Below are 57,671 nucleotides of genomic sequence, written 5' to 3'. Positions count from 1 at the left end.
TCACCATCAGGCCGTCGGCGTAGCTGAAGCTGCGCACGGTGTCGCCGTTGCGGTTGATCACCGCGCTCAGCTGGCCGTGTTCGTCGTAGCGGTACTGGGTAAGCGTTTCCACCGCTTCGTTGTTCACCACGCGCTTGATGTCGGTCAGGCGGCCCAGCGGGTTGTCGTAGTGCAGGTGCACGCGGGTGCCGCCGGTGGCGCTGATGTCGGTCAGTGTGCCGTCGGGCGTGCGGGTGAAGTGCAGGAAGTGGCCGAGGACGTTCTCGATACGCTGCAGCGGCACTTCGGTGTTGGTGTCTGGCACTTCGCCGAAGTAGAAGAACAGGTTATCGAGGGTCTGCAGGATGTAGTGGCCACCCTCGGTACACACCAGGTACACCTGCTCGTGCGGGTTGTAGATGCGCTGCCCCGGTTGCAGGGTCACGAACGGGACTTCGCGGCCCTGGTTGTCGGTGAGGTAGATGAATGCCCCCTGGCGGCGCAGGCTCTGCTCCCAGGGCAGCACCCAGCCGCGGCCGAGTACGCTGTCGACCGTCAGGTCGCTGGCGTAGAAGCGCGACCACTCGATCGGCATCAGGCCCGGCAGGCTGAAGTCGATTTCATCGGGGATCAGCTTGCGGCCCGTCGTGAGGTCGACGGGGTTGCCGACCAGGCCGCCGATAGCCTTGCGGGCCACGGGTTCGACCACGTAACGGCTGGCCGCCTCACCGGCGACGAAGCCGGCCGTGAACTTCAGCGCGCAAGGCATGACGGCTTTCATGCCGGCCTGGGTACCCGCCTTGATCAGCTGGGCGATACCGCCTGCGGCACCGGCGATGGCCATCAGCACATCCACGGTGGTGCGCAGCCACTCCGGGACTTCATCGTCCACGGGCAGGTAACGGTAGGTGCCGCCGCCGATGATGACGTTGTCCGAACCACCGGAAATGGTGGCGCCGCAGGTCAGCTTGTCGCCCTTGCGCGCGGCGGCGACGCTGTTGATGAAGACGTTGGTCGAGCCTTCGGCAATCTGCACCGGCCCTGGGTGCTTGTCGCAGGCACCGATGCTTTTTTCGACGCGGGCGGCCTTGCGGCTGTTGATGAACACGTTGGGTGAGGCAGTGGTTATCGTCCCTGAGGGGGACGAGAACATACTGCCTATCGCCTCTCCGGCGGCAGTCAGCAAGCTGCCCCCGATGCCGGCTGCGAGGCCGGCCAGCAAGGCCACGCCGAACCCGCAGGTGAACGTGGCGATGGCCACCGCGGCCACCAGCGCAATCCCCAGGGCGGCCCCGATCAGGAAGCCCCCCAGCGCGCTGGTGTGCGATATCTCGTCGCCGAACCTGGCCGCTTCGAACATGAGGGGTTACTCCTGTTCGCCGGACTCGGCGCTGGTTTCGGACGGGGCACGCGGGGTGAAGCTGGCCAACAGGTTGTCCCAGTCCTGGTTCTGCTGGGCACTGAAGTCGGCCTGTGCAGTGGTGGAGAAGATCAGGGCACGCCCGGGGCTGATGATGAAGGCGGCCTGGCGCTGGTACAGCGGGCGGCCCTGGTTCATGTAATAGGCGTCGATCTGGATGCCGGCAATGGGTGCGGTAACCGAGAGCGTGACGGCCTTGTTGCCCATGCGGGTGTAGCCGCGCAGCTTGGAGGTGAGCAGCTTGACCTGGCGATCGACATAGGCCTGCAGCGCTTCGTCCGGCAGCAAGGTGTCACGCGAGATGGTGATGCTCAAGGGTGCTGGAACACTGGCACCCAGGACGAACATGTTGACCGTGCGGTCCTCGAAACCTGCCGGCAGCGCAATGCCGCCTTCCTGTAATTCGTAATCCATGCGATGAAAATTCCTGATAGCGAAAAAATCGGGGTCAGCCCTGCGCGAAGCCATTGAGCATGCGGTCGAACTCGGCCAGCCACTGGCTCAGGCCGGGCTTGCTGGGGTCGATCACGCTGGAGATATCCAGCCATTGCAGCGAATCGCTGCCGGCGATGGGCACCAGTGCGCCGACCAGGCGACCGTGCCGAGGCTCGTGGCCGGCATTGAAGTGAAAGTCCACGACCTTGGCCGGGTTCCCAGCCAGGAGGCAGTCACGTTGGCGAATCACGCGCAGTTGCGGGTTCAATTCGCGCAAAGCCTCGACTGCGCTCTGGAACAGTTGCTCCAGCGGCTGCCTGGCGCGTACATCACGGCGGCGGATGCTGAGGCTGACCGGCTCGCCTTCATGCTCGAGGGTGGTCTGGATGTCGCGAAAACGAAAGCCGAGCGGAAACTGCAAGGAGAACCCTGCGAAGGTGAAAGCGCTGGCGACATCCTGCAACACGGCTGGCACCGGTTCCGGCTCGGGCACAGCCTCGGGCACATGAGCAGCTTCCGCCAGACTGGCCAGCCGCACAGCCTCCTCTTGCGCTTCGCGCCTGGCAGAGATGCGGTCGTAGATCGAGGGCTTGTACATGAACCTTGCCTCAGTCGTTGATCCGCACTGCGGCGCCAGTGATCTGGGTGGTGTCGGTACTGGTGGTCACGATGACCTTGCCTTTGATCTCGATGCCTTCCGGGGTCAGCGTGATGCTGCTGTCGCCCACCTGCAGGATGATGTGCTGCTTGGCTGCCACCTGGATGAACTGGTTGTCGACCTGCAGGGTGTAGGAACCTTCGGTCACCTGCACCACGGTGTCTTTCTTGACCGTTTCGGTGTGCGTACCACCAACAGTAATCGAGCGGTTGTTCCCCACATCGTGGGTCTCATCCAGCTCGATCTCGGTATCCATGTTGCGCTCGGCATGCATGATGATCTGCTCGGCGCCGGCCTTGTCCTCGAAGCGGAAGAAGTTGGCGGTACCGCCGTCGCCCTTCATCGACCGCGTCAGGAACCCACTCTGGGTCTTGTTCGCCGGCAGCGACCATGGCGGGGTGTTGGTGCTGTTGTACAGGCTGCCCATGATCAGCGGCCGGTCCGGGTTGCCGTCCAGGAACACCACCACCACTTCGTCGCCTACACGTGGGATCTGGATGCTGCCGAAGCCGCCGCTGGCCCCGGACTGGGCGACACGTACCCAGCAGGAGCTGTGATCGTTGTATTTGCCATTACGGTCCCAGTGGAACTGGATCTTCACCCGGCCCAGTTCGTCGGTGAAGATCTCCTCACCCGGTGGGCCGACGATGATCGCGGTCTGCGGGCCGGCAATGGTCGGTTTGGGCGTACTCAGCTGCGGGCGGAACGGGATCTTCTTGCGCACGCAACTGAAGGTGTTGAAGTAGCTGGCCTGCTGGCCGGTAAGGTAGTTGTTGTGGCCTTCGCTTTCCACGCTCATTAGCAGGAACTGGCGGTCTTCTACCGGGCCCTGGTCGTGGATGTAGTGCTGCAGCAGCTCGAAGGTATAGCCTGGCTTCATGGCCCGGCAGTTGCTGGCACCTTCGAACTTCTTGCCGCGCAGCTCCAGCGCCTCGATGCGCAGGCGCAGCAGGGTTTCGCCTTCGTCATAGGTACCGTGGGTGTACTGGCCGGGGAAGTCGTAGATCTCGAAGTTCTCGACATCGCCCTGCCTGTTCACGCTGTTCAGCGCCACCGGCAGGCGGTTGTTCGGTTGGCGGTAGTCAAAGGTTTGCGTGGCCATCTTGCCGGATTGCAGTTGACGGTTGCCGCTCCACTGGGTGATGGAGTCGGCGGTCTCGGTGACCGAGGCGCTGTGGAAGCGGATTTGCGGTTGCTCGGGGATGGCCACCAGCGTGCTGGAGTCATCGCAGATGATCATGGTGTGGCCTTCGGCGGTGTGCTCGAAGTAGTAGAACATCCCCTCTTCCTCCAGCAGGCGCTGGACGAAGTTGAAGTCGGTTTCGCGGTACTGGGTGATGTAGGTGTAGCGCTTCTGTGGCCGGGTCAGGCGAAACTCGTGGCGGGAAAACGCCGGGCACAGGGCAAACACTTCGGTGACCACTTCCTCGACCGTGTTGCCCTGGAAGATCCGCGTGTCGAAGCGGTTCTTCAGCATCGAGAACCAAGGGTTGAGGGTGGCGGTATAGCGTGCCATGCCGCCGTCGCTGCCGATGCTGGCAAAGCGCGTGAGGTAGCCGGTTATGTACCGCGGGCCGCCTTCGGCCAGTTCGATCTCGATGCTGACGTGCTGGCCCATCATGGATTTGAGCGGCACGCCGGAGTCTTCGCAGACCAGCAGCAGTTCGTAGTTGAACGCCCGCGACAGGGCTTCGGTGCCCTTGAAGGTTTCCAGCAGCAGTTCCTGCTCGGGGTTGGCCAGGTTGTGAAACTTGAACAGGCGGCGGTTCTGTGGCGACAGCAGCGCGGAGGCCAAGTCCATGATCATGCGAAATCTCCTTGAAAACACGGCCAGCACGCGCTTGCGCTGCTCAGCTGCAACCCTGATCTTGCGGGCGTATTCTGCATGCGCGCATAACGCGCGTGCTTGCGGAATCATGCGACTACCTGCAGAAAGGAAAGTGCCATCATGCATTGAAATAAATGCGACAGGGTTCACATTTCCGAATGCCAGGCAGGCAGAAAGGCCCAAAGGAAACACCGGCAAAAGCTGCCCTGTCAACTCACTACAGGCCTAGGAAAACCGGGCAATACCGCCCTGCAAGGCAATGTCATATCGCCATCCCTCATCTTCCTCACTGGCGCCCGGAAGCGCCCCCGGCTATCGCCGAACGGCCGTCGCAGAAGGTTCTTGAGGTGTCGATCAGCGCCCATGCCTGACAGCTCCCACTCCAACTGTCGCGCTACCTGACGCATCAGCTCCACTGGCGGAGAAAAATGTTTCATAACGTGGATTGGTTCAAATTTTTTGCCACTGGCCAATTCCGGCAAATGGCCATTGCGAACGCGGCCGTAATGGCACTTGCGGGATGCGGTCAGCCACAAAGCCGTGCAGCGATGCTCAATTGCCATCATTGCCGCGCACGCCTGTCATGAGAACAATGGGCTCTCCGCGGGACTTCGCCCCCATCCTGAGGTCTGAAGCGACATGCTGCGCTCGCCGCCGAGCGCCGCCACTTCCATGGACAGTGAAGCGAAAATGGATCTTTTAGCCAACATCCCCAGTTGGGGAGACATCGAACGCAATCTCGAGCAGAAATTCAGCGAGCTCAACCAGAGCGTCGACAGCGGCCTGAACAGCGCCCATGAGGCCTGGGACGGTTTCAGCCGACGAGTGAGCAATGGCGCCAACCAGGCCTATGGCTACCTCGGTGGCCAGCGTATCGACAACGTGCGCCAGGCCATGGCCCTGTCCTACCCGATCATTCAGGACAACCTCAAGCGCAAGTGGTCCTCGATAGGTATCGAGCAAATCCTGCCGGTGCTGCTGCAACTGGTCAAAGAGGTGTCGATGATCCTCGGTGGCAGTGTGGCGGTTGGCTCGCTCGCCGGTGGCGTGGCCGGGGCGTTCGCCTTTGGCGTCGGCGCGGCGCCGGGCGCGGTGGCCGGCGCCGGCATTGGCCTGCAGGTCGGCAACCTGATCCTCATGGGCCTGGGGCTGTCCGCCATCGCCGAGTATTTTTATCAGGGCCTGCCGGCCTGCCTGTCGACCCTTCAGCAAGGCATGACCACGGCCTGGTTCGCCGAGGATGGCCTCAAGCCCGCTGGCCTGGACCCGAGCGGCGGATCCGCGGCGCAGGCCCAGGAGCGTGTCGAGCGCGCTGCACGCCAGCTTGCTCGCGGGCAGGAGCAGTTGGTGCTGCTGTTACTGACAGCCATCGTCACCTACCTTACTCGGGGGCAGATGAAGGCCGGCGTCATGAGCAGCATGGAAAGCATTGCCGCCCGGAGCGCTCGGCTGCAGGCCGAGATCTCCAACAAGCAGCTGGCGGCCTGGTTGGCGAAGAATGAGCAGAAGCTGTTGGCGCAGCCGGAGTTGCAAGTTAAAGAACCATCTCCCATCAGCCAGGTCGAGCCAAAGAGCTTGCGAGAATTTTATGCGAAACAGGACCCTGACTTTGTAGCGCACGATCAACAACTAAAATATGCAGAGACTTTTGCACCCCGAGGCCTTAGCAACAAACAGATTAATGAGTATCTCGACAGCCCTGATGGTGAGCTATATCTGCAAAAGCTACGTGCCGCAGACCCCAAAGCATCAGACATGGACATTTTCAGCCGAGCCATCTCCCAGATAGGCTCGGGCAGTAACACTCCAAAACTGTCCATCATAGATTCGCCCCTCGTGAAAATCGTGCCAGTGGGACAAGAGGCAAGCCGTTACTCTCCATTTTTCACCACTATGGAGGAGCTGCAGTCTGCTGCGCAGGGAAGCCGAACCCTGGCTGATAGCCTAGGGTTACCGCTGGGCAGTGAGGCTACAAAATATTCAATTTTTGAAATGACGCCACTTAAACCAACAGAGGTTTTTGTCAGCAAGATTGCGCCTACCACCGAATTTGGAGGTAACATTGACAGGGTGGGTGGCGCACTTCAATATCTTACCCCTAACCGTAATGAGTGGTCGGCCACCAAGCTCATAGGCACTATTGACAACTAGGATAGACAATGAACACGCACACACTGAAGGCTACCGCTACAGCGCTTCGTGAAAAACTTGAGGCTCTCGAAGATCAAAATTCCGATGCGAAGCTGATGCTCAACACCCTACGCAGCCTCTTATTAAAAGCTGAAAATGGAAAAATTCATGCCCCCATGGAGGCTAGAGACATACCTGGTTACCGCTACTTACCGGAAACCAACTTACAGGACGATCGTAATCTCAGTCAGTTATTTGCAGAATTTTACATGGCATTGATTGATGGAGAGGAGTGGAGTTCCTTTAAGAAATTCCAAGCCAAAAATAAAAATCACGATTAGAAAAAGATGGAGCACATACAAGAAGCTTGCTCGAACGGGCAACTTGGCAGGGCACCAATATACGAGGTAACCAGGATACTGCTGCCAACTTCTTCAAGCCACAGGGCTATAAGTCTGCCGATTGCATCCCCCTGCTCATTGAGACTCTGCATGATCACCGGAAAGAAATTGCGCGACTGACTATAGTCAAAGGTACGAACGGCGATCTTTCCGGAAACTTCTTCAAGTCACAGGGCTATAAGCCTGCCGACTACGAAGGCTACATGAACGGCTTGGACTTCACTCAACCAGTCTTCGCGGAAACAATCAACCGGGGCAAGACACTTTGGCAATTCCAGGTGCCCGGCGGCCGGCAAGGCATGCGGTACTCTCCTACCCCTGACGTGGTGCCAGGGCAACTGGGGATCAACCCGCTTGGCCAGATCTACAAAACGGAAACCATCGTGCCCAAGATCGTGAACGTCTATCAGAGCACTGAGAAGGTCACGCTGCTGAGGAGCACCTCGGCACCGGTACTGGATACCTGGTCCGTTTCTTCCCAACCCTATAACGCCATTGGCGGTGCTCGGTAGATGACCTCTGGCCAACGCGAGCTCTTCAAACTGATAACACCAGGTGCATTATGAAACCCACAACCCCCCTCGGCTATGCACAGAAGGCTATCGACATCACCGCGCAGCGGAACAAGGCCTGTCCCGCTTACCCCATTTATGGGATGCTACTAAACCAACTTGACTATGTGAAAGCCGTGTTCGAAGGGCGAGAGCAAGATAAATCGAAACTCCACCAACTCAGTATCGGTGCCATTGCCACGAAAGAATTCGAAGAAAATGACCCCGAGTTGGCCAGAGCACTGAAAGACGCCTATTACGTAGCCATCCAGTCGGCTCGTGGCCTCAAAATTCAACTGCCCGATTGATTGCCGACGTTCGATCAGGCCAGCCACTGAACATCGAGCGCAGTCACTGACGAAAGCTATAAACCCTACACCCAGCAGGCTGAGCCACGATGGACATTTACGCACTCCGGCAAAAATCGATAGCGCTGCGTGTCAGCATTGACCGGCTGAAGTCACACGACCCGGCCGCCATGAAGTTGAGTGTAGAGCTGACGCTCTTGTTGAACGCGGCAAAGCAGCAGCGGATCCGCACCCCGATGGAATGGCGTGACATCCCCGGAAGCTATCTGTTCACCGAAGAAGGGCTGCAGCAGTATGCCGATCTCGAGCACGCCTTCGCCGAGTTTCGTATCGAGCTGTCCGGGGGCGAGTCCCCTACCCTGCACAAGCTCAAGGCGCGCATGGGGGAGAAACCCTCCCAGGGATGACGGGCGGGCAGCCTTGCCATCTTTTCATGAGTTCAATCCATGTGATCAATCAGACACAGAGCGCCAATCGTGCCTAATCTGAGCGTCTTGACCAGAAAGCACATAATCAACATGCAGAAACAAAGCGCATCTAAGGATGCTCCGATCAACTTGCCGTGCGGGGCGGTAAGTTGATATTTCCCCCATCACGCAGAGCTATCTATCGAAAAAGCGCTCAATGCGTCATGTTTTCAGAGGCTTTTCGCCCAGATTTCCCTTTTGAGCGCGCAGTTCACCCATACCCATCAGCTGTTTTCGAGCCATCCTCAGGTTCGACAGGGCGAACAGTGTGGTGGCCGGGGCGTTCGCCTTTGGCGTCGGCGCGGCGCCGGGCGCGGTGGCCGGCGCCGGCATTGGCCTGCAGGTCGGCAACCTGATCCTCATGGGCCTGGGGCTGTCCGCCATCGCCGAGTATTTTTATCAGGGCCTGCCGGCCCTTCAGCAAGGCATGTCCACGGCCTGGTTCGCCGAGGATGGCATCAAGCCCGCTGGCCTGGACTCGAGCGGCGGTTCCGCGGCGCAGGCCCAGGAGCGTGTCGAGCGCGCTGCACGCCAGCTTGCTCGCGGGCAGGAGCAGTTGGTGCTGCTGTTACTGACAGCCATCGTCACCTACCTTACTCGGGGGCAGATGAAGGCCGCCGTCATGAGCAGCATGGAAAACATTGCCACACGTAGTGCGAGGCTACAGGCGGATATCTCCAATCGGCAACTGGCTGCCTGGCTGCCTGGCTGTCGAAGAATGAGCAGAAGTTACTGGCGCATACTGAACTTCAGGCACGTGACGCCACACCACTCAGGCGTGCAGAGACTGAACCACTACTTGCCAACGAACGCTCTCGCGAGCTATCGCAGAAGGCTATTGAGCCGCCAAAACCCAGATACAAACCTGGATTCACCGAAGAGGATATTCTTGCGATCGCCAAAGGCGAAAGGCCCGACCCCCACTACCTATCCAGATCCAGATTATGTCGCGCAACATTTGGCCCAATTCCAAAATGGCGCCTCACGCTTCATGACCCAGACCAACCTTGAGAAATACGGCATCGCACAGAAAGATGGTACGTCGTTCATCATGCTAGGCCACGAAGCAACCGAACGACTTGCCAAGACAGCAGGTGACAAGCGCGCGTTGGAGCAAGCCCTTGGCTAGCCTGAGAATTTCCTTGATACCAATGCACTGGTCCCGGTAGACATCCCTGATCCGAAGCAGTTGAATCTACGGATTCCATCGGGAAATGAAGCCGGTGCTAACGAATTCTGGATCCCTGGTGGCAAGCTACCTGACGGCAACAGTGAAGTCGTCATAGACGCGGCGAGTATTGCCGCCAAGAGGTTCAATACCGCTCCCCTTTTTTGAAGGCCCCCTATGAAATTCAAAGATCTTTTCATCAGTCGTCAGCACATGTACTCAATCGGCATCGAAGAAGACGCTAGTCAGTATTACGTTTCGTTCCCCGTCAGCAACGGCATGGTTGAATACGAAGAGTATTTCGCCATTGCTCCAGCTACATTTGATGCCTTCATGGATGACCCTGATGCGGCGCTGGCTTTCGTGATAAAATGCCGCAAAAGACAACTTGATGAATTATTAATCATCAAGCCGGGAAAAAATCGGGGCACGGCCATCTAGTGCCACATAGATAAATGCTGACGAAATCCGACACTGCATGACCGTTTGACCCTACCAACAAATGAGTGGTGCCATCTCACGCTGCGGTGAAGTGGTGCAGTCCCTTACCCCAATCAGGACTGACCATGAACACCGAAACACTCAAGCAGAAGATTCGCTGCCCCCCCCCGCACAGATCCGTACGTGCGGAACTACCGCATACGGCTCCTGCCTCAAGTACATGTCGCGAAGCGTTCCTCTGGTTTCGATTCGTGGCGTACTTCACAGTTTCTGCCCGAACCGTCAAGGCTGGCCATAAAGCAATGCGTCCAGTTCATCATGCTGCGGCGAGAGATCGAAGAGCTTGGCTGCCAGTTCCTGGATATGTTGCGACCACGCAACCCTCTCCACCCACTCCGGCGGCATGCCGGACACGCCGTACAGCGCACCCGCCAACTGGCCGGCGGTGGCCGCGACACTGTCGGCATCATCGGCAAGGTTGGCGGCCAGGAGGATCGCGTCCTTGAAGTTGTCGGTGTTCCATACGGCCCACAGTGCCGCTTCCAAGGTATCGATGACGTAGCCGGAGGAGCGGATCTGTTCGCGGCTCTTTTGCTTGTACTCGCCCGCATTGATGATCATCGGGCGAGGCCGCAACGAACGCACCGCTGGGGCCAGGGCCTCTTCCTTGTCTGCACCGTTGAGCGCCAGATGCAGCTGTGCCGCAAACAGCTGACAGCAGTTCACTGCCTCGTCGGCGTTGTGGGTCACGCTGCTTTGCGTGACGCTTTCCCACCAGCTTGCCGACAGCGAGTGCCGGCGGAAGATTGCCGTAGGCGCAAGGCGGATGATGGAGCCATTGCCAGCCGTCGAGGGGTCATAGTTGCCTTGCCAGGTAATACCCTCGCGCAGCCAGCCTTCAAGGGCATTGCGCGTGGCATTGCCGATATCGAAACAACGACCGTTGGCACTGTTTTCCCCGCGCCGGTACCAACGGACCAAGGCATCTGCGTAAGTGGCGTAATCGAACTTGCCCTTGCTCACATACGTGTCTGCCAGGCACAGCGCCATGCTGGTGTCATCAGTCCACTCACCCGCAACGAGGTTGAACGGGCCACCCCCGACCATGTCGCTCACCTGCCCCCTGTCGCGGGCCTGGAACTCGAGCGTGGTGCCGACCGCATCGCCGATGGCCAGGCCAAGCAGCGCGCCCTTGGCGCGGTCCAGTGCCTGCTCCGCGGTCAATGTGCAGGCCCTGGAGTGCAGCCAGCTTGGCTTGACCGCCGGCGCCGCCAGTGCATCAGGCTGCAAGGTGGAGTCCATCCGCTGCTGCAACTGCCGGGAGGGCTCCGGCGACAGATGCGCATAACGTTGCACGTAGTCGGCCAGCAATGCGTTTGAGCTTCTTAGATCGATCATGGGATTTCTTTGAGAATGAATTGGGTAACGGAGCCATTGGCGTATCAACGATACCATTGCCTGCGGTCGAGGCCTTGATGTTGCCCATCCAGTCAGGCCCCTGGGCCTACCAGCCTTCCAGGGCTGCGTGGGTGACATTGCCGATGTCGAAGCAACGGCCGTTGACGCGGTTTTCACCCTGCCGGTACCAGCGCACCATCGTATCGTCGGTCCACTCACGAGGCGCCAGGCGGAAAGGACCACCGCCGACCCTATCGTAAACATGCCCTTGACCGCGCCGCTGAAACTCCAGCGTCGTGCCTACTGCATCACCAATCGCCAGACCAGGCAATGCACCCTGAGCGCGATCCAGTGCCTGGTCCTGTGATAACGTGCTGAACCTGTTGTTCAGCCATGCCGGTTTGATCCGCGGCAGCCAGGGAATGCTCAGGCACACATGAAAGACCATCCCGAACTCTACGTAAGGTCCCCTATTCTTTTCCGGCTTACGGCCATCGGTCTGATGCTGTCCATGCTCGCCATGGGAGCACTGGCGGTGTACGCCTTATGGACAGATATCGTGCCCCTCTACGGCCGGATCTACCGTAATGCGCCGGTCGTGGAAACACCACTCAAAGCTTTCTTCATGATCGCATTCATTCCCCTGGGGCCTTGCCTGATCGTTGCCAGCCTGATCGCCGCATGGACCGGTCGGAAGTTTGACCCACCGAAAACCTCTTGGCTGCACGGGTTCCAGCTACGCTCGCTGCAACTGACGGTTGTGCTGATGGTTATCGTCGCTCCGACAATGATTGCGCTGACCACAGCCACGCTTTCGGCAAAGGACTACTGGTCGTGCCCGAAGCTCAGGATCTCGGGCTCCGGTTGGCAGATGTTCTGGGTTAACGATGAACGGGTGTGCTTCAAGCCGGATCATTACATCAACGACAATTGGCCATGTAAGGTAATCGATGGCAGAGACATTTGCGTACAGGTCGATGGTCGCTGAGTTGAATGAAACCGGCTGCGCCGGTGTTCGCGGGCAGGCTGCCCGCGGATGCGGTGGCGGCTGTGACGGTGAATGATCAGGGATAGTGGCCGGCAGGTCCGGCCTATTCGCGGGTAAACCCGCTCCTACAACGGGGCGTGGCGACACCACCGGTGTAGGGCGGGCTTGCCCGCGAATGCGTTGGCGGCTGTGACGGTGAATGATCAAGGATAGTGGCCGGCAGGGACAACGGGGCGTGGCGACTCCATCGGTCGATGTAGGAGCGGGCTTGCCCGCGAATGCGGTGGCGGCTGCGACGATGAATGACCAGGGGATATTGGCCGGCAGGCCCGGCCTATTCGCGGGTAAACCCGCTCCTACGAGCATCGCGCTAGCTATTAGATTTTGAACAAAGCAATTACCCCGCCGGGTGCGACGAAACCGGTCGCATTGCCATCATCCTGACGCGCTTCCCCACCCCGCTGCACGCACGCGGCCGGCGCAAAAAATGAGAACTGATTCACTTTTTGAAAAAAACTTTTGCCAACGATTTTCATCGCTTTCCAGCCCCTTTCGTACCCAGTCTTTACGGCTTGATCCCCCATCTCCTGCGCCCAAAACACGCTGTCAATATCACAGCGCCATTATTGCGCAGCGTCACACAACGGGGAAAAAATCGCCCCCTTCGCCGGAACTTCTTCCGCAGCGAGGTGCCCTACTCGGCATTGCTGGCAACACAATATTCATATGCCAGCACCCAAATTCGCTGCAGCCGAAAGGCGATTTTTCAGGTCCACGCCACCGGCGTTTCAGGACGATCAAGCAGGCACATGGACGATGCACCAATGACACAGACATTCGATGTCGAAGCACTGATCAAGCTGCGTAGCCAGACGCGGGCGATCTCCGATGCGCTGAAGGCGCAGGCGGCGGATTACCTTGCCACCGTGGCACCGCTGATCCGTCCACAAACCCTGTTTGGCGAATACCTGCAAGGCGCACAGCGCAGCAGCGGGCGCGAAACCCAGGGCCACTTCCAAGCCCTGGTCGAACTCTACGAACGTATCGGCTCGGCCGCGCCGTTCCAGCTGGTCACCGAGCTGGAAGTACCGCTGAACCTGATCAGCACCACCCCCGAACTGTTCCCGCTGGAATACGACAAGACCCTGGAACACAGCGGCCAGGTCATCCGCATCACCAGCCCGACCCGCTGGGTTGTGGGCTTCCACGCCTTCGACCTGGCGCGGTTTCGCAATGTCATCAAAGACCCCAACCGCAGCAGCGCCGAGCTGTACCGCTTCGTGGTGCACTACCTGGTGCTGTTCTACTGCCTGAGCAAGTCGCCTGGCCTTGGGCGGCTGTTCGAAGGCTTGCGCTACGGCCTGAGCTTCGAGCGCCTGAAGGGCTTTGGCGACCTGCCGTTCTGCGTCATCAGCTCGCCGGTGCGCTCGGAACTTCCCGACGACTCGGTCATCCGCAGCAGCACGCAGATTGCCGGCAACACCAGCTTCGAAGAACTGGTAGGCCGCGACAACATCCTGGAAATGAACGACGAAATCCGTCAGCGCCTGCTGCTGACGATCGAAGGACTGTAACGCGCAGCGCCCGGCACCGGGCCGCGCAATGATTCGCAGCGAATTGCTCGCACTGGAGAACACGATGGCGAAGAAGGAAAGCACTCAGCACAAACTCGACCGCGTTCGCGCGCCTCGGGTCCATATCACCTACGACGTGGACATCGGCGATGCCATCGAGAAAAAGGAGCTGCCCTTCGTCGTCGGCGTACTGGGTGATTTCTCCGGCAACCCGCTGGAGCCGCTGCCCAAGCTCAAGGACCGCAAGTTCGTGTACATCGACCGCGACAACTTCAACGGTGTGCTCAAGGGTATCAAGCCACGCTTGACCTACCGCGTCGACAACACCCTGGCCAAGAACGGTACCCAGCTGGGCGTGGAACTGAACTTCAACAGCCTCGAAGACTTCGAGCCACAGAACGTGGTCAAGCAGGTCGAGCCGCTGCGCAAGCTGCTGGAAGTGCGCAACAAGCTGGCCGACCTGCGCAACAAGATGGGCGGCAACGACAAGCTCGAAGAGCTGCTGATGGATGTGCTGCAGAACACCGAAAAGCTCAAGACCTTGGGCAAGGAATTCGGCCGTGAAGCCGAAGTGAAAGACCCGTCCAGCGACGATCGCGCCTGAGCAGGAGCCCGAACATGACCGACAAGCAAACCGCACCGCAACAGGCCGGCGACCTGGTCGAAGTGGAAAACTTCGCACCACAGCCCTCGCTGCTCGACAGCATCATTTCGCAAAGCCGCGTGGCCCGCTCCGACACCGAGCGCAACCGCACCCGCGACCTGATTGGCGAACTGGTGAACCAGGTGCTCGAGGGTGAGATGACCCCGAGCAAGGACCTGATCGCCGTGCTCGATTCGCGCATCGCCGAAATCGACGCGATGCTCTCCGAGCAGATGAATGAGATCATGCACGCCCGCGAGTTCCAGCAGTTGGAAGCCTCCTGGCGCGGCCTGAAATACCAGGTGGACCAGACCGAGACCAGCACCACGCTGAAGATCCACCTGCTCAATGCCTCGAAGAAAGACCTGGTGCGCGACCTGAAGGCCGCCAGCGAATTCGACCAGAGCGCACTGTTCAAGAAGGTCTACGAAGAAGAGTACGGCACCTTCGGTGGCGCACCTTTCGGCATGTTGATCGGTGACTACGAGTTCAACCGCAACCCCGAAGACATGTACCTGCTCGAAGAGATCTCGCACGTCGCGGCGGCGGCGCACGCGCCGTTCATCTCGGCCGCTTCGTCCGAGCTGTTCGGCTGGGACTCGTTCACCGAGATGTCCGGCCCGCGTGACCTGGCGAAGATCTTCGACACCGTGGAATACGCCAAGTGGAAGTCGTTCCGCGCCTCGGAAGACTCGCGCTACGTCGGCCTCACCCTGCCCCACGTGCTCGGTCGTCTGCCGTATGGCCCGGATACCACCCCGGTGGAAGAATTCAACTTCGTCGAAAGCGTCGATGGCCGCGACCACAACAAATACCTGTGGATGAACGCCGCCTACGCCCTCGGAACCCGCGTCACCGATGCCTTCGCCCGCTACGGCTGGTGCGTGGCCATCCGCGGCGTGGAGGGTGGCGGCCTGGTCGAAGGCCTGCCGACCCATACCTTCAAGACCGACGACGGCGAAATCGCCCTCAAGTGCCCGACCGAAATCGCCATCACCGACCGCCGCGAAAAAGAGCTGTCGGACCTGGGCTTCATCCCCCTGGTGCACTGCAAGGGCACCGACTATGCCGCGTTCTTCGGCACCCAGTCGGCGCAGAAACAGAAGCAGTACAACACCGACATCGCCAACGCCAACGCACGCCTGTCGGCCCAGCTGCAATACATCTTCGCCACTTCGCGCATCGCCCACTACATGAAGGCGATCATGCGCGACAAGATCGGCAGCTTTGCCTCGCGCATGGATGTCGAGCGCTTCCTCAACCAGTGGCTGGCCAGCTATGTGCTGCTCGACGACACCGCCAGCCAGGAGGCCAAGGCCAAGTTCCCGCTGCGCGAAGCGCGCGCCGAGGTGTTCGAAGTGCCCGGCAAGCCAGGCGTGTACAAGGCCGTGACCTACTTGCGCCCGCACTACCAGCTGGATGAACTGACCGCCTCGCTGCGGCTGGTTGCCGAGCTGCCACAGGGCGCACGCGGCTGACAGGCCGTTGTGTACAGGGATGACACATGAGTAACCAGGCCCGCCTGCTGCCCTCGCTGCTCGACCGACTGCTGGACGACCGTCCCTACCAGTCGGCCGAGCCCGCAGCGCAGCGCACCTGCTCGCTGGCCGAGTACAAGGCCAGCATCGTCCGCGACCTCGAAGTCCTGGTGAACACCCGCCAGTCCCTGGTCGCCGAAGAGCTCGACGGCTTCAGCCAGCTCGGTGGTTCCATCCTTGAATACGGCATGCCGGACTTCATCAGCCGCAGCGTGCTCGACCCGCACGATCGTCGCCTGATCCAGCAACAGCTGGAGCGGGCGATCAGCACCGGAGACCGGCGCTTTCGCCGGGTCCGTGTTCAGCTGTTGGCCCAGCAGAACGGCCACCGCATGTTGACCTTCCGCGTGGACGCCGTATTGCGTCTGCAGGACATCAGCCGCCAGGTGTCATTCGACGCCGTGCTGCAGGTCAACACCCAGGAATACAAAGTGCAGAACCTCAACTGATGCTCGACGAACTGCTGCCCTACTACGAAAAGGAACTGTCGCACCTGCGCTTTCTCGGCCAGGAGTTTGCCGCGCAGTACCCGAAGATCGCTTCGCGGCTGCTGATCGAAGGCGACAACTGCGAAGACCCGCACACCGAGCGCCTGATCGAGGCGTTCTCGTTCCTGTCTGCGCGGGTGCACAAGAAACTCGATGACGAGTTTCCGGAAATCGTCGAATCCTTCCTCGAGGTGCTGTACCCCCACTACCTGCGCCCTACTCCGTCGATGTCGATTGTCGAACTGAGCCTGGGCAGGCACGAAAAAGTCACCGAAGCCTACCGCGTGGCGCGCCATACCGAGATGCATGCCAATCCCGTGGAAGGCGTGGTGTGCAAGTTCCGCACCTGCTACCCGGTAGAGTTGTGGCCGATTGCCGTGCAGCAGGCCTCGTTCACGGAAATGGAACGCTCGGCCTTCAACGGGCACAGCGCCGACCTGGTCGCTCGTCTGCGCATCCGCCTGGCAGCCACTGGCGATGCCCTGTTCGGGCAGATGGACATGAACCGCCTGCGGTTCTTCCTCGACGGCGAAGCAACCCTGATGCTGCAGCTGTACGAGCTGCTGTTCAACAACCTGGCCAAGGCCACGCTGAGCTTCGACGACCAGGGCCGCCGCCGCGAAGTGGCGCTGCCGGCCGATGCCCTGAACACCGTGGGCTACGCCCGTGACGAAGGCCTGGTGGACTACTCCGAGCGCTCATTCCTGGGCTACCGCCTGCTGCACGAGTATTTCACCTTCCCCGACAAGTTCATGTTCTTCGACCTCAGTGGATTTGCCCGCATCCTGCAGGGCAAGGCCATCGAGCAGGTAGAGGTCAACTTCTATTTCTCCGACTACGACCTCAGCGAGCGCCTGGCGCGGCTGACCCAGAACATCGGGCGCAACAACTTCAAGCTCAACTGCACGCCGATCATCAACCTGTTCCGCCAGCAGGCCGAGCCGATCAAGCTGACCCACACCCAGCACGAATACCCGGTCACCCCTGACACACGGCTGCACAACGCTGCAGAGGTGGTCTCGATCGACCGGGTACGGCGGGTGCGCAAACTCGGCGGTATCGACCAGGTCGCCACCTGCCAGCCGTTTTTCGAACCCCGGGGTGAGCAAGACCCACACAGCAGCTTCTGGGTCGCGCGCCGGCGAAACCAGGGTGACGCCACTGCCATGAGCATCCGCGTGGTCGACCGCGATCTGGAATTGATCGACGCCAGCAGCGACACCCTCAGCATCGGCCTTACCTGCAGCAACCGCGACGTGCCGCTGCTGCTGCCGTTCGGTGGGGAACGGGGCGATTTCACCATTCCCGCCAACGCGGTGATCAAGGATATCCGCTGCCTGCGCAAGCCCACCGCCACGGTGCGTGTGCCCTTGGGCAAGGGCCTGATCTGGCGGTTGATCGCCCACCTGTCGCTGAACCATCTGTCGCTGGTCAGCCAGGGCCGGGAAGTGCTGCTGGAGCTGTTGTCGCTGTACAACTACCGCAATGTTTCCGCCATTCGCAAACAGATCAACGGCATCAAGGCGATCAGCAGCGAACCGGTGGTCGCGCGCATCGGCCACCCGCGGCCAAATTTCGTGCGCGGCGTCGGCATCACCCTGACCCTGGACGAAAGCCAGTTCATCGGCAGCGGCGTGTTTCTGTTCGGCAAAGTGCTGGACCACTTCTTCGGCCAGTACTGCTCGATGAACAGCTTCACCCAACTGACCCTGCGCACCCAACAACGAGAAAAGAGAGTCGTACAATGGCCAGCACGCACCGGCGATCAGCCCCTGGTCTGATCGATCAGGCCCGAGCCGAGCCGCACCGATTCGAATTCTTTCAATTGGTGCGCCTGCTCCGCCTGCACTACAGCCGCACCGGGCGCATGGACCTGGCAACCCGGCCGCACGAAGACCCGCTGCGTTTTCGTACCCAGCTGTCGCTGGCGTTCCCGGCCAGCGAGGTCAGCGACCTGCACTTCGAGCGCGAAGGCAAGGTGTCGCCGGCCGGCTTGCCGCTGTCGGAAGTGCAGGTCACCTTCATGGGCCTGGTCGGGCCGTCAGGCGTGCTGCCACGCCCGTACACCGAGCTACTGCTCGAGCGCCACGTGCAGTATCGCGACGATGCCGCCCATGCGTTTCTCGACATCTTCTCGCACCGCATGACCACGCTGTTCTACGAGGCCTGGCAAAAATACAAATTCCACATCGAACACGAGCGCAATGGCACTTCGGGCTTCGACGGCTACCTGCTCAACCTGGTTGGCCTCGGGCCGCGCGCCCAGAAGCTGAAGTTCGAAGAGCAACCGTCAGCATTGCGTCGTGAGCTGTTCAGCTATTTTGCCGGCCTGCTCAGCCAGAAGCCGCGCAATGCGCTGAACCTTGAACGCATGCTCGGTTTCTATTTCTCGCTGCCGATCAAGGTCCAGCCGTTCGCCGGGCGCTGGCTGCACCTGCAGCCCGAACAATGCACCCAGCTTGGCCGCCGCAATGCCCAGCTCGGCCACAGCGCCGTCGCCGGCAACCGGGTCTGGGACTATCAGTCGTGCATCCGTATCGAGCTGGGCCCGCTGAACCTGGCCGACTACCAGCGCTTCCAGCCGGGCACCGCCTGCTACCGCAAGCTGGTCGAGCTGGTGCGCTTCTATATAGGTGCCGAACTGGATTTCGAAATTGCCCCGCGCCTCAAGCGCGAGGCGGTGCCACGCGCCCAGCTGGGCCGCAGCGGCAATGTCGCCCTGGGCTGGCTGGGTTGGCTCAAACGCCCGGGTCGTGACGCGGAGCCTTCGCGTTGCGCCGTTTTCCACATTCCTTACGATGGGGTCGCCTTGTGAACCTGAAGTCTCTGTTCGCCAAGCTCAACGAAACCAGCCGCACGGCAACCGAAAGCGCGGCGGCCCTGTGCCTGTCCGAGCACCATTACGACGTGGAAGTGGAGCACCTGCTGCTGCAATTGCTCGACAACAACGACAGCGACCTGGCGCCGATCCTGCGCCACTACGAGGTCGTCGCCGAACGCCTGCAAGCGCAGCTGGTCACCGCCCTGGGCACCTTCAAGAAAGGTAATACCCGCACCCCGGCGCTGTCGCCGCACATTACCCGCATGATCGAGCAAGCCTGGTTGCTGGCCTCGATCGAATACGGCGTAGGCCAGGTGCGCAGCGCTCACCTGCTGCAGGCTCTGCTTGACGATGCTGAACTGCGTCGCGTGGTGATCGCCTCGGCGCCGGAGCTGGAAAAAATCAACGCCGATGACCTGCGCCTGAACCTTGCCGCGCTGGTGGAGGGTAGCGCCGAGTCCAGGCAGGCCAGCCCACTGGCCAGCCCAGCGGCGCCAGTGAGCACGTCGAGCAAGGCCAGCGGCAAGACCCCAGCGCTGGACCAGTACACGGTCAACCTTACCCAAAGCGCCCGCGAGGGCCGCATCGACCCGGTGCTGGGCCGTGAGTTCGAAGTACGGCAGATGGTCGACATACTCACCCGCCGCCGGCAGAACAACCCGATCCTCACGGGCGAAGCCGGGGTCGGCAAAACCGCCGTGGTCGAAGGCCTGGCGCTGCGCATCGCCCAGGGTGACGTGCCGGCGGTGCTCAAGGACGTTGCCCTGCACACCCTCGACCTGGGCCTGTTGCAGGCCGGCGCCGGGGTCAAGGGCGAGTTCGAGAACCGCCTCAAGGCTGTGATCGAAGAGGTCAAGCGCAGCCTGCACCCGATCATCCTGTTCATCGACGAAGCCCACACCCTGATCGGCTCCGGTGGCCAGGCCGGGCAGAACGATGCCGCCAACCTGCTCAAGCCGGCCCTGGCCCGAGGCGAGTTGCGCACCATCGCTGCCACTACCTGGGCCGAATACAAGAAGTACTTCGAGAAGGACGCCGCCCTCGCCCGCCGCTTCCAGGTGGTCAAAGTGGAAGAGCCCGACGAAGACAAGGCCATTCACATGCTGCGCGGCCTGCTCGGCAAGATGCGCGAGCACCACAAGGTGGCGGTGATGGACGAAGCGCTGGTGCAGGCGGTACGCCTGTCCAACCGCTACATCACCGGCCGCCAGCTGCCCGACAAGGCGGTCAGCGTGCTCGACACGGCCTGCGCGCGCATTGCCCTGGCGCAATCTTCGCTGCCCGGCGCACTGGAAGACTGCCGCCGGCAGATCGACAACCTGCAAGCAGAAATCGGCGTGCTCGGCCACGAAGCCGGCAAGGGGCACGACCATGCCCGCCGCCTGGAAGCGCTGCAGGCTGCCCTGCAGGCCGAGCAGCAACAAGAACAGCAACTCAATGCCCAGTGGCAGCAGGAGCTGGAGCTGGTCGAACAGCTCAAGGCGCTGGACGCCGCCAACGATGCCGACGCCCAGCAGCTCAATACCCTGCGTGCCGAGCTGGCGCGCGTGCAAGGCGACCAGCCACTGGTCCATGCGCTGGTCGACAGCGGCGCCATCGCCCAGGTCATCAGCGGCTGGACCGGCATCCCGCTGGGCAAGATGCTGCGTGACGAAATCGATACCGTGCAGCGCCTGCCGGCCCTGCTTGGTGAACGCGTGCTGGGCCAGGACCACGCCCTGCACGAGATCGGCAAGCGCATCAAGATTTCCCGAGCGCGCATGGAAGACCCGAACAAACCGATTGGCGTGTTCCTGCTGCTCGGCCCCAGCGGTGTCGGCAAGACCGAAACCGCCCTGGCCCTGGCCGACACCCTGTACGGCGGCGAGCGCAACCTGATCACCATCAACATGTCCGAGTACCAGGAGGCCCACACCGTGTCGAGCCTCAAGGGCTCGCCACCCGGCTACGTCGGCTACGGCGAAGGCGGCGTGCTGACCGAAGCGGTGCGCCGCAAGCCGTACAGTGTGGTGCTGCTCGACGAGGTGGAAAAAGCCCACCCCGACGTGCTCGAACTGTTCTTCCAGGTGTTCGACAAGGGCGTGCTGGACGATGGCGAGGGCCGCGAGATCAATTTCCGCAACACGGTGATCATCCTCACCTCCAACACCGGCACCGAGCGCATCATGCAGACCTGCCTGAACGCCACCGAGCTGCCGACGCCCGAGGCGATCGTCGAGGACCTGCGCGACCAGCTCAACCATGTGTTCAAACCGGCCTTCCTCGGTCGCCTGAGCATCGTGCCGTTCTACCCGGTGCAGGACCAGATCCTCGAGCGCATCGTCGCCCTCAAGCTCGAACGCATCGCCAAGCGCTTCGCCCGCAACCACCAGGCCGAGCTCAGCTATGACCAGGCGCTGGTCAAGGCCATCGCCGCCCGCTGCACCGAGGTCGACAGCGGCGCACGCAACATCGACAACATCCTGTCCCAGACCCTGATGCCCGAACTCGCCCAGCGCGTGCTCGAGCGCATGGCCCAGGACGCGCCGATCCAGCACCTTGCGATCGAGCTGGGCAGCGATGGCGATTTCGCCTATCGCCTGGCCTGACCAGTACCCGGAGGTTTTGCCGTCATGCAACACAAGCACATCGTCCTCAAACGCCTGACCGCAGCCGCCTTGCTGGTGGCGCTGGCCGGCTGCGGGGTCACCGACCGTATCGGCAAGCGCATGGAAGACAGCTGGGCGGCCGACATGCTGGCCGACAGCGAAAAGGTCATCCTGACATCCGACGGCGGCAACCAGCTCAACCCCGACGCCGAGGGCAAGCCGCTGTCGGTGGTGATGCGCGTGTATCAGCTGACCGACCTCGAGCGCTTCGCGGCTACCGATGCCGAGACCCTGTGGAACGCCCCGGAAAAAGCCTTGGGCAACACCCTGGTGGAAACCCGCGAGATCACCCTGCTGCCTGGCATTGGCCAGATCGACCAGTGGCCGCTGGCCAAGAACGCGCGCTACGTCGGCGTGGCGGCGTTCTTCCGCGATGAGCAGGACGCGCGCTGGAAAGTCGCCTTCGACGCCAACTCGCTGCGCAAGGACGGTATCTGGTTCTCCTCCGACGGCCTGCGGGTGCTGGTGGACAACACCGAAATCAGCGCCATGCGGGGCGTAGACGTACTGAACAAACCGCCGACCGCCGACCAGCTTGCCGCTGCGCAGAAGGCCAAGGATGCCGACGCGACCCTCACCGACAAGGTGCAGGACGCGGCCATCGACAAAGCCACCGACGCCGCCAGCCAGTCGGCCAGCAACGCCATGGATTCAACCTTCAATTCTTTAGTGGATAGCGTCAAATGAGCAAGCAGAGCCGGGTGATGTGGTCGGAAGGCATGTTCCTGCTGCCCCAGCACTTCCAGTATCAGGACGAATTCCATCAGCACCAGTTGGCTGAGGCGACCCTGCGCAGCACCCCTTTCCATTGGGGGGTTCAGGCGCTGCAGGTGGACGAGGACGCCCTGGCCAATGGTTCACTGCAGCTCAAGCGCCTGAAGCTGGTGTTCCCCGATGGCAGCCTCTACGACGCGCCGCAGCACGATCCGCTGCCGGCCGCGCGCGACCTCAAGGACCTGCTCAAGGCCAACGACCTGAAGGTGTATGCCGCGCTCAAGCTGCCCGAGCCATTCGGCCTCAACTACGTCGAGGATGGCCACGAACACAAGGCCGCACGGCGTTTCCGCAAGCAGTTCGACACCCTGCCCGACCTTAATGAAGGCGAGCTGGAAAACGAAATCACCAGCTTGCGCCTGAACGTCGTACTGCTGGTCGACGGTGACAGCCTCGACGGTTACAGCCACTGCCCACTGGCCAAGCTGACACGCAACAGCATGGGCGGTTTCAACGTTGACCCACATTTCGTCCACCCCACCTTGCACCTGGGCAGCCACGAGACCATTGCCGGCATCGGCAAGCGCCTGCTCGGCGCCCTGCAGGCCAAGAGCAAGGCGCTTTCCGGCCGACGCCGCGAGCGCGCCGACCAGATCGCCGAGTTCGGCTCCAGCGATGTGACCCTGTTCTGGCTGCTGAACACGGTCAACCGTGCCCACCCGCAGCTGGCGCATCTACTGGCCCACCCGCGCCTGCACCCGGAGCGCCTGTACCTGTTCCTGGCCGACCTGGCCGGCGGCCTGCTGACCTTCACCCTGGACACCCAGCTCAGCGACATCCCCGAGTACGACCACCACGACCCGGCCGCGTCGCTGGTCAAGCTCGACGAAATGATCCGGGTGATGCTCGACAACGTCGTGCCCAACCAGTGCATTGTCATCAACCTGACCCAGACCAAGCCATCGCACTGGCAAGGCCAACTGCACGACCCGCGCCTGGCCGAAGCCGACTTCTATATCGCCGTGCATGCCGACATGCCCGGCGCCAGCCTGCTGGAGCTGGTGCCCCGTGCCTTCAAGGTCGGTTCGCCGGAAGACATTGAAGTGGTGGTCAACAGCGCCATGCCGGGTGTCACCCTCAATCATGCCGCGCGGCTGCCGAACGCAATTCCGGTGCGCCTGGACAACCAGTACTTCGCCATCGAGCCACACGGCACTGTGTATGAGCGAATGATCAGCGCCCAGGCCATCTGCTTCTATGCGCCCAGCGCCTTTACCAACCTCAAGCTTGAACTGATGGCGGTGCTCAAATGACCGAAGCCGTACTGCAACAGGGCGCCGTCCCGGCCGCCAGCGACAAACCGACGCTCAAGGACCTGGTCCAGGACTTCATCAGCATGGCGTTGATCGTACGTCGCGGCCGCCAGGTGACCTCGGTGCAGGCCTTCGAAGGTAGCGTCGAACGCTTCTTCGCCAACCTGGAACGTGATGCCCGTGCCGCCAACTATAGCGTCGAGCAGGTCAAGGACACCCAATACGCGTTGTGCGCCTTCCTCGACGAAAGCGTACTGCGCTCGGACGACAATGCGCTGCGTCGGCACTTTGAGCTGCAGCCGTTGCAGTTCCGCTATTTCGGCGTGCACCTGGCCGGCGAAGGGTTCTTCGAGAAGGTCGATGCGCTGCGCGCCGACGTCAAGCAGAACATCGACGTGCTCGAGGTCTACCACCTGTGCCTGGCACTGGGCTTCGAGGGCAAGTTCAGCCTCGGCCAAAAGGACCAGTTGCGTTACCTGGCCAATACACTGGGCCAGGATATCGCCCGCTACCGCAAAGCGCCCAAAGCCCTGTCACCGGACTGGGCACTGCCCGACCAGGTGTCGCAGATGCTGCGCCATGAAGTACCGCTGTGGGTGTATCTGGCGCTGATCGCGTTGGTCTGCGTCGCCGTGTACCTGACGCTGGACTGGTTGCTGGACAAGGACGTCGCCGCCCTGTCCGAACAAATCCGCCAGCTGTTCAGTGCCTGAGCACGTACCCGGTAGCCGAGTCAGGAAGACATGAAAACATTACTGCGTCTGTTGAAAAGTTTCTGGGTGCTGCTGCCATTGCTGTGGCTGGCTAGCCTGTTGATTTGCTGGCTGGCCGCGCCGCTGGTGCCGTGGCTGCGTCATCACGTGCCTGAAGCGCTGGCAATCATCAGTGCCTGCTTCCTGCTGGTAATCGTGCTGCGCCAATACCAGCGCATTCGCGCCGAACACAACCTGGAGAACCTGCTGCAGATCGAGGTCGACCGCTCGTGGAATGCCACTGGCGAGTTCCGTGACCAGCAGGTGCTGCGTGAGCGCCTGAAGCACGCCATCGCCATGCTGCGCACCGACCGCTCCGCGGGTGGCGGCGGCAAGGCGGCCCTGTCCGACCTGCCCTGGTACCTGGTGGTCGGCATGTCGGCGGCCGGCAAGACCTCGCTGCTGACCCATTCCGGCCTGTCGGCCAGCATCGCTACGGCCAACGACAGCGAAAGCGGCACCCAGCACTGCGACTGGTACTTCAGCCCCGACGCCGTGATGATCGACACCGCCGGGCGCTACCTGCGCGACGACCAGTCGGCCAGCGAGTTCTCGGCCTTTCTGCGCATGCTGCGTAAGCAGCGCGGCAAAGCGGCGATCAATGGCCTGGTGCTTGTGGTCAGCCTGCCCGAGCTGCTGGCGGCCAACAGCGATGAGCGCAATGCCCTGGCGGCCCAGCTGGTGGCACGGGTGGAAGAATACGCCGAATGCCTCGATGCCAACCCGCCGGTTTACCTGATGCTGAGCAAGACCGACCAGTTGCCGGGCTTCAGCCAGGCTTTCGACGGCCTCGACCTGCACGAACGCCAGCAGCCGCTGGGCATGACCTTTGGCCTTTCGGAAATCCGCACCAACGGCCTGCACGCCGTGCTGCAGACGCGCCTGAAGAAGCTGCAGGCTCATATTCGCCAGCACGTCGACGCGCAGATGATCGCCCTCGGTGCCGAAGCCGACAGCACCCTGCTGAATTTCCCGCAGTACTTCGCCGCCCTCAGCGGTGTGCTCGAGCAATTCCTCGACCACTTCACCCGCGGCCATCGCGGCGGTGCCCCGCTGCTGCTACGTGGCCTGTACTTCACCAGCGCACTGCAGAACGGGCAGCAACTGGGGCAGGTCTATGAAGACGTCATCGCCGACGAATTCGCCCTGCAGGCCGCCTACGATGAACAGGCCGGGCACGTCGGCAAGGCCCTGGGCAACCGCAGCTACTTCATCACCGACACCTTCCGCCAGGTGATCTTCCCCGACCGCGACCTGATCCTTTACCAGTCGCGCCTGGGCCGCCAGGCTGCGTTCAGCCCGCTGCTACTGGGCCTGGCCGCCGCCACCGGGTTGCTGTTCATCGGTTGGCAAGCGCTGTCGTTCGCCAATAACCGCCAGTGGCTGGACAGCCTGCGTGGGCAGCTGGCGCACATCGAGCAGGCAGCAGACCGCGAGCAGCAGCTGGCCGCAGGCAAGGGCCTGGAAGTGCTGCGTGAGCAGATGGCCAACGTCGAGGCCCATCGCCTGCAGGGAGTGCCCTTGCAGCTGGGTGGCGGCCTGTACCAGGGCGAGGCGATTCACCAGGTGACCCGCAGCGCCTACCTGGCGCAGCTGCGCAGCCAGGCGCTGGAACCGATCGCACGCAGCCTGCAAGTGCAGATGCGGGCGTTCAACACCTTCGCCAACGGTATCAACCAGGAGCTGGAATTCACCCCGGCCCCGCTGCCGAAGAAGCGCAATGGCAAGCCGCTGGCCCCTGCCGTTGCAGCCAGGGCCAAGGCCGCGCTGGGCAACACCCGCGCTGGCGCCTATGCCGCCAAGGTCAACCTGGCCACTGCCAGCGATGGCGCCGAGCTGTCCGCCGCCACCGGTGGGCTTTCACTGTCCGAAGAAATGCTCGGGCGCCTGGACGAGCAGCAGGTGGCCTCGATCATCGAGGCCTACAACACCCTCAAGCTGTACCTGTTGCTGACCGAGCCCCAGGCCCATCCAGACCCGGCCTTCGTCGCTGCCAGCCTGCCCCAGGCCTGGGCCAGCGCCGCAGCCGAAGGCACCCCGGCCGACGCTGGCGTGATCGCGGAAAATGCCCCGCTGTACGTGCAGTTGCTGGAGCAGGGCCAAGCGCCGTCGTTGCCGCGCAACGAACAGTTGATCAACGAAACCCGGCAGAACCTCAAGTCGTTCATGATCTCCAGCTCGCTGGTCGATCGCGAGTACCTGCGCCTGCAGCTCGAGTCGAGCCGGCAGTTCCCGGCGCTGAGCCTCAACGACCTGGTCCCGCAACCAGGCCGCGCGCTGCTGTACGGAACCGCTGGTGTGCCGGCGATCTACACCCGCCAGGGCTGGGACACCTTCGTCAAGCCCGAGCTGATCAAGCTGGTGTCGGGCAACCTGCGCAACGAGTCGGACTGGGTGCTGGACGGCGAAGGCGGCGATGCCCTCGTGCAGAAGGCCAACTTCGTGCGCGAGTTCATGACCCGCTACAAGCGCGACTACACCCAGGCCTGGTACAAGATGGTCAGCAGCGTTGGCGTACGCCACTTCGCCGACCTGGCCTCGGCGACCCGGGAGCTGGGGCTGTTGAGCGACGTGCAGAACTCGCCAGTGAAGAACCTGCTGCAAGCGGTCAACGACAATACCCAGTGGGACCTGCCGGTCAAGCAAGCCATCCCGGCCCCCGGCACCCCCCGCGATGACGGTTTCTGGAGCAAGGTCACCGGTCTGTTCGACGCCAACGACACCCTGCCTGCCAACGTCGCCCCGGCCCTGCCGGCGGTGGACGACGGCAGCCTGGCCAAGCGCTTCGAGCCGGTGGCGCGGGTGTTCGCCGAAAACAACGCCGAAGGTGCCGACAGCACCATCATGGACCGCTACCTGGCCGCCTTGCGCAAACTCAAGGTGCGCATGAACAACATCCAGCGCTCGCAGGATGTGGGCAAGAGCAGCAAACAGTTGATCAGCGAGACCCTGGAAGGCCAGCCGAGCGAAATCACCACCGTGCGCAACTACGTGGAAAGCAGCGTCGACACCAGCCAGGATGGCCTGTCGCGCTCGCTGCAGGGGTTGTTCAGCCTGCCCATCCAGTATGCCTGGGCGACCCTGCGCGACCCGGCCGGCGAGCAGATCGCCAAGGCCTGGGCGCAGCAGATCGCCAAGCCCTGGGAGCAGGTCATGGCACACCGTTACCCGATTGCCGGCAGCAGCCGCAACGAGGCTTCGGTGAAAGACCTGCAACGCTTCGTAGATCCCGACAGCGGCCTGCTGCCGGCCTTCAAGCGCAACGAAATCGGCAACCTGGCCGGTGGTGAAGGTCTGGGTGTGGGCGATGGCAAGGGGCCGGCGCTGGTCAACCCTGGCATGCTCAACAGCATCGACAAGGCCAGCTCCGTGGGCCAGGTGATCGCCAGCCTGTCGGACCGTGACAACGGCTTCGAAATCATGCTGGAGCCTTCAGCCAACTTCACCGACATCGTCTTCACCCTCGATGGCCAGGAGCAGCACTACCGCAACGGCCGCAGCAGCTGGAACCGCTTCGCCTGGCCGGGCACCAGCACCGCGCCGGGCGCGCGCCTGGACGTCGTCACCCTGAGCGGCACACGGGTCACCGTGTTCGACTTCCCAGGGCGGTGGGGCCTGCTGCGCATGAACGAGAGCGCTCGGGTCGACGACCTGGACGGCATTCAGCAACGCTTCAGCTGGAACACCGCCAGTGGCCGCGTAAGCCTTGTCGTGCGCAACTTCGGCGGGGTCAAGCTGACCGATCTGGGTGACGTCAAGGCCCTGAGCGCCCTCAACAGCAGGGGCGCGCAATGATTGGTTGCTTCGGCAAGCTGCCGTCGAGCGCAGATTTCGTCAGCCTGCATGGGGCGGCGGAAGAAGTCTGCGAGTTCGACGCCTGGTTGCAGTCATCGCTGGCAGCCATGCGCTACCGCGATGACTGGCAGGCGTTGTTCGACGCGCTGCCGATGTGTTTTTTCACCTACCGCGCACGCAACGGCAACTGGCTACTGGGTGGCCTGCTCAGCTCGCGCGATGCCAGCCAGCGGCGCTACCCGTTCTTCATCTTCCAGTTGCTCAAGGGCGATGACAGTACTGGGCTGGTCAACCCGTTCACGCTTGGCGAGCTGTTCAGCGCGCAGATCAAGCCGATGCTGCACCAGGCCGTGCAAGGCGCCGACTGCACCCGCCTGTTCGAACGGATCAAGGCCTTGCGCCCGCTGCAGGGCCAGGACCTGGACCTGTTCCGCCGGGTGCACGCCAAGTTCCTGCATGATTTCAGCTTCACGGATGTGGCCCGTGCCCTTCATGGGTCCTGGCCAGGTTTCGACAGTGCCACTGCCCTCGCCCACCTGCAGCTCGGCCGTGCCTCGCTGCTGGGCGACTTTGCAGGCGGCATCGAATTGCCGTTGCCGGCCGAACGTGGCCTTAAAAACCCCACTGCCGACCTGTGGCTGACCTGGCTGGCCCGCATGAGCGAACACCGAGCGCTGCCGGCAGTGAGCCTGTTGGCCGACGATTTCATGCACCCGCAGCTGTACTGCTTCCCGGCGCGCCACGCCAGCTGTGCCTACCGCCTGCTCAGTGGCTGTGCCGACCCGCGCCAGCACCTGGAGTTGCTCAGCCCGCTGACAACGGTGCCACGGCTGCACGATTACGACCGCCCCCTTGAACATGTCATCGACCAGTTCGTCGATGCACTGGATGCGACACCTGTATGAACAAGCTCAAGTACTACTGCCTGCGCTACCAACCCTACCTGCTGGGCGTGGCATTCTTCCTGGCGATCTTCCTGGTCTGGGCCATCGGCCGAGCCTTCGGCTTCGCCTCGCTGCACAGCCTGCTGGCCGGGATCGGCGTGTTTCTGCTGCTGTCGGCGGGCTATGTACTGCTGCTGTACCGCGGCGTAGGTCAGCACCACAACCTTGAAGGCCTGCTGCGCGACGACGCCGACCAGGCCGTACTCAGTGCAGCCCCGGCCGACCGGGAAGAAGTCAGCCTGTTGCGCGAGCGCTTGCTGCAGGGCATCGAGCGCCTGCACAGCAACAAGCCGCGCGGTACTTCGAACAAGGATGCCCTGTATGCCCTGCCCTGGTACCTGGTCATTGGTCAGCCTGCCGCCGGCAAGAGCACGATGATCCTGCAGTCGGGCCTGAACTTCCCTTATGCCGAGCGCGAAGGCGTGCGGGTCGCGGGCCTGGGCGGCACGCGCAACTGCGACTGGTTCTTCAGTTCTGAAGCGGTACTGCTGGACACTGCCGGGCGCTACATGAACAGCCCCGAGGAAGCCGGCAAGTGGCGCGGCTTTTTGCAACTGCTGCGCCAGCATCGCCAGCGCCGCCCCCTTAACGGCTTGATCGTCAGCGTCAGCATCGCCGATATCCTGCATGGCTCGGTCGAAGACCAGGAGCGCGTGGCCAAGCGCCTGCGCGAACGCATTCAGGAAAGCTGCGCGCTGCTTGAAGTGCGCCTGCCAATCTACCTGGTTTTCACCAAGTGCGACCTGATCCCTGGTTTCACCGCGTTTTATCGCCAGCTGGACGACGCCGCGCGTGGTGAAGTGATGGGTAAAACCTTCTCTCACAAAGGTTACGAGCAAGCCGACTGGGGCCAGCGCTTCAGCAATGCGATGGACGAGCTGACCCGTTACTGGGGGCAGATGGCGAGCCAGCAGCTGGTGCAGCAGGACATCCAAGTCACCCGGCGGAACGACGCTGCCTACCGCTTCCCGCTGGAGCTGGCCGCGCTCAAGCCGCGCCTGCATCAGTTCGTCGACAGCCTGCTGCGTGACAACCCTTACCAGAATGCCGAAATGCTGCGTGGTTTCTATTTCACCGCGGCGCTGCAGGCCGACGAGGCTCAGTGGGGCTGCCACGGCCAGCATGTGGCCGAACGCTTCGCACTCGAACACGCAGAAGGAACGGGCACTGCCGGCAGCCAGCCGGCGCCGCTGTTCATCAACAGCCTGTTCCGCAAAGTGATCATTCCCGACCAGCATTTGGTGGCGCTGTACACCAGCAACCACCGTGAACGCCGGCGCAAGGCCGGGTGGGTTGGCGCCGCCGGCCTGGCGGCACTGGTGCTGTGCAGCCTGTGGGGCTGGTCGTACCTGAACAACCGCGCCACCCTGGCCAGCATTGCCGGCGAACTGGCCCAGGCCAAGGCCGACGACCAGGCGGCCAGCGGCCAGTACACCGCCTGGCGAAGCCTAGACCGCCTGCGCTTCTGGGCTGCTCACTACCATGAGCAACACCACGCAAAGGGCGTGCCCCTCGGCATGCGCCTGGGCCTGTACCAGGGCCATGAGGTCGAGCCGCTGCTGCGCGACCGCTACTTCGCCACGTTGCAGAATGTGATGCTAAAGCCCACGGCCGATAATCTGACCCGCACCCTGTACCTGCTGACCACGCTCAAGGTCTACCAGCGCAACACCCGTGAGCTGCAGCCAGTGAGCGGCATTGACAGCGTGGAGGCCGAGGCGCTGCCCCATGACAACCGGGCCCAGTCGATCGCCAATTTCGGAAAGGCGGCCCTGGACACTTACGTGATGCTTTCTCCGGGCCAGCGCGAGCATGCCGACCCGGCGTTTCTCAAGGCGCACCTGCCGGACTACTGGTACCCGGCCATCGCCCGCCATACCGGTAAGAGCATGGCCGCCGCTGGCAGCGAGGCCGGTGGCAACCAGGACTACCTGTACGCCAGCCGCCAGATCACGTTCTACAGCGACCAGATTCGAGAGCCAGATGTACCGCGCATCCTCGACAACGCCTTCCTGATGTCCAGTTCGCGCAACTACATCGATAGCCTGCGGGCCCAGTCACTGCGTGCCATCGAGACCATCACGCTGGAGTCCGACACCCTGTTCGCCTTCGGCCGCGCCGACTTCCAGAGCCTGAAAAACGAAGGCCAGCATCAGCTGAGCGCAATTGCCAGCAAGCTGCTGAACACCCCGAATATCGGCAAGATCATCATCTCGGGGCACGCCGACCAACTGGGTGACAGCCAGGGCAACCTGCAGGTTTCGAAACAACGGGCGCAAACCATCCGCACCTATCTGGTTGGCAAGGGCGTACCTGCCGAGCTGGTGGTCGCGCAGGGCGAAGGCAGCCGCAAGCCATTGGTCAACTGCGACATGCAACAACCGCGAACGCAGTTGATCAAGTGCCTGGAGCCCAACCGCCGGGTGGAAATCGAAGTGCGTGGGCTTAACTGAGCCACGCCGCAATAACCGGTCGCTGGGGCCTCACAGGATGAGGCCCGGGCGGCGGCAAGCTACCTCTGCCGGCACGCCCGGCAAGGTCAAAACCAAGGGGCGCATGAGCAACCCTTTACATGTTGTTAATGGAGAGTTTCACAATGGCATTTGACGCGTATATCCAAATCGACGGCATCCCAGGCGAAGTACTGGATGAAAAACACAAGGACTGGATCGAAGTGCTGGGCTACGAGTACGGCGCCACCCAGGCTACGTCGGCAACCGCCAGCTCTTCGGGCGGTGCGTCCTCCGAGCGCGTTGCCCTGAGCGACTTCAAGATCCGCAAGGCAGTCGACAAGGCATCGGCCAAACTGTTCGAACACTGCTGCACCGGCAAGCACATCGCCAAGCTGAAGCTGAACGTGAACCGCGCCGGTGGCGACAAGGTCACCTACCTGACCATCGACATGGAAGAAGTGGTGGTCTCTTCGGTCAGGTTTGTCGCCGGTGGCAACCAGAGTGGTGAAGACAAGGCGGTCAGCGACCTGCCAGTTGAAGAAATCAGCTTCAACTTTGCCCGCATCAAAACCACCTACACCCAGCAGAACCGCACCGACGGCCAGGCCGGCGGCAACATCGTAGGTGGCTGGGACCGCACCGCGAACAAAGTGTTTGCCTAAGCACGTACCGAACCATGGGCCGCTTCGGCGGCCTGTGTTCCGCAGCGCGCCGGGTTTTCTGGCGCGCTGTTCATTAGCCATGTCCAGAGTGTTCTATGCCTGAAATTCTCAATGACCTCTCGCTGGCCACACTGGTCGCCCCTATCGAGGGTGGCAGTGGTGAAGACTTGAGCTTCTCTGCCTTGTTCGACCAGATCAAGGAGGCACGCCGGGCGGACCCTGACTACCTGACCCAGGGCGACTGGCAAACCGACTTGAAGACTGCCGACTGGGAGCAGGTGATCAACCTGTCGGCTCAAGGGCTTGCGCAGCAAAGCAAAGACCTGATGCTGGTGGCCTGGCTCTGCGAGGGGCTGGCCCAACGTGAACACTTCGAAGGCATCACCTTTGGCCTCGAGCTGACCGAACAGCTCCTGGTTGCGTTCTGGGAAACGCTGTATCCCACCCTCGAAGACGGCCTGGACGAGCGCGCGGCGCGACTGTCCTGGTTGAAGACCACGCTCACCGACATTGCCGGTGGCTTGCCCATTATCCAAGGGCAGCATTTTGGCGTGTTGCGCTATGACGAGTCACGCCATGTAGAAAACCTCGCCTTGCAAAACCCCAAGGCAATGCAGACAGCGCTGAACGAAGGCAAGATCAACGCCGAGATCTTCCAGCGCTCGGTAGCGCTTACCGACACCGATTACCTGCGCGCCAAGGCCCAGCAGATCGCTACCAGCCTGAATGCATGCAAACGCCTGCAGGCCAGCGCCGACCGCCTGTTCGGCCACGAGGCGCCCAGCTTTGCCAGCCTTGCCGACATGCTTTCGCGTGCCAGCCAGCTGGCGGAAAAACTGCTCAAGGACCGCGGCGTAGAGCTACACCCCGCCATCCCGGAGGAAGCACAGCCACAGGCCATGGCTGCCAACCTCCACGAAGCAGGTGAACCGATGAATGCCACGCCCCCGACGACCGCGCCTGCCGCCCTGCGCACCACCCCGCTGACCCGCGACGAGGCATTCACCATGCTTGCGGGCATCGCCCAGTATTTCAAGCAGAGCGAACCGCAAAGCCCGGTACCCTACCTGATCGAACGTGCGATCAAGTGGGGCAACATGCCGTTGGAAGGCTGGTTGAGTGACGTGATCAAGGACAACAATGTGGTGGACAACATCCGCGATGTGCTGGGTACCCGCTAGGGTCTGCAATAAAAGCCTTGAGACGAACGTCAGGTAAGGCGAAAACAGCCGGCGCCCTGCCACCCCACCGGCTCCATCGGGTAGATTCCTTGACTGCTGCCCACGCAAGGGCGCTGCAATTGCTGTTAACTTGAGCGCACTGCTCAGCTTCAGACAAGGACTGCTTCATGCCTCCAAGCCCGACCACCCCAAGCGGTTTCATCCGCGTCCGTGGCGCCCGCGAGCACAACCTGAAGAACATCGATGTCGATATTCCCCGCGATGCCTTGGTGGTGTTCACCGGCGTGTCCGGCTCGGGCAAGTCCTCGTTGGCGTTCTCCACGCTGTATGCCGAAGCCCAGCGGCGTTATTTCGAATCGGTGGCGCCCTATGCCCGGCGCCTGATCGACCAGGTTGGCGTGCCGGATGTCGATGCCATCGACGGGCTGCCGCCGGCGGTGGCCCTGCAGCAGCAACGCGGCACACCGAGTGCACGCTCCTCGGTGGGTAGCGTGACCACCTTGTCCAGTTCGATCCGCATGCTTTACTCCCGCGCAGGCCATTACCCGGCCGGGCAAGCGATGCTGTACGCCGAAGACTTTTCTCCGAACACGCCCCAGGGCGCTTGCCCGCAGTGCCATGGCCTGGGCCGTGTCTACGAGGTGACCGAAGCGACCATGGTTCCCGACCCGTCGCTGACCATTCGTGAGCGTGCGGTGGCGGCGTGGCCAATGGCGTGGCAAGGGCAAAACCTGCGCGACATTCTGGTCACGCTGGGCTATGACGTCGATATCCCTTGGCGCGACCTGCCTCAGGCGCAGCGCGACTGGATCTTGTTCACTGAAGAGACGCCCACCGCCCCCGTGTATGCCGGCCTGACCCCGGCGCAGACCCGCGAAGCGCTCAAGCGCAAGCTGGAGCCCAGCTATCAAGGCACGTTCATGGGTGCCCGCCGTTACGTGCTGCATACCTTCATGCACTCGCAGAGCGCGCAGATGCGCAAGCGTGTGGCCCAGTACATGCGCCCCAGCCCCTGCCCGCTGTGCCAGGGCAAACGCCTGAAGCGCGAAGCGCTGGCCGTGACCTTCGCCGGGCTGGACATCGCCGAACTGTCGCACCTGTCGTTGCAGGCGCTGGCTGAGGTGTTCCGCAAGGTGGCGGCAGCCGACTACCTGACCCGGCAGCAGGACGAGCTGACACTGGAAAAACGCCTGGCGGCCCAACGTATCGCCAAAGAACTGCTCGAACGCATTGATACGCTGCTTGACCTCGGCCTCGGTTACCTGGCCCTGGAGCGCAGCACCCCGACCTTGTCTTCTGGTGAACTGCAACGCCTGCGCCTGGCCACCCAGCTGAATTCGCAGCTGTTTGGGGTGGTTTACGTACTCGACGAGCCGTCGGCCGGCTTGCACCCGGCCGACAGTGAAGCGCTGTTCGAAGCCCTGCAGCGCCTGAAACAGGCTGGCAACTCGGTGTATGTGGTGGAGCATGACCTGGACACCATGCGCCGCGCCGACTGGCTGGTGGATGTAGGGCCAGCTGCCGGCGAACACGGCGGCACCATCCTCTACAGCGGGCCGCCCGCCGGCCTGGCCGAGGTGCAACAGTCATGCACCCGCACCTACCTGTTCGATGCCCCGGTACAGGCCACACGCGCCCCCCGCCAAGCACGCGACTGGCTGAAGCTTGAAGGCATCACGCGCAATAACCTCGATAACCTGAGCGCCGCATTTCCGTTGGGCTGCTTTACCGCCGTTACCGGTATTTCCGGCTCGGGCAAATCCAGCCTGGTCAGCCAGGCCCTGCTGGAACTGGTGGGGGCACACCTGGGCCATGCCGAGCAACCTAGCGAGCCCGAAGCGCAAAGCCTGGAAGACGAACCTGAACAGACCAGCAGCGGCCACGTAAGCGCCGGGCTTGGCAGCATCAAGCGGCTGGTGCAAGTTGACCAGAAGCCGATCGGCCGCACGCCGCGCTCCAACCTGGCCACCTACACAGGCCTGTTCGACCACGTGCGCAAATGCTTCGCGGCGACCGAGCAGGCCAAGGCACAGGGCTTCGACGCCGGGCGCTTTTCCTTCAACGTTGCCAAGGGCCGGTGCGCCAACTGCGAGGGAGAGGGTTTCGTCAGCGTCGAGCTGCTGTTCATGCCCAGCGTGTACGCGCCCTGCCCGACCTGCCAGGGTGCCCGCTACAACCCCGAAACCCTGGCGGTGAGCTGGCAAGGCATGAACATCGCGCAAGTGCTGCAGTTGACCGTCGACCAGGCCCTGCAGGTTTTTGCCGAGCAACCGCCTGCCCGCCGTTGCCTGCAGGTGCTGCAGGATATCGGCCTGGGCTACTTGCGTCTGGGCCAACCGGCCACCGAGCTGTCCGGTGGTGAAGCGCAGCGGATCAAGCTGGCGACCGAACTGCAGCGCATGGCCCGCGGGGCGACCCTGTATGTGCTGGATGAGCCCACCAACGGCTTGCACCCGCAGGACATCGACCGGCTGCTGGTACAGCTGAACCGCCTGGTAGAAAGCGGGCATAGCGTGGTGGTGGTCGAACATGACATGCGAGTGGTGGCACAGAGCGACTGGGTGATCGATATCGGGCCGGGGGCTGGCGATGCCGGGGGCAAGGTGGTGGTCAGCGGCACGCCGCAGGTGGTGGCGGCATGTACCGACAGCCGCACGGCGGCGTTTTTGGCCAAGGCCTTGTGAGCCTTGCGCATTGACTCAACGGAAATTGCTGTCGTTGCCTATCGCTTACATCCACCAAGCCAGCACCACCGGCAACCAGGCAAACGACAGCACCGTAGAACACATCACCAGGTTCGCCACCTGCTCTGGCTCACGGTTGGCCCGCACCGCCATCAGGTAGTTGAACACGGCTACCGGCATCGCCGACTGCACCATCAGCACCGCACGCTCCAGGCTGTCCATACCCAGTACCGCGCCCACTGCCCAGCCCACCGCAGCCCCCAGGCCAATGCGCAAACCGCCCAGCAGCATGCCGCTGCCCACGTGACGCAGGCGAATGCTGGCCAGTGACACCCCCAGGGTCAGCAGCATGAGCGGAATGGTCATGCCGCCCAGCAGGTCTGCGGTATTGGCCAGCCAACGCGGCAGTTCGAAATCGAGAAAAATGATGGGCATGCCGCCGGCCAGGCTGATGACGATAGGGTTGCGCAGCAACGCCTTGAGCGAAGCCGCCGTGCCGGAGATGGCCATGCCGATGGTGAACTGAACGATCGACAGGGTCAGGAAAAATGCCACGGCCAGGGCCAGGCCATGCTCACCGAAGGCATACAGACTGATCGGCAGGCCCATGTTGCCGGTATTAGGGAACATGAACGCCGGCAGCAGTACCCGCCAGTGCATGCCCGACGCGCGACACACCAGCAAAGCGGCCAAGGCCATCCCCAAGGTGCACAGCAAGCACGCCACGGCCATGCTGGTAAAGGCATTCGGGTCCAGGTCGGTACGACTGAGGGTGGACAGTACCAGCGAAGGTGTGCCGACGGTCATCACCACCCGGGCGATGAAATCAGTGGGGTAATCCAGGCCCTTGCGGGCCCAGGCAAAACCAATGCCGGCGACGATGAAAACCGGGGCCAGGACTGCGAACAGCGACGCGAACATGGGGGGCCTTCCTTGGTGGGGTTCAGCATTATGCCGCACTCAGTGAGAGTACCGGGCCGATCTCACCGCACGCAGGCGCCGCCATCGAAAATGTCTGTGGAAGACATGTTCATGTCGCGCTGAGACTGCGGCGTCTCGTCGCACACCCAGGCCCCTTGGGCAAAAGCGTCCAAGCCCGTAGAATCCCGCTTCCTTTTCGCCCGTCGCCTTGAACGGTGGCAACCAGTAGCAATGACAGAGTCAGCGCCTGAACACATGAACGCACATGTGAAGTAGGCTCAACCCTCCCCGCCCGGCCCATCTCCCATAACGCCCAGCGGTTGAGTCTTGCCCAGGTCGCATCCGTGTCGCCACTCGCCCCTTGCCGGGTCGAGCCGGTGTGCGCGCCGAGAAGGTGCTCATTCCGCTCATCCAACTAGAGGTACGTATGTCTCCGCGTTTGCTGGCCATGGCGCTGGCGCCCCTGCTCGGGCTGTTCATCATTGCCCTGGGCAACGGCTTCATGTCTTCCCTGACCACCCTGCGCCTGGGCGCCGCCGGTGAGTCTGCAACCACCATTGGTATCGTCTCGTCGACTTACTTCATCGGCCTGACCCTCGGCGCCATCTTCAACGACCGGCTGATCCTGCGCATCGGCCACATCCGCGCCTACACCAGCTTCGCCTCGCTGATCGCCGTGACCATCCTGCTGCAAGGGTTGTTCTACGAGGTCACCTGGTGGTCGGTGCTACGCCTGATCAACGGCTGGGCTGCAGTGGGCGTGTTCCTGGTGATCGAAAGCTGGCTGTTGCTGGCTGGCGACGCGAAAATCCGCGGCCGCCTGCTGGCGCTGTACATGATCGCCTTCTACGGCGCCGGGGTGATCGCCCAGGCCGGCCTTGGCGAAATCACCCAGCTAGGCGATACCGCCCCGTTCATGCTGGCCGGCGTGCTGGCCGCCCTGTCGGTGCTGCCGATCGTGATCCTGCCGCGGGTGTCTCCGCTGCTGGACCAGGTCGAACCCCTCAAACCCCGCCAGTTGCTGGGCGTGGCACCGTCGGGCCTGGTCGGCTGCTTCGGCTCGGGTGTAGCGATTGCCGGCATCTATGCGCTGCTGCCACTGTACCTTCAGCGCATCGGCCTGGAGGTGGGTGAGGTTGGCAACATGATGGCCTGGGTGATTCTTGGCGCGATGCTGCTGCAATACCCGGTCGGGCGCTGGTCCGACCGCAAGGACCGCCTCGATGTGCTGCTCGCGCTGGCCGCGTTGTGCGTTGTCCTGTCGCTTGTAACGGTGTTCCTGCCATCGGACTCGTTCCTGCTGCCGGCCATGCTGTTCCTGCTGGGTGGTGGCGTGTTCACCCTGTACCCGGTGGCGGTCAGCCATGCGGCCGACCGCGCGCCGTCCGATGCGCTGGTGCCGATGATCCAGGGCCTGCTGCTGATCAACTCGCTGGGCTCGGCCATGGCACCGGTGGCCATTTCGCCGATGATGACCGAGTTTGGCGAGGCTGGGCTGTTCTGGGCGTTTGCCGTGGTCAATCTGGCCATGGTGTGCTTCTTCATGTGGCGCCGCGGCAAGCGCCCGGCGGCAGAGCACCCTGCGCCGTTCACCGCTTCGACCACCTTCTCGCCAACCGGTGCCGAGTTGCGGGTGACCGAAGACCTGATGCATGCGGCGCAGGAGCATCCGCCGCTGGAGCCGGTCGAAACCCCGGCACCCGCTCAGCGCTCGGAATCTTGTTGATTGCCACTCGTCGCCCAGAAGGCACCTCGCCAGCAGCTGCCAGCCAAACGAATGACAGGTCTTGCACAAAGGAGAAGTCCCATGATCCGCATTCGCCCGCTGTCCCTGTGCCTGGCGCTGGCCCTGACCAGCCTGACCGGCGCTGCCTTCGCCGCCACCGACACCCATACCGACAGCCATCCGCAAACTGACCAATCCGGCGGCAAGACCGCCGGGGAAGGCAGCAGCGTCAACAGCCCCGGTAGCAGCAAAGGTAACGACAGCAGTGACACCGGCAGCAACGCCGATGCCGCCGACGGTGCCTCTGGCGGCTCCAACAGCACCGGCGAAGCCACCGGCTCTGGTGCCGGAGCCAGCGGAGGCACTGCCGAGGACCAGGACAGCCGCTGAGGCTGACCTGGACTAGACTAAGCCCTTGACGCCCTGCCAAGGATTGACCATGCACCTCAGACACTGGCTGTTCGCTGCGTTGCTGCCCTGCACAGCGTTGGCCGCCGCGGGCGGCCAAGGCGCGATGTCGGTCAGTTCCTCGTCTTTCACCGATGGCGGCGTCATTGCCCTGCAACAGGTCGGCCAGGACCCGGCATGTGGGGCCGGTGAAGAGCGAACCCCGCAACTGAGCTGGGACAACCTGCCCGCAGGTACGCGATCACTGGCCCTGATCATGTTCGACCCGGACGGTGGCAAGGGCGTGGGTGTGGTGCACTGGGTGGCCTACAACATCGATCCCGAACAGGATGGGCTCAAGGAAGGCATGGCGGGGTTGAGCGGGCCCTACGTGACAGTGGGCCGCAACTCCCGTGGCACCCAGAGCTACCGCGGCCCCTGTCCACCCGCCGGCGACAACCCCCATCATTACGCCCTGACCCTGATTGCCACCGACCTGCCCTTGGGTACCTTGCCCGAGGGGCTGGACCGCAGCGGCCTGCTGCAACTGCTGCAAGGCCACGCCCTGGGGGCGCAGAGTCTGGTCGGGCGCTACGGCCATTGAACCAGTCAGTACAAAAATAAATGATCGGCCCTATAGCATTTATCCATTGAATGGCCCGCACGAACTGAAGTAAGCTCGGGCTCATTCACTGGAGAGCAACATGCCGAAACACACCCGCAACCCCGCCAACCACACCGGTCGCAGCCTGCGCCCTGTGCTGGCCGTTGCCGGCTGCGTGGCACCTGCCAGCTATTACTTTGGGTATTGGTTTAGCCACTAGGCGCCGATACCCACCCGGCGCCCACCTTCGAGGGGCCGCCGAACATGAGAATACTCAAACCCCCGGTCGGCTTCCCGACCGGGGGTTTTGTTTTTCAGGCCTTTGACCAACACCGATTCACTTTGAGGACAGATTCATGAACTACGCCACTTATTACTACGCAAACACCTGCGCCTGGCGATTTAGCCAATCCCGTTCGGGCCAGCCTGCCGCCTCCGATCGGTCTTCTACAGGTGGCAATGCAGCAGCCAATACGAATTCAACGATCTGTCGAACACCTCGATAGGGCCGACCATGCGGGCTTGAACCCGCTGTCCGCCCAGGGAAAAACGCCATGCACGCTTCCAGCCTCGCCCTGCCCCTGACCCAGCCGCAAGCGGCCAACACCACTGTCAGCAAACGCCTGCCCAGCCCGCACCTGCTCAAGCAACAGATGCCACTGCCCAGCGAACTGGCACAGCAAGTCCAGGCCCATCGCCAGGCCATCCGCAACATCCTCGAAGGCCGCGACCCGCGCCTGCTGGTCATCGTCGGCCCCTGCTCGATTCATGACCCGCGCTCGGCCCTGGAATACGCCGACCGCCTGGCCGCCCTTGGCCGCGAAGTCAACGACAAGCTGCTGCTGGTGATGCGCGCCTACGTCGAAAAACCGCGTACTACAGTAGGCTGGAAAGGCCTGGCCTACGACCCGCACCTCGATGGCAGTGACGACATGCACTCGGGTATCGCCTTGTCTCGCGGGCTGATGCTGAACATGATCGAACGCGGCCTGCCGATTGCTACCGAGTTGCTGCAACCGATGGCTGCCGGCTACTTCGACGACCTGTTGGCCTGGGCCGCGATCGGCGCACGCACCACCGAATCGCAAATCCACCGCGAAATGGTCAGTGGCCTGGAGCTGCCGGTCGGCTTCAAGAACGGTACGGACGGCGGTATCGCCATCGCCAGCGACGCCATGCGCAGCGCGGCCCACCCACACCGCCACTTCGGTATGGATGCACAGGGCCACCCGGCGATCATCGAGACCTTGGGCAACCCTGACACACACCTTGTACTGCGTGGCGGCCACAAAGGCCCGAACCACGATGCCAACAGCATCGCCATGGCCCGTCAGGCGTTGGCCAAGGCCGGTCTGCAGGCACGGATCATGGTCGATTGCAGCCACGCCAACAGCGGCAAGGACCCGGCGCGCCAGCCAGCGGTCTTCAATGATGTGCTGGAACAGCGCCTGGCCGGCGACCGTTCGTTGGTCGGCGTCATGATCGAAGGGCACTTGTTCGATGGCTGCCAGGCGCTGGGCAAGGGCACACTGAAATACGGTGTGTCGATTACCGACGGCTGCCTGGGCTGGGCCTCCACCGAAACCCTGTTGCGTGAGGCGGCACAAAAACTGTAGGCCGAAGGTTGTAAGCCTGGCGAGACATACCCCGGACAAGTGCGCTAGGCTTGCCTTTTTACCCCCAAGGAGCAGTACCCATGGCCCGTGCAACCGCCCGCCACATTCTGGTCAGCAGCGAAGACAAGTGCAACGAACTCAAAGCCCAGATCGAAGCAGGCGCCGACTTCGCTGAAATCGCCAAAGCCAACTCCACCTGCCCGTCCAGCCGTCAGGGCGGTGACCTGGGCTCGTTCGGCCCAGGCCAGATGGTCAAGGAATTCGACACCGTGGTCTTCAGCGCCCCAGTCAACACTGTGCAAGGCCCGGTGAAGACCCAGTTCGGCTACCACCTGCTGGAAGTGACCAGCCGCCAGGACTGATTCACCCCTCCCGGTGATCAGCCCCCCTGTGGGAGCGGGTTTACCCGCGAAGAGGCCAGACCAGACAACCTCGTTGCCTGCTCCGACGCATTCGCGGGTAAACCCGCTCCCACAAGTATTGTGGGGGCTTGTATTTTCGTGCATGGGCTTTACGGTCCAGGCCGCTCCCACCCACGCCCTCACGGTCTACGGCGAAGCCCCCCGCTACGCCGCCAGCTTCCGGCATTTCGACTATGTAAACCCCGACGCCCCCAAGGGCGGCATCTTGCGCCGTTCGGCCATCGAGATCGGCCAGTTCGACCATATCCTCCCCTACATCGACAAAGGCATCGGTGTCAGCGAAGTCGATGGTCTGTTGTACGCGCCACTGGCGGTACGCTCTTACGATGAACCCTATACCGTTTACGGCCTGATCGCCCGGCGCATGGAGCGCGGCCCCAATGATGAGTGGCTGCGTTTCGACATCGACCCACGCGCCACCTTCGCCGATGGCAGGCCGGTGCGCGCCGAAGACGTGCGTTTCACCTTCGAACTGCTGATGAGCAAGGGCAGCCTGAAGTACCGGACCCAGTTCGCCGACGTGGCCGGCGTGACCGTAGAAAGCCTGCACAGCGTGCGATTCGACTTGAAGCCCGAGCACGGCCGCACCTTGGCGCTGGACCTCGCCAGCCTGCCGGTAATGCCCGAGCACGACTGGCAGCAGCGCGATTTTGCCAACGGTGCCGGCTTCGACAAGCCGGTTGGCAGCGGGCCATACCGCATCGGGCGCATCGACAACGGCCGCAGCATCACCTTCGAACGCGACCCGACATGGTGGGCGCGTGACCTGCCGGCCAGCCGTGGCCGCTACAATTTCGACAAGCTGCGCATCGAGTACTTCGGCGACACCGAAGTGGCGCGCCAGGTACTCAAAGGCGGTGGCTACGACTACAACCGTGAGTTCTCCGCCACGGCCTACACCTTGGGCTACAACGGTGCGCAACTGGACGACGGCCGCCTGCAGCGCGCCCACCTGGGCCCGGCCAAACCGCAAGTGGCTCAGGGTTTTGTGTTCAACCTCGACCAGCCGCAGTTCAAGGACCGCCGTGTGCGGCAGGCGCTGGGTATGTTATGGGACTTCGAGTGGAGCAACCGGCAGATGATGCGCAACCTGTACATCCGCCAGCAAAGCGTGTTCTCCAATACGCCGTTGGCCGCTCGCCAGTTGCCGGATGCGGGCGAGTTGAAGCTGCTCGGCTCCTTGCGCGGCCAAGTGCCAGATGAAGTGTTCACCACGGTGTTCACCGCCCCGGTCACCGACGGCTCGGGGATCATCCGTAAACAGCAGTTGCAGGCCCTGGCCCTGCTCGAACAAGCCGGCTGGCACCCCGAAGGCGACCGCCTGGTCAATAGCCAGGGCACGCCGCTGGCGTTCACGTTCCTCAATGGCCAGGCGGGCCTTGAACGCCTGCTGCTGCCGTGGAAGCGCAACCTGGCCCAGATCGGCGTGACCCTGAACATCCGCAATGTCGACTCGGCCCAGTACGTCAACCGGCTGATGGCGCGCGATTACGACATGATCGTCACCGGCTACCCGGTCACCCTGTCGCCCGGTGCCGAGTTGTACAACTACTTTGGTTCGGCGGCCGCTCACGACCCCGGCTCGAACAACCTGATGGTTTTGCAGGACCCGGCCGTAGACCACCTGATCGACGGCCTGGTCCGCGCCGACACCCAGGCCGACATGCTGCGCCACGCCCATGCCCTGGACCGCGTGCTGCAATGGAATTATTACTGGATCCCCAACTACTACCCGCCAGGCAGCTCCACCGCCTGGTGGAACCGCTTCGGCCTGCCCAAGGTCCAGGCCACCTATGACGAGGGCCTGGACACCTGGTGGGAGGTCAGCCCTACCCCGCTGACCAACGCGCAGATGGCCGAACGCCAGAAGGCCTCGCCATGACCGCTTATATCCTGCGCCGTCTGTTGCTGATCATCCCGACGCTGCTGGCAATCCTGCTGGTCAATTTCGCCATCGTCCAGGCCGCGCCGGGTGGCCCGGTGGAACAAGCCGTGGCACGCCTGCAGGGCCTCGGTGGCGGCGCACCCGGCGCGCGAACTGAAGTGGTCCATGGCGAATCCCGGGCCACACGCGGCCTGGACCCCAAACTGATCGAAGAGATCAAGCGCCAGTATGGCTTCGACAAATCCGCCCCCGAGCGGCTTTGGTTGATGCTCGGCCAATATGCCCGGCTGGACTTTGGCAACAGCTTCTTCCGCGGCGCCAAAGTCACCGACCTGATTCTCGACAAGTTGCCGGTCACCCTGTCGCTGGGCTTCTGGGCCACGCTGATCACCTACCTGGTGTCGATTCCGCTGGGCATCCGCAAGGCGATGCGCCACGGCAGCCGCTTCGATGCCTGGAGCAGCGCGTTGATCGTGATCGGTTACGCCCTGCCTTCGTTCCTGTTCGCATTGCTGCTGATCGTACTGTTTGCCGGCGGCACTTCGCTCAACTGGTTCCCGGTGCGCGGCCTGGTCTCGGACAATTTCGACGAGCTCAGCCTGCTGGGCAAGGTCGCCGACTACTTCTGGCACCTGGTGCTGCCGGTCGCGGCCCTGGTGATCGGTGGGTTCGCCACCCTCACGCTGTTGACCAAGAATGCCTTCCTCGACGAGGTTTCCCGCCAATACGTGGTCACTGCCCGGGCCAAGGGCCTTAGCGAACGCCGCGTGCTGTATGGCCACGTGTTGCGCAACGCCATGCTGCTGGTGGTGGCCGGGCTGCCACAGGCGCTGATCACCGTGTTTTTTGCCGGCTCGTTGCTGATCGAGGTGATCTTCTCGCTCGATGGCCTGGGCCGCATGAGCTATGAGGCGGCGGTGTCGCGGGACTACCCGGTGGTGTTCGGCACGCTGTTCATCTTCACCCTGGCGGGCCTGCTGATTCGCCTGCTCGGTGACCTGTCTTACACCCTGCTCGACCCGCGCATCGACTTCGATACGAGGGCGCACTGATGCTATCGCCCCTGTCGCGCCGTCGCCTGCAACGTTTTCGCCGCCACCGCCTGGGCTGGGTGTCGCTGTGGTTGTTTGCCGGCCTTCTGCTGCTGAGCCTTTGCGCCGAACTGGTGGCCAACGACAAGCCACTGCTGCTGGGCTACAAGGGCAATGTGTACGTTCCGGCGCTCAAACGCTATACCGAGCAGCAGTTCGGCGGGCAACTGCCGTTTCAGCCCGACTACCGCAGCGCCTATGTGCGCCAACTGATCGCGGAACAGGGTGGCTGGATGCTGTTCGCACCTATCCCGTTCAGTGCCGACACACCTAATTACGACCTGCAGGTGCCCACCCCCAGCCCGCCCAGCGCCAGCAACTGGCTAGGCACCGACGACCAAGGCCGTGACGTGCTGGCGCGGGTGCTTTATGGCACGCGGGTATCGCTGCTGTTCGCCTTCGCCCTGACCGTGGTCAGTGTGCTCATTGGCGTGGCGGCGGGCGCCCTGCAAGGCTACCACGGGGGCTGGGTCGACCTGCTCGGCCAGCGCTTGCTGGAGGTATGGTCGGGGTTGCCAGTGTTGTATCTGTTGATCATCCTCAGCGGTTTCGTCGAACCGGATTTCTGGTGGCTGCTGGGGATCATGGCGCTGTTCTCCTGGCTGACCCTGGTCGACGTCGTGCGCGCCGAGTTCCTGCGTGGGCGCAACCTTGAGTATGTAAAGGCTGCGCGGGCGTTGGGGTTACCGGACAGTCAGGTAATGGTGCGGCACATCTTGCCCAATGCCATGACTGCCACGCTGACCTATGTGCCGTTCATGCTGACCGGGGCGATCACCACACTGACCGCGCTGGACTTTCTGGGCTTTGGCATGCCAGCGGGCAGCGCCTCGCTGGGCGAGCTGGTGACCCAGGGCAAGCAGCACCTGGAGGCGCCGTGGTTGGGCTTTACCGCGTTCTTTGCGCTGGCGGTGATCCTGTCACTGCTGGTGTTTATCGGGGATGCCTTGCGTGAGGCGTTTGACCCCCGACGATGAGTTTTCAGGCCAGGCCTTTTCGCGGGCTTGTGCCAATACATGATTCAGGATGTTCACCCATGCACGACAGCAACAGCCTCAAGGACTACCCCCAGGTACGGCAACTGGCGATCCGCTCGCTGTTCGAGATCATCGAACAGTCCAGCGAAGGCACGGTGATCGTCGACCGCCAGGCGCGCATCGTCTGGATGAACGAACGCTACGCTCGGCGCTTTGGCCTGGCCGACGCTGCCAGTGCCATCGGCCAGCCGTGCGAAACGGTGATCCCCGGCAGCCTGATGCGCGACGTGGTGAGCAATGGCCGCCCCATCCTGCTGGACATGCTCGACACGCCGAACGAGCCGTTGGTGGTCATGCGCCTGCCCATCCACGATGACCAGGGCGCGCTGATCGGCGCCATTGGCTTTGCCCTGTTCGACGAACTGCGCAGCCTGTCGCCGCTGCTCAAGCGCTACGCCAGCATGCAGCAGGAACTGGCCTCGACCCGCTCGCAACTGCGCGCCCGCCAGGCCAAATACAGCTTCGCCCAGTTCGTAGGCAGCAGCGCGCCCAGCCTGGAAGCCAAGCGACGCGCCCGGCGTGGCGCCGGCAGTGATTCGCCCGTGTTGCTGCTGGGCGAAACCGGCACCGGCAAGGAGCTGCTGGCCCACGCCATTCACGCAGCGTCAGCACGGGCACACAAAGCCTTTGTCAGCATCAACAGCGCCGCCATCCCCGAGACGTTGCTGGAAGCCGAATTCTTCGGCACCGCGCCGGGTGCCTTTACCGGCGCTGACCGCAAAGGCCGCAGCGGCAAGCTGCAACTGGCCGAAGGCGGCACGCTGTTCCTCGACGAGATCGGCGACATGCCGCTGGCCCTGCAGAGCAAACTGCTGCGGGTGCTGCAGGAAAAGGAATACGAACCGGTCGGGTCGAACCAGATGCTGCGCAGCGATGTGCGCATCATTGCCGCCACCTCCATCGACCTGCAGGCAGCCATGGCCCGCGGGGCCTTCCGCGCCGACCTGTATTACCGGCTGAACGTGCTGCCGATCGATGTTCCGCCGTTGCGGCAACGGCTGGAGGACCTGCCCGCGCTGTGCGAGGCCATATTGGCTGAGCTGGGCAGCCAGTACGAGCTGGAAGCTGAAGCGCAGCAACTGCTGGCCAGGCATGCGTGGCCGGGGAACATTCGCGAGCTGCGCAATGTGCTGGAGCGCGCGACCCTGCTGGCGGATCAGCCCCGGTTGGGGGTTGCGGACCTGCGTGCGGCATTGGGGCCATTGAGCCCGCTGGCTGAAGCGCCCGTGCGGCAGAGCTACCGTGACGCGTGCGAGGCCTTTGAACGCGACCTGATTGCCGGGGCGCTGGCCGAACAGGGAGGAAAAGTGCCAGAGGCAGCGGCAGCCTTAGGGCTGGGGCGGTCGACGCTGTACAAGAAGATGGTGGCACTTGGTCTCTGATTTGAGACTTTTGTTTCTTATTTGAGATTACCGCCAGAGCTCCGCCCTTTAACACAGGCAAGCCAGCGATGGGCTGTAAGGCAGCCCATGGCGTCTCTGAAGGTAGACACAGACTTCTAACAAAACCCTTTAACCCTTACAAATCAGCCAGTTACATAGTTGGCACGATTCCCGCTATCTCCTGCTCAACGATAAAAACAAGACTCACCCAGGAGACCCACCCCGATGACCGTGCTCATCGCACTCGCTGCTTTGGCCTTGCTGATGCTGGCCGCCTACCGCGGTTACAGCGTAATCCTCTTCGCCCCCATCGCCGCCCTCGGCGCTGTGCTGCTCACCGACCCGGCTGCCGTCGCCCCTGCGTTCACGGGGGTGTTCATGGAGAAAATGGTCGGTTTCATCAAACTGTACTTCCCGGTATTCCTGCTGGGCGCGGTGTTCGGCAAGCTGATCGAGCTGTCCGGCTTCTCCCGCTCGATCGTCGCCGCGGCCATCCGCCTGCTCGGCACCCGCCAGGCGATGCTGGTCATCGTACTGGTCTGTGCCCTGCTCACTTACGGCGGTGTTTCGCTGTTCGTGGTGGTGTTCGCGGTGTACCCGTTCGCCGCCGAAATGTTCCGTCAGAGCAATATCCCCAAACGCCTGATCCCGGCCACCATCGCCCTGGGCGCATTCTCGTTCACCATGGACGCCCTGCCCGGCACCCCACAGATCCAGAACATCATCCCCAGCACCTTCTTCAACACCACCGCCTGGGCCGCACCGTGGCTGGGCCTGATCGGCACGCTGTTCGTGTTCTTTACCGGCATGGCCTACCTGCAGCGCCAGCGCAACAAGGCCCTGCGCGCCGGTGAAGGTTATGGCACCGACTTGCGCAACGAACCGGAAACCGCTGCCGACCTGAGCCTGCCCAACCCCTGGCTGGCGCTGTCGCCGCTGATACTGGTGGGGGTGATGAACCTGGTGTTCACCCACTGGATACCACAATGGTACGGCCCCAGTCACAGCCTGCAATTGCCAGGCATGAGCGCACCGGTACAAAGCGACGTGGCCAAGCTGACGGCCATCTGGGCTGTGCAGGCCGCGTTGTTGGTGGGCATCCTGATGGTCCTGGTGTGCGCCTTTGGCGCCATTCGTACACGCCTGGCCGAAGGCACCAAAAGCGCGGTGGGTGGTGCCTTGCTGGCAGCCATGAACACCGCTTCGGAATACGGCTTTGGCGCGGTTATCGCCTCGCTGCCGGGCTTTCTGGTGCTGGCCGATGCCCTGCGCGGCATCCCCAACCCCTTGGTGAACGAAGCCATCACCGTGACCTTGCTGGCCGGCATCACCGGCTCCGCTTCGGGCGGCATGAGCATCGCCCTGGCGGCCATGGGCGACACCTTCATCGCCGCCGCCCACGCGGCCGATATCCCGCTGGAAGTGCTACACCGGGTAGCCGCCATGGCCAGCGGCGGCATGGACACCCTGCCGCACAACGGCGCGGTGATCACCTTGCTGGCGGTGACCGGCCTCACCCACCGCGAGGCCTACAAGGACATTTTTGGTATTACCCTGATCAAGACCCTGGCGGTGTTCGTGGTCATCGCCACGTTCTACGCCACTGGCATCGTCTAAGGAGCATGGCATGACCCTTGAAGGCAAAACTGCACTCGTCACCGGTTCCACCAGCGGCATTGGCCTGGGCATCGCCCAGGTATTGGCCCGGGCTGGCGCCAACATCGTGCTCAACGGCTTTGGCGACCCGGGCCCCGCCATGGCGGAAATGGCCCGGCACGGGGTGAAGGTTGTGCATCACCCGGCCGACCTGTCGGAGGTGATCCAGATCGAGGCCTTGTTCAACCTGGCCGAACGTGAATTCGGCGGCGTCGACATCCTGGTCAACAACGCCGGTATCCAGCATGTGGCACCGGTTGAGCAGTTCCCGCCAGAAAGCTGGGACAAGATCATCGCCCTGAACCTGTCGGCCGTATTCCATGGCACGCGCCTGGCGCTGCCGGGCATGCGCACGCGCAACTGGGGGCGCATCATCAATATCGCTTCGGTGCATGGCCTGGTCGGCTCGATGGGCAAGGCAGCCTACGTGGCAGCCAAGCATGGTGTAATCGGCCTGACCAAGGTGGTCGGCCTGGAAACCGCCACCAGTCATGTCACCTGCAATGCCATATGCCCGGGCTGGGTGCTGACACCGCTGGTGCAAAAGCAGATCGACGATCGTGCGGCCCAGGGTGGCGATCGGCTGCAAGCGCAGCACGATCTGCTGGCAGAAAAGCAACCATCGCTGGCCTTCGTCACCCCCGAACACCTCGGTGAGCTGGTACTCTTCCTGTGCAGCGAGGCCGGTAGCCAGGTTCGCGGCGCCGCCTGGAACGTCGACGGTGGCTGGTTGGCCCAGTGACGGGCGGCCTGGGCCTGGCAACGGTCCCGCATTCGTTTATCAGCAAGGAGGCCTTATGCGCCCTACCCCAATGACCGCGATTCTGGCCCTGAGCCTGGCCGCCGCCGCACCTGCGATGGCCGCCAGCCTGAAGGACATCGCGCCCTACCCCGAGGCGGAAAAAGGCTTCACCCGGCAGGTTATCCACCTACCGGCCCAGGCCGACGAGTCGGCCTATAAACTGGAAATCCTGGCTGGCAAGACGCTGCAGGTCGACTGCAATAGTCAGCGCCTGGGCGGCAACCTGGAAGCACGCACCCTGGAAGGCTGGGGCTACAATTACTACCGCCTGGACAACGTCAGCGGCCCGGCCAGCACGCTGATGGCCTGCCCGGACAGCAAGAAGACCGAGGCCTTCGTGCCGGTGGTCGGCGATGGCTTCCTGCTGCGCTACAACAGCAAGCTGCCGGTGGTGGTGTATGTGCCCAAGGATGTCGAAGTGCGTTACCGCGTGTGGTCGGCATCGCAGGATGTGCAGAAGGCTAAAGTAGAGTAGGCAGGCCCCCTTTCTCTGCAGGGTCAGCCTCTTCGCACCACAAGGCTGATCCTGCCCTGAGCCTGTTTTGTTCCGGTAAAGGAGATTCGGCATGAACGATGTGCTCTGGCGCCCGTCCACAACGCAGATCGAGGCCAGCCGGATGGATGCCTTCCGCCGCCGGGTCAACCTGCGCTACAACTTGCAACTCAACGACTACCAGGCCCTGCACGGCTGGAGCATCGAACAGCGCCCCGCCTTCTGGCAAACCCTGGCCGAGTATTTCCACGTTCATTGGCATACGCCGCCCAGCCAGGTGCTCAGCGAAGGGCCGCAAATGCCCGATGCACAGTGGTTCGCCAATGCCACCCTGAACTTTGCCGAACACCTGCTGCGCCGCCGCGACGACCGCCCGGCCGTGGTCGCCGTGCGCGAAGACGGCCAACGCGAAGTGTTCACCCATGCCGAACTGGCCGCACAGGTGGCCGGGCTGCAAATGGCATTCAAGGCTGCAGGTATCGTCCCGGGCGACCGGGTAGCCGCCATCATGCCCAATACCTGGCAAACACTGGTGGCCATGCTCGCCTGCACCAGCCTTGGCGCGGTCTGGTCTACCTCCTCGCCCGAGTTTGGCGTGCACGGCATCATCGACCGCTTCGGCCAGATCGAACCCAAGCTGCTGATCGTCTGCGCCGGTTACGAGTATGCTGGCAAGGCCATCGACCAGGTGACCAAGGTCAACCAGGTGTGTGCGCAGTTGCCTGGCCTGGAGCAACTGATCGTGGTGCCCCATACCCGCAAAGGCACGCGTGCCGACGAATTCCAGGCAGCCAACGTCAGCCTGTGGGATGACTTCTTCCAGCCCGGCGGCGAGCCCCGTTTCACCCCGCTGCCGTTCGACCACCCGCTGTACATCCTCTATTCCAGTGGCACCACTGGCGTGCCCAAGTGCATTGTCCATCGCGCCGGAGGCGTGCTGTTGCAGCACCTCAAGGAACACGGCCTGCACAACGACCTGAAGGCCGATGACGTGCTGTTCTACTACACCACCTGCGGCTGGATGATGTGGAACTGGCTGGCCAGCGGCCTGGCGGTGGGTGCCACGCTGGTGCTGTACGACGGCTCGCCGTTCCACCCAGGCCCCGAGCGGCTTCTGGACCTGATAGACGCCGAGGGCATCCACGCCTTCGGCACCAGCGCCAAGTACCTGGCGGCACTGGAGCAGGCAGGCCTGGAACCTGCCAACAGCCACTGCCTGATCAGCCTGCGGCTGCTGCTGTCCACCGGTTCGCCGCTGTCACCGCACAGCTATGACTATGTGTACGACAAGATCAAGGCCGACCTGTGGCTCGTGTCCATGTCGGGCGGTACGGACATTGTCTCCTGCTTCGTGCTGGGCAACCCGACCCTGCCTGTGCGTCGCGGCGAAATCCAGTGCAAGGGCCTGGGTATGGCGGTGGAGGTGTGGAACGAGCAGGGTCAGCCCGTGGTGGACGAAAAAGGCGAGCTGGTGTGCACGCGCAACTTCCCCTCGATGCCACTCGGTTTCTGGAGCGACCCGGACGGTCGCCGTTACCACGATGCTTACTTCAGCCAGTTTCCGGGGGTGTGGGCCCAAGGCGACTACGCCGAGCAGCGTGCCAGCGGGGGCATGGTGATCCACGGTCGCTCCGACGCCGTGCTCAACCCGGGCGGCGTGCGCATTGGCACGGCGGAGATCTACCGCCAGGTGGAAAAAGTCGAACAGGTCGTGGAAAGCGTGGCCATCGGCCAGGACTGGAACGGGGATGTGCGGGTGGTGCTGTTCGTGCGCCTGCACGACGGCCTGCAGCTGGATGAAGCCTTGCGCCAGCACATCCGTCAGGTGATACGCCAGTACACCACGCCCCGCCATGTGCCGGCGGTGATCGCCCAGGTCAGCGACATACCGCGCACCATCAGTGGCAAGCTGGTGGAACTGGCGATTCGCGATGTGGTGCATGGGCGGCCGGTGAAGAACACCGATGCCCTGGCCAACCCGGAGGCGCTGGAGCAGTTTCGCGATCGTGCTGAGCTGAAGAGCTGACATTCATCGCGGCCATTTGGGCGCGATCGCTTCAACGGGATTCAATCAGGCATAATGCCGCCTTTTTCCCCGATGCACAGGTAGCCCATGAAAGCCCAAGCCCGCCACATACTGGTCAAGACCGCTGACGAAGCCGAAAAGCTCAGGCAGCGCATCGCCAACGGCGAGGCTTTCGACGTGCTCGCGAAAAAGTTCTCTCTTTGCCCATCGGGCAAGCGTGGTGGTGACCTGGGCGAAATTCGCCCGGGGCAGATGGTCGGCGCCATCGATCAGGTGATCTTCAAGAAGCCTCTGCGTGTGGTACACGGGCCGATCAAGAGCAAATTCGGCTACCACCTGGTGCAAACGTTCTACCGCGACTAACGCGCTAGCCCTTTGCCACCTGACATTTTTGCCAGTTGTGGTCGTGACGCACTCCTCTATACAACCCCGGTAACCCTGTGCACCACGCGTGGTGCGCAGGTTTCCCTGGTGAATGGAGGTTTTCCTGATGCGTCTACGCCTGATGCTGACCCTGGGTTCGCTCCCGCTGCTGGGCATGGTCACGCCCGCCCAAGCAAATTGCACCTTCGCACCCGGCCCGGGTAACGACACCTACACCTGTGACAGCGGCACCGCACCCGCGTTGGTGGACAGCAGCGGCGATAACCGCCTGGTATTCCCGGCATCCGGTAGCGGCGCCATCACCGGCGACGTAACCTTTGGCGCCGGCAGAGACAGCATCGACATGGCCTCTGGCAGCGTCGGCGGAAACGTCAACCAAGGCGCTGGCATCGATGACTTCGTCATGAGCGGCGGCGTCATCGAAGGCAACCTCAACCAGGGTGATGGCCTGGACACCTTTCACATGAGCGGCGGCTGGATCAAGGGCACGTTCGACAGCGGCGACTATGCCGAAATGGACGACGGGCGTATCGGCAACGTCAACATGCGGCTGGACGAGAACACCTTCATCATGCGTGGCGGCAGCGTCGACCGGAACGTCATCGCGGCCTTCGACAAGGACTACATCGAAGTCTTCGAGGGCAACATCGGCGGCAACATCAGCGTCAGCGGTGGCGACGACCAGGTGCTGGTGCACGGTGGCCAGGTTGGCGGCGATGTGTTGCTGAGCTCTGGCAACGACCGCTTCACCTGGGACGGAGGCCGTATTGTCGGGCGCGTGGATGCCGGCCCAGGTGATGACACGGCACTGCTCAAAGGCCTTACGCCCGAGGTACTGAGTATCACGTTGGACGGCGGCGAAGGTGACGACAGCCTGACGTTCGATGCCAGCCAGCCGGCAGGCGGTGCCCACTATGTGAACTGGGAACGCGTGGCGCTGAACAACGGCAGCCGGCTGGCACTGGATGACACGCTGGTACTGGGCGACAGTGACAGCAGCACGGGCAGCCTCACCCTCGACGCCAGCAGCAGCATCACTTCACGCCAAGGGGTGATCACTGCGTTTGCCCCTGGCCAGCGCGCCGCAATCAGCAACGCAGGCACACTTGACCTCACCGCCGGCAATGATGCCATGGGCCGCTTGAGCATCGAGGGCGATTACACCGGCAACAACGGCACCCTGCGCCTGAACAGCGTGCTGGCCGGCGATGGCGCTGCTTCCGATCGCCTGGTGATCAGCCGCGGCGCCATCGCCGGCTCTACCCAGGTGCTCATCAACAACCTCAACGGCGCAGGCGCGGCGACGGCGCAGAACGGCATCCAGGTGGTCGAAGCCCGTGACGGCGCCACCAGCACGGCCACCGCCTTTGTACAGACCCAAAGGCTGTCGGCCGGTGCCTACGACTATCGGCTGTTCAAAGGGGGCGTCACTGCCGGCAGTGAAAACAGCTGGTACCTGCGCTCGACGCTGGTTACGCCACCCGCTCCAGCCCCTGTGCCGGCACCGGGCGAGCCGCCAGTGATCGCCCCGGCCGTCACCCCGCCCGTCGCTGCGCCTGCGCCCGGCCAGGCCGAGCTGCCGGCGCCGGTGCAGGGCCAAAGCCTGCCGCTGTACCGCCCCGAGGTCCCGGTGTATGCCGCCGCGCCGCGGGGTGCCGCGATCATCGCCCGTCAGGCATTGGGCACCTTCCACCAACGCCAGGGCGACCAGCTGTTACTGCAGGGTGAAAGCGCCCTGCCCGCCAGCTGGGGGCAAGCCTACGGCGGCACGCTGCGCCAGCAATGGAGCGGCACGGTCAGCCCGAGCCTGGATGGCGACCTGTACGGTTTCAAGGTGGGCCAGGACCTGTATGCCAAGGTTGGCGAGAACGGTTACCGCCAGCATGTCGGTATCTACGTAAGCCATAGCCGCCTGGACGCCGACGTCAAAGGGTTTGCCCTGGCCGTTCACGACCGCAGCGTGGGCGACCTGAAACTCGATGGCGACAGCGTGGGCACCTACTGGACGCTGGTCGGGCCACAGGGCGCGTACCTGGACGCGGTGTTGCAATACACCCGCCTGGATGGCCGCGCCCGCTCCGAGCGTGGCGACACGCTGAACCTCGACGGCCACGCCTGGACAGCTTCACTGGAATCGGGCTACCCCATCACCCTGTCCGAGCACTGGCGCGTGGAACCGCAAGCTCAGCTGATTGCGCAAAAGGTCGCGCTGGACAGCGCCAGCGACGGCGTCTCGCGCATCCGTCATGACGCCCAGGTCGAGCTGACCGGCCGCTTGGGCCTGCGCCTGGAGGGTGCGTTCACGGGGAGCAGCGGGCGCCTGTTGCAGCCCTTTGCGCAGGTCAACCTGTGGCACGGCGACGGTGGGCGCGACACCTTGAGCTTCGATGACGCAGACAAGATCAAGACCGATTACCGCTATACCTCAGTGCAACTGGAAAGCGGTGTGGTCGCGCAGGTCAACGAAGCGCTGAGCCTGCATGGCGGCGTGCAGTACACCGCCAACCTGGACAGCCGCCAGCAGGAAGCAAGCGGCGTTAACCTGGGCGTGCGCTGGCAGTTCTAGCGGCGCGCAGCCAGCAGACCGAGGCCCGCGCAACCCAGCAAGGAAGCGCTGACCCGGTTGAACATCCGGCGTGGGCCGGGCTGGCTGAACCAGCGCTGCATGTAGGCGCCCAGGCCTGAGTAGATGGCAATGGCCGCCCATTCCAGCAGCAGGAACAACACACCCAGCCAAAGGAACTGCTCACTCACCGGGGTGCTGCTACCGACCGAGACGAACTGCGGCAGGAAGGCGGTGAAGATCAGGATGGCCTTGGGGTTACCGGCCGCAACCCAGAACTCCTGGCGCGCCAGGCGCCAAGTGCCGCCTGGGTGATCGCTTGCCACCACGGCCTCGCTCACAGGTGCGCGCCACAGTTGCCAGGCGATGTAGAACAGGTAGGCCGCGCCCACCACCTTGATGGCCAGGAACAGGTATTCGCTGGTATGCAACACCACTGCCAGGCCCATCGCTGCCAGGGCGATCATGCCGCAGAAGGCAAGGATACGGCCGGCGCCGGCCACACAGGCGGTGCGCAGGCCGTAACGGCTGGCGTTGTGCAGTGACAACAGGTTGTTGGGCCCTGGCGCCATGTTCAAGGCAAAGCAGGCAGGGATGAAAAGCAGCAGGCTTGAAAGGTCCATTCTCGTTTTCCTCTGACAACAGCCCTCTATTTCGGCGCGTTCCGGGCCCTGCGGTCAAGTAACAGCCAGCGATAAAAACTGTACGGGTGCGCGGCACCTGTTACCCTGCCGACAATACCGAGGAGCCTGTAATGCCCCGTTCCCACGCCGCCCTGTGGCGCGACCCGGCCCTGGCACATGTCGAAAGCCGGCGCGCCTGCCACAGCCGGGCCTGCTACAAGGCCCACAGCCACCCGACGTTTTCCATCGGTGCGGTGGATGCTGGCCGCAGCCATTTCACCGGGGCTGCCGACGGGCAGCATCACTTGGCGCCCGGCACGCTGGTACTGGTCCCGGCCCACCGCGTACATGCCTGCAACCCGGCCCCCGGCCTGGCGTGGAGCTATCAGATGCTGCATGTGGATGCCGACTGGCTGACGCAGTTACGCCTGGAGTCGGGCTTTGGCGGTATCGAAGCCGGCGAACCGGTGCGTATCTGCAGGGAGGCTGAGGTATATCGGCAGTTCTGCGCGCTGAACAGGTTACTGTTTTCCAGTGCCTGCAACGGCGAGAAAGATGCGGCGCTGATTGCCTTTCTGGGGGACCTGGACGTTGCCGCGCACCCACCGCTGGCAGCGGCCCCCGTCCTGAAAGCCGCCACCTTGAGCGGGTTGCTTGCACGCATCGAACACCAGGACCCTGCGCAATTGAGCCTGGAGGTATTGGCGCGGGAGGCCGGGCTTGGGCGCTATCAACTGATCCGCGCGTTTCGAGCGGCTACCGGGTTTACCCCGCATGCCTACCTGCTCAATGCCCGGGTCAATCGCGGGCGGCAACTGTTGAGTGAAGGGCTGGCCCTGGCGGAAGTGGCCTACCAGCTTGGCTTTGCTGACCAGAGCCATTTCCAGCGGGTGTTCAAGGCCCATGTGGGGGTTACGCCGGGGCAGTACCGCGGAAACTGAAGGCCGCTGCAGGTGCAATATTGTTCAATACGCCAGAACGGGCCCGGCAGCAGACTGCGGTTTTTCCGCAGAGCCGCCCCCAATGCAACAATTCATGATCATCGCCCTGGCCCACTTTCTTGCCCTGCTCTCACCTGGCCCGGACTTTTTCCTGGTCGCTCGCAACGCGATCAACAGCGGCTGGCGCATCGCCAGCGGCGCCTGCCTGGGCATAGCGCTGGCCAATGGCGCGTTCATTGTCATCGCCTTCACCGGGCTTTCGGTACTGCAGCAGGGCAGCCTGCTGTTCACCACCCTGCAACTGGCCGGCGCCAGCTACCTGCTGTACATCGGCGTGCTGTTCCTGCGCCATGCCGGGCAAACCAGCCTGGGCTCAGTCGCCGGCAGCCAGCGGGTGCATGGCTGGTGGCGCAGTTTGGGCATGGGCTTCTTGTCTGGCATCCTCAACCCCAAGAACGCGCTGTTCTATGCCAGCCTGGCCAGCATGGTCGCCAGCGTCAGCCCCGGCTGGAAAACGGCCTACGCCCTATGGATGTTCAGCATCGTCCTGCTCTGGGACTTGCTGGTTGCCGTGGCCATCGGCAACCAGCGGGTACTGCGACGATTCGCCCGCAGCCTGGCGTGGCTGGAGCGGGCCTCGGGGGTCATGCTGGTGATGTTGGCGGGGGCGTTGTTGCTGCATCTGGCTCTGGGCTGACCCGTTGCAAGGTGCGCATGTCGACCAAGGTGA

General features: G+C 62.9%; 49 protein-coding genes and 2 pseudogenes (2 of these 51 cut by a window edge). 41 read left to right on the top strand and 10 right to left on the bottom strand.

What is annotated here, in order from left to right; translation table 11 throughout:
• The 4 genes in view from V6093_RS03610 to tssI are tightly spaced (at most 34 nt apart) and all read right to left on the bottom strand, a layout consistent with a single transcriptional unit that may run on beyond the window.
• Positions 1-1,339 carry the 5' portion of an RHS repeat-associated core domain-containing protein gene (locus tag V6093_RS03610; protein ID WP_265978758.1) on the bottom strand. It extends 2,852 nt beyond the left edge of the window, so 1,339 of the gene's 4,191 nt are visible here — the first part of the coding sequence; its start codon is at positions 1,337-1,339; the stop codon falls past the left edge of the window.
• A gap of 6 nt (positions 1,340-1,345) precedes the next feature.
• Positions 1,346-1,813: a DcrB-related protein gene (locus tag V6093_RS03605; protein ID WP_003248404.1), complete on the bottom strand. Its 468-nt coding sequence runs from the start codon at positions 1,811-1,813 to the stop codon at positions 1,346-1,348.
• A gap of 34 nt (positions 1,814-1,847) precedes the next feature.
• Complete coding sequence (locus V6093_RS03600; RefSeq protein ID WP_047604864.1) at positions 1,848-2,432, bottom strand: hypothetical protein; 585 nt, start codon at positions 2,430-2,432, stop codon at positions 1,848-1,850.
• A gap of 10 nt (positions 2,433-2,442) precedes the next feature.
• Positions 2,443-4,299 carry a type VI secretion system tip protein TssI/VgrG gene (gene tssI / locus V6093_RS03595; protein WP_047604865.1) on the bottom strand — a complete coding sequence of 619 codons (1,857 nt, stop codon included), beginning with the start codon at positions 4,297-4,299 and terminating at the stop codon, positions 2,443-2,445.
• 711 nt (positions 4,300-5,010) lie between these two features.
• Between tssI and V6093_RS03590 the strand changes: the two genes are divergently transcribed.
• From V6093_RS03590 to V6093_RS03560, 7 genes and pseudogenes are all read left to right on the top strand, one after another.
• On the top strand, positions 5,011-6,471 hold the full coding sequence (locus V6093_RS03590; protein WP_179053060.1) for a DUF6861 domain-containing protein: 1,461 nt from the start codon (positions 5,011-5,013) through the stop codon (positions 6,469-6,471).
• An 8-nt stretch (positions 6,472-6,479) separates the two neighbouring features.
• Entirely contained in the window at positions 6,480-6,791 is a 312-nt protein-coding gene (locus tag V6093_RS03585; protein WP_179053048.1) for a hypothetical protein, read from the top strand.
• A gap of 26 nt (positions 6,792-6,817) precedes the next feature.
• Complete coding sequence (locus V6093_RS03580; RefSeq protein WP_256873184.1) at positions 6,818-7,363, top strand: polymorphic toxin type 46 domain-containing protein; 546 nt, start codon at positions 6,818-6,820, stop codon at positions 7,361-7,363.
• Positions 7,364-7,413: 50 nt separating this feature from the next.
• Positions 7,414-7,710: an immunity protein Tsi6 family protein gene (locus V6093_RS03575; protein WP_108079096.1), complete on the top strand. Its 297-nt coding sequence runs from the start codon at positions 7,414-7,416 to the stop codon at positions 7,708-7,710.
• An 89-nt stretch (positions 7,711-7,799) separates the two neighbouring features.
• Positions 7,800-8,117 (top strand): hypothetical protein, encoded by a 318-nt coding sequence (locus V6093_RS03570; RefSeq protein ID WP_179053047.1) that lies wholly within the window; start codon positions 7,800-7,802, stop codon positions 8,115-8,117.
• Between the two features lie 334 nt (positions 8,118-8,451).
• A pseudogene (locus tag V6093_RS03565) lies at positions 8,452-9,513 on the top strand (DUF6861 domain-containing protein); the annotation flags it as partial.
• A 9-nt stretch (positions 9,514-9,522) separates the two neighbouring features.
• Positions 9,523-9,786, top strand: a complete 264-nt coding sequence (locus V6093_RS03560) for a hypothetical protein (RefSeq protein ID WP_004576635.1) — start codon at positions 9,523-9,525, stop codon at positions 9,784-9,786.
• 282 nt (positions 9,787-10,068) lie between these two features.
• Here V6093_RS03560 and tri1 read toward each other — a convergent pair whose 3' ends face one another.
• A complete protein-coding gene (tri1, locus tag V6093_RS03555; RefSeq protein WP_108078558.1) occupies positions 10,069-11,184 on the bottom strand; it encodes an ADP-ribosylarginine hydrolase Tri1 in 1,116 nt (371 codons plus the stop codon).
• Between the two features lie 109 nt (positions 11,185-11,293).
• Positions 11,294-11,632: pseudogene (locus V6093_RS03550) on the bottom strand (ADP-ribosylglycohydrolase family protein); the annotation flags it as partial.
• Here V6093_RS03550 and V6093_RS03545 point away from each other — a divergent pair.
• On the top strand, positions 11,621-12,172 hold the full coding sequence (locus V6093_RS03545) for a hypothetical protein (RefSeq protein ID WP_267827268.1): 552 nt from the start codon (positions 11,621-11,623) through the stop codon (positions 12,170-12,172). The pseudogene V6093_RS03550 and the gene V6093_RS03545 sit on opposite strands and share 12 nt — an antisense overlap.
• Before the next feature lie 377 nt (positions 12,173-12,549).
• Here the strand turns inward: V6093_RS03545 and V6093_RS03540 are convergent, their stop codons facing one another.
• Positions 12,550-12,708 carry a hypothetical protein gene (locus tag V6093_RS03540; RefSeq protein ID WP_179053044.1) on the bottom strand — a complete coding sequence of 53 codons (159 nt, stop codon included), beginning with the start codon at positions 12,706-12,708 and terminating at the stop codon, positions 12,550-12,552.
• A gap of 288 nt (positions 12,709-12,996) precedes the next feature.
• Between V6093_RS03540 and V6093_RS03535 the strand changes: the two genes are divergently transcribed.
• From V6093_RS03535 to V6093_RS03460, 16 genes are all read left to right on the top strand, one after another.
• Positions 12,997-13,746: a hypothetical protein gene (locus V6093_RS03535; RefSeq protein WP_028697263.1), complete on the top strand. Its 750-nt coding sequence runs from the start codon at positions 12,997-12,999 to the stop codon at positions 13,744-13,746.
• A gap of 64 nt (positions 13,747-13,810) precedes the next feature.
• Entirely contained in the window at positions 13,811-14,350 is a 540-nt protein-coding gene (gene tssB, locus V6093_RS03530; RefSeq protein ID WP_003248358.1) for a type VI secretion system contractile sheath small subunit, read from the top strand.
• A gap of 14 nt (positions 14,351-14,364) precedes the next feature.
• The gene (gene tssC / locus V6093_RS03525; RefSeq protein WP_003248356.1) at positions 14,365-15,867 is read left to right on the top strand and encodes a type VI secretion system contractile sheath large subunit; all 1,503 of its coding nucleotides are present in this window, start codon (positions 14,365-14,367) and stop codon (positions 15,865-15,867) included.
• A gap of 26 nt (positions 15,868-15,893) precedes the next feature.
• A complete protein-coding gene (tssE, locus tag V6093_RS03520) occupies positions 15,894-16,376 on the top strand; it encodes a type VI secretion system baseplate subunit TssE (RefSeq protein ID WP_003248355.1) in 483 nt (160 codons plus the stop codon).
• Positions 16,376-18,196 (top strand): type VI secretion system baseplate subunit TssF, encoded by a 1,821-nt coding sequence (gene tssF, locus V6093_RS03515; RefSeq protein WP_108078561.1) that lies wholly within the window; start codon positions 16,376-16,378, stop codon positions 18,194-18,196. Before tssE ends, tssF begins: the two co-directional genes overlap by 1 nt.
• Entirely contained in the window at positions 18,160-19,230 is a 1,071-nt protein-coding gene (gene tssG / locus V6093_RS03510; protein WP_012052411.1) for a type VI secretion system baseplate subunit TssG, read from the top strand. Before tssF ends, tssG begins: the two co-directional genes overlap by 37 nt.
• Positions 19,227-21,824, top strand: coding sequence for a type VI secretion system ATPase TssH (gene tssH, locus V6093_RS03505; protein ID WP_012052412.1), 2,598 nt, complete (start codon positions 19,227-19,229; stop codon positions 21,822-21,824). The genes tssG and tssH overlap by 4 nt, the downstream gene beginning before the upstream one ends.
• A gap of 24 nt (positions 21,825-21,848) precedes the next feature.
• Positions 21,849-22,571: a type VI secretion system lipoprotein TssJ gene (tssJ, locus tag V6093_RS03500; RefSeq protein ID WP_047604871.1), complete on the top strand. Its 723-nt coding sequence runs from the start codon at positions 21,849-21,851 to the stop codon at positions 22,569-22,571.
• Positions 22,568-23,911, top strand: coding sequence for a type VI secretion system baseplate subunit TssK (gene tssK / locus V6093_RS03495; RefSeq protein ID WP_003248343.1), 1,344 nt, complete (start codon positions 22,568-22,570; stop codon positions 23,909-23,911). The genes tssJ and tssK overlap by 4 nt, the downstream gene beginning before the upstream one ends.
• Entirely contained in the window at positions 23,908-24,624 is a 717-nt protein-coding gene (icmH, locus tag V6093_RS03490; RefSeq protein ID WP_004576640.1) for a type IVB secretion system protein IcmH/DotU, read from the top strand. The genes tssK and icmH overlap by 4 nt, the downstream gene beginning before the upstream one ends.
• Positions 24,625-24,654: 30 nt before the next feature.
• Positions 24,655-28,458, top strand: coding sequence for a type VI secretion protein IcmF/TssM N-terminal domain-containing protein (locus tag V6093_RS03485; protein ID WP_265978770.1), 3,804 nt, complete (start codon positions 24,655-24,657; stop codon positions 28,456-28,458).
• The gene (gene tagF, locus V6093_RS03480) at positions 28,455-29,363 is read left to right on the top strand and encodes a type VI secretion system-associated protein TagF (RefSeq protein ID WP_108078564.1); all 909 of its coding nucleotides are present in this window, start codon (positions 28,455-28,457) and stop codon (positions 29,361-29,363) included. The genes V6093_RS03485 and tagF overlap by 4 nt, the downstream gene beginning before the upstream one ends.
• A complete protein-coding gene (gene tssM / locus V6093_RS03475; RefSeq protein ID WP_265978773.1) occupies positions 29,360-31,855 on the top strand; it encodes a type VI secretion system membrane subunit TssM in 2,496 nt (831 codons plus the stop codon). Before tagF ends, tssM begins: the two co-directional genes overlap by 4 nt.
• 143 nt (positions 31,856-31,998) lie before the next feature.
• Positions 31,999-32,517, top strand: coding sequence for a type VI secretion system tube protein Hcp (locus tag V6093_RS03470; RefSeq protein ID WP_003248334.1), 519 nt, complete (start codon positions 31,999-32,001; stop codon positions 32,515-32,517).
• Between the two features lie 95 nt (positions 32,518-32,612).
• A complete protein-coding gene (tssA, locus tag V6093_RS03465) occupies positions 32,613-33,698 on the top strand; it encodes a type VI secretion system protein TssA (protein WP_014860345.1) in 1,086 nt (361 codons plus the stop codon).
• A 167-nt stretch (positions 33,699-33,865) separates the two neighbouring features.
• Positions 33,866-36,382 carry an excinuclease ABC subunit UvrA gene (locus tag V6093_RS03460; RefSeq protein ID WP_064614356.1) on the top strand — a complete coding sequence of 839 codons (2,517 nt, stop codon included), beginning with the start codon at positions 33,866-33,868 and terminating at the stop codon, positions 36,380-36,382.
• A gap of 45 nt (positions 36,383-36,427) precedes the next feature.
• Here the strand turns inward: V6093_RS03460 and V6093_RS03455 are convergent, their stop codons facing one another.
• A complete protein-coding gene (locus tag V6093_RS03455; protein WP_003248329.1) occupies positions 36,428-37,303 on the bottom strand; it encodes an AEC family transporter in 876 nt (291 codons plus the stop codon).
• Between the two features lie 427 nt (positions 37,304-37,730).
• Here V6093_RS03455 and V6093_RS03450 point away from each other — a divergent pair, with 427 nt between their 5' ends.
• The 15 genes from V6093_RS03450 to V6093_RS03380 all read left to right on the top strand — a co-directional run bounded on the left by V6093_RS03450 (position 37,731) and on the right by V6093_RS03380 (position 55,380).
• Entirely contained in the window at positions 37,731-39,029 is a 1,299-nt protein-coding gene (locus V6093_RS03450; RefSeq protein ID WP_003248327.1) for an MFS transporter, read from the top strand.
• 81 nt (positions 39,030-39,110) lie between these two features.
• Positions 39,111-39,419 (top strand): hypothetical protein, encoded by a 309-nt coding sequence (locus tag V6093_RS03445; protein WP_003248325.1) that lies wholly within the window; start codon positions 39,111-39,113, stop codon positions 39,417-39,419.
• 49 nt (positions 39,420-39,468) lie between these two features.
• Positions 39,469-40,020 carry a YbhB/YbcL family Raf kinase inhibitor-like protein gene (locus tag V6093_RS03440; protein WP_003248323.1) on the top strand — a complete coding sequence of 184 codons (552 nt, stop codon included), beginning with the start codon at positions 39,469-39,471 and terminating at the stop codon, positions 40,018-40,020.
• Between the two features lie 554 nt (positions 40,021-40,574).
• Positions 40,575-41,636, top strand: coding sequence for a 3-deoxy-7-phosphoheptulonate synthase (locus V6093_RS03435; protein WP_003248320.1), 1,062 nt, complete (start codon positions 40,575-40,577; stop codon positions 41,634-41,636).
• A gap of 80 nt (positions 41,637-41,716) precedes the next feature.
• A complete protein-coding gene (locus tag V6093_RS03430) occupies positions 41,717-41,998 on the top strand; it encodes a peptidylprolyl isomerase (protein ID WP_003248318.1) in 282 nt (93 codons plus the stop codon).
• A gap of 142 nt (positions 41,999-42,140) precedes the next feature.
• Positions 42,141-43,940, top strand: coding sequence for an extracellular solute-binding protein (locus V6093_RS03425; RefSeq protein WP_108078568.1), 1,800 nt, complete (start codon positions 42,141-42,143; stop codon positions 43,938-43,940).
• The gene (locus V6093_RS03420; RefSeq protein WP_014860337.1) at positions 43,937-44,995 is read left to right on the top strand and encodes a microcin C ABC transporter permease YejB; all 1,059 of its coding nucleotides are present in this window, start codon (positions 43,937-43,939) and stop codon (positions 44,993-44,995) included. Before V6093_RS03425 ends, V6093_RS03420 begins: the two co-directional genes overlap by 4 nt.
• Positions 44,995-46,011, top strand: coding sequence for an ABC transporter permease (locus tag V6093_RS03415; RefSeq protein WP_047604876.1), 1,017 nt, complete (start codon positions 44,995-44,997; stop codon positions 46,009-46,011). The genes V6093_RS03420 and V6093_RS03415 overlap by 1 nt, the downstream gene beginning before the upstream one ends.
• A 59-nt stretch (positions 46,012-46,070) precedes the next feature.
• Positions 46,071-47,453 carry a sigma-54-dependent Fis family transcriptional regulator gene (locus V6093_RS03410; protein ID WP_108078569.1) on the top strand — a complete coding sequence of 461 codons (1,383 nt, stop codon included), beginning with the start codon at positions 46,071-46,073 and terminating at the stop codon, positions 47,451-47,453.
• Between the two features lie 225 nt (positions 47,454-47,678).
• Positions 47,679-49,070, top strand: a complete 1,392-nt coding sequence (locus V6093_RS03405; RefSeq protein WP_265978782.1) for a GntP family permease — start codon at positions 47,679-47,681, stop codon at positions 49,068-49,070.
• A gap of 10 nt (positions 49,071-49,080) precedes the next feature.
• A complete protein-coding gene (gene hbdH, locus V6093_RS03400) occupies positions 49,081-49,851 on the top strand; it encodes a 3-hydroxybutyrate dehydrogenase (RefSeq protein ID WP_108078571.1) in 771 nt (256 codons plus the stop codon).
• Positions 49,852-49,906: 55 nt separating this feature from the next.
• Complete coding sequence (eco, locus tag V6093_RS03395) at positions 49,907-50,386, top strand: serine protease inhibitor ecotin (protein WP_265978785.1); 480 nt, start codon at positions 49,907-49,909, stop codon at positions 50,384-50,386.
• 91 nt (positions 50,387-50,477) lie between these two features.
• Positions 50,478-52,430, top strand: coding sequence for an acetoacetate--CoA ligase (locus tag V6093_RS03390; RefSeq protein WP_406669705.1), 1,953 nt, complete (start codon positions 50,478-50,480; stop codon positions 52,428-52,430).
• Positions 52,431-52,517: 87 nt separating this feature from the next.
• The gene (locus V6093_RS03385) at positions 52,518-52,793 is read left to right on the top strand and encodes a peptidylprolyl isomerase (RefSeq protein WP_014860332.1); all 276 of its coding nucleotides are present in this window, start codon (positions 52,518-52,520) and stop codon (positions 52,791-52,793) included.
• A gap of 112 nt (positions 52,794-52,905) precedes the next feature.
• On the top strand, positions 52,906-55,380 hold the full coding sequence (locus tag V6093_RS03380; RefSeq protein ID WP_406669704.1) for an autotransporter outer membrane beta-barrel domain-containing protein: 2,475 nt from the start codon (positions 52,906-52,908) through the stop codon (positions 55,378-55,380).
• On the opposite strand, the gene V6093_RS03375 is transcribed toward V6093_RS03380, so the two are convergent.
• Positions 55,377-56,000, bottom strand: coding sequence for a LysE family translocator (locus V6093_RS03375; RefSeq protein WP_003248288.1), 624 nt, complete (start codon positions 55,998-56,000; stop codon positions 55,377-55,379). The genes V6093_RS03380 and V6093_RS03375 overlap by 4 nt on opposite strands.
• 131 nt (positions 56,001-56,131) lie before the next feature.
• On the opposite strand from V6093_RS03375, the gene V6093_RS03370 reads away from it, so the two are divergent.
• Both V6093_RS03370 and V6093_RS03365 read left to right on the top strand, forming a co-directional pair.
• Complete coding sequence (locus tag V6093_RS03370; protein WP_108078574.1) at positions 56,132-56,941, top strand: AraC family transcriptional regulator; 810 nt, start codon at positions 56,132-56,134, stop codon at positions 56,939-56,941.
• Positions 56,942-57,023: 82 nt separating this feature from the next.
• Complete coding sequence (locus V6093_RS03365) at positions 57,024-57,638, top strand: LysE family translocator (protein WP_108078575.1); 615 nt, start codon at positions 57,024-57,026, stop codon at positions 57,636-57,638.
• Here the strand turns inward: V6093_RS03365 and V6093_RS03360 are convergent.
• A protein-coding gene (locus V6093_RS03360; RefSeq protein ID WP_029380652.1) for a serine/threonine protein phosphatase crosses the window boundary here: on the bottom strand, positions 57,586-57,671 show its final stretch. The gene runs 640 nt beyond the window's last position; only the last 86 of its 726 coding nucleotides appear in the window; the start codon falls outside the window, past its right edge; its stop codon occupies positions 57,586-57,588. The two genes, V6093_RS03365 and V6093_RS03360, sit on opposite strands and share 53 nt — an antisense overlap.

Source organism: Pseudomonas putida group bacterium ESBL64, assembly GCF_045277175.1.
Lineage (GTDB): Bacteria > Pseudomonadota > Gammaproteobacteria > Pseudomonadales > Pseudomonadaceae > Aquipseudomonas > Aquipseudomonas alloputida.
Note: the sequence above shows the minus strand (reverse complement) of the source record. Positions and strands in the feature narration are given on the sequence as shown.

Bases quoted from the DNA above. Each gene is read 5' to 3' on its own strand.
- tssF (WP_108078561.1), top strand. From the start codon at position 16,376: ATGCTCGACGAACTGCTGCCCTACTACGAAAAGGAACTGTCGCACCTG.
- V6093_RS03425 (WP_108078568.1), top strand. From the start codon at position 42,141: ATGGGCTTTACGGTCCAGGCCGCTCCCACCCACGCCCTCACGGTCTAC.
- V6093_RS03455 (WP_003248329.1), bottom strand. From the start codon at position 37,303: ATGTTCGCGTCGCTGTTCGCAGTCCTGGCCCCGGTTTTCATCGTCGCC.
- V6093_RS03420 (WP_014860337.1), top strand. From the start codon at position 43,937: ATGACCGCTTATATCCTGCGCCGTCTGTTGCTGATCATCCCGACGCTG.
- tssK (WP_003248343.1), top strand. From the start codon at position 22,568: ATGAGCAAGCAGAGCCGGGTGATGTGGTCGGAAGGCATGTTCCTGCTG.
- V6093_RS03560 (WP_004576635.1), top strand. From the start codon at position 9,523: ATGAAATTCAAAGATCTTTTCATCAGTCGTCAGCACATGTACTCAATC.
- V6093_RS03370 (WP_108078574.1), top strand. From the start codon at position 56,132: ATGCCCCGTTCCCACGCCGCCCTGTGGCGCGACCCGGCCCTGGCACAT.
- tssG (WP_012052411.1), top strand. From the start codon at position 18,160: ATGGCCAGCACGCACCGGCGATCAGCCCCTGGTCTGATCGATCAGGCC.
- V6093_RS03380 (WP_406669704.1), top strand. From the start codon at position 52,906: ATGGAGGTTTTCCTGATGCGTCTACGCCTGATGCTGACCCTGGGTTCG.
- V6093_RS03405 (WP_265978782.1), top strand. From the start codon at position 47,679: ATGACCGTGCTCATCGCACTCGCTGCTTTGGCCTTGCTGATGCTGGCC.
- V6093_RS03410 (WP_108078569.1), top strand. From the start codon at position 46,071: ATGCACGACAGCAACAGCCTCAAGGACTACCCCCAGGTACGGCAACTG.
- tssM (WP_265978773.1), top strand. From the start codon at position 29,360: ATGAACAAGCTCAAGTACTACTGCCTGCGCTACCAACCCTACCTGCTG.
- V6093_RS03435 (WP_003248320.1), top strand. From the start codon at position 40,575: ATGCACGCTTCCAGCCTCGCCCTGCCCCTGACCCAGCCGCAAGCGGCC.
- V6093_RS03600 (WP_047604864.1), bottom strand. From the start codon at position 2,432: ATGTACAAGCCCTCGATCTACGACCGCATCTCTGCCAGGCGCGAAGCG.
- V6093_RS03570 (WP_179053047.1), top strand. From the start codon at position 7,800: ATGGACATTTACGCACTCCGGCAAAAATCGATAGCGCTGCGTGTCAGC.
- V6093_RS03430 (WP_003248318.1), top strand. From the start codon at position 41,717: ATGGCCCGTGCAACCGCCCGCCACATTCTGGTCAGCAGCGAAGACAAG.
- tssC (WP_003248356.1), top strand. From the start codon at position 14,365: ATGACCGACAAGCAAACCGCACCGCAACAGGCCGGCGACCTGGTCGAA.
- tri1 (WP_108078558.1), bottom strand. From the start codon at position 11,184: ATGATCGATCTAAGAAGCTCAAACGCATTGCTGGCCGACTACGTGCAA.
- tssJ (WP_047604871.1), top strand. From the start codon at position 21,849: ATGCAACACAAGCACATCGTCCTCAAACGCCTGACCGCAGCCGCCTTG.
- tssE (WP_003248355.1), top strand. From the start codon at position 15,894: ATGAGTAACCAGGCCCGCCTGCTGCCCTCGCTGCTCGACCGACTGCTG.
- hbdH (WP_108078571.1), top strand. From the start codon at position 49,081: ATGACCCTTGAAGGCAAAACTGCACTCGTCACCGGTTCCACCAGCGGC.
- V6093_RS03545 (WP_267827268.1), top strand. From the start codon at position 11,621: ATGAAAGACCATCCCGAACTCTACGTAAGGTCCCCTATTCTTTTCCGG.
- V6093_RS03375 (WP_003248288.1), bottom strand. From the start codon at position 56,000: ATGGACCTTTCAAGCCTGCTGCTTTTCATCCCTGCCTGCTTTGCCTTG.
- V6093_RS03535 (WP_028697263.1), top strand. From the start codon at position 12,997: ATGACACAGACATTCGATGTCGAAGCACTGATCAAGCTGCGTAGCCAG.
- V6093_RS03365 (WP_108078575.1), top strand. From the start codon at position 57,024: ATGCAACAATTCATGATCATCGCCCTGGCCCACTTTCTTGCCCTGCTC.
- V6093_RS03390 (WP_406669705.1), top strand. From the start codon at position 50,478: ATGAACGATGTGCTCTGGCGCCCGTCCACAACGCAGATCGAGGCCAGC.
- tssB (WP_003248358.1), top strand. From the start codon at position 13,811: ATGGCGAAGAAGGAAAGCACTCAGCACAAACTCGACCGCGTTCGCGCG.
- V6093_RS03460 (WP_064614356.1), top strand. From the start codon at position 33,866: ATGCCTCCAAGCCCGACCACCCCAAGCGGTTTCATCCGCGTCCGTGGC.
- V6093_RS03385 (WP_014860332.1), top strand. From the start codon at position 52,518: ATGAAAGCCCAAGCCCGCCACATACTGGTCAAGACCGCTGACGAAGCC.
- V6093_RS03440 (WP_003248323.1), top strand. From the start codon at position 39,469: ATGCACCTCAGACACTGGCTGTTCGCTGCGTTGCTGCCCTGCACAGCG.
- tagF (WP_108078564.1), top strand. From the start codon at position 28,455: ATGATTGGTTGCTTCGGCAAGCTGCCGTCGAGCGCAGATTTCGTCAGC.
- V6093_RS03575 (WP_108079096.1), top strand. From the start codon at position 7,414: ATGAAACCCACAACCCCCCTCGGCTATGCACAGAAGGCTATCGACATC.
- V6093_RS03605 (WP_003248404.1), bottom strand. From the start codon at position 1,813: ATGGATTACGAATTACAGGAAGGCGGCATTGCGCTGCCGGCAGGTTTC.
- V6093_RS03450 (WP_003248327.1), top strand. From the start codon at position 37,731: ATGTCTCCGCGTTTGCTGGCCATGGCGCTGGCGCCCCTGCTCGGGCTG.
- V6093_RS03415 (WP_047604876.1), top strand. From the start codon at position 44,995: ATGCTATCGCCCCTGTCGCGCCGTCGCCTGCAACGTTTTCGCCGCCAC.
- V6093_RS03585 (WP_179053048.1), top strand. From the start codon at position 6,480: ATGAACACGCACACACTGAAGGCTACCGCTACAGCGCTTCGTGAAAAA.
- V6093_RS03540 (WP_179053044.1), bottom strand. From the start codon at position 12,708: ATGAAAATCGTTGGCAAAAGTTTTTTTCAAAAAGTGAATCAGTTCTCA.
- V6093_RS03590 (WP_179053060.1), top strand. From the start codon at position 5,011: ATGGATCTTTTAGCCAACATCCCCAGTTGGGGAGACATCGAACGCAAT.
- V6093_RS03470 (WP_003248334.1), top strand. From the start codon at position 31,999: ATGGCATTTGACGCGTATATCCAAATCGACGGCATCCCAGGCGAAGTA.
- V6093_RS03445 (WP_003248325.1), top strand. From the start codon at position 39,111: ATGATCCGCATTCGCCCGCTGTCCCTGTGCCTGGCGCTGGCCCTGACC.
- tssA (WP_014860345.1), top strand. From the start codon at position 32,613: ATGCCTGAAATTCTCAATGACCTCTCGCTGGCCACACTGGTCGCCCCT.
- eco (WP_265978785.1), top strand. From the start codon at position 49,907: ATGCGCCCTACCCCAATGACCGCGATTCTGGCCCTGAGCCTGGCCGCC.
- V6093_RS03485 (WP_265978770.1), top strand. From the start codon at position 24,655: ATGAAAACATTACTGCGTCTGTTGAAAAGTTTCTGGGTGCTGCTGCCA.
- tssI (WP_047604865.1), bottom strand. From the start codon at position 4,299: ATGATCATGGACTTGGCCTCCGCGCTGCTGTCGCCACAGAACCGCCGC.
- icmH (WP_004576640.1), top strand. From the start codon at position 23,908: ATGACCGAAGCCGTACTGCAACAGGGCGCCGTCCCGGCCGCCAGCGAC.